Origin of the sequence: Erysipelatoclostridium sp. MSK.7.34 (genome assembly GCF_019041935.1) — a bacterium.
Classification (GTDB): domain Bacteria; phylum Bacillota_I; class Bacilli_A; order Erysipelotrichales; family Coprobacillaceae; genus Thomasclavelia; species Thomasclavelia ramosa.
The window spans coordinates 57672-115342 of record NZ_JAHPYJ010000004.1; the positions used below are offsets into that span (position 1 = coordinate 57672).

Annotated in this window: 50 protein-coding genes (2 of these 50 cut by a window edge); 4 read left to right on the forward strand and 46 right to left on the reverse strand. The window is 32.8% G+C overall.

Annotated features, from left to right (window positions below; all coding sequences use genetic code 11):
• The 30 genes from KTF99_RS04160 to KTF99_RS04305 all read right to left on the reverse strand — a co-directional run.
• Positions 1-3918: the 5' portion of a discoidin domain-containing protein gene (locus KTF99_RS04160; RefSeq protein WP_029481213.1), read on the reverse strand. Its footprint begins 1923 nt before the window's first position; 3918 of the gene's 5841 nt are visible here — the first part of the coding sequence; its start codon is at positions 3916-3918; the stop codon falls past the left edge of the window.
• Positions 3919-4187: 269 nt separating this feature from the next.
• The gene (locus tag KTF99_RS04165) at positions 4188-5033 is read right to left on the reverse strand and encodes a MurR/RpiR family transcriptional regulator (protein WP_003537032.1); all 846 of its coding nucleotides are present in this window, start codon (positions 5031-5033) and stop codon (positions 4188-4190) included.
• A 148-nt stretch (positions 5034-5181) separates the two neighbouring features.
• Positions 5182-6651 (reverse strand): glutamate--tRNA ligase, encoded by a 1470-nt coding sequence (gltX, locus tag KTF99_RS04170; RefSeq protein WP_009300690.1) that lies wholly within the window; start codon positions 6649-6651, stop codon positions 5182-5184.
• Positions 6618-7100, reverse strand: coding sequence for a 2-C-methyl-D-erythritol 2,4-cyclodiphosphate synthase (ispF, locus tag KTF99_RS04175; RefSeq protein WP_008793060.1), 483 nt, complete (start codon positions 7098-7100; stop codon positions 6618-6620). The genes gltX and ispF overlap by 34 nt, the downstream gene beginning before the upstream one ends.
• Positions 7101-7172: 72 nt before the next feature.
• On the reverse strand, positions 7173-7874 hold the full coding sequence (locus tag KTF99_RS04180) for a hypothetical protein (RefSeq protein ID WP_009300689.1): 702 nt from the start codon (positions 7872-7874) through the stop codon (positions 7173-7175).
• A 71-nt stretch (positions 7875-7945) separates the two neighbouring features.
• Positions 7946-8686, reverse strand: a complete 741-nt coding sequence (locus KTF99_RS04185; RefSeq protein WP_003537026.1) for a hypothetical protein — start codon at positions 8684-8686, stop codon at positions 7946-7948.
• A 4-nt stretch (positions 8687-8690) separates the two neighbouring features.
• Entirely contained in the window at positions 8691-9464 is a 774-nt protein-coding gene (locus KTF99_RS04190) for a hypothetical protein (protein ID WP_008793062.1), read from the reverse strand.
• 153 nt (positions 9465-9617) lie between these two features.
• Positions 9618-11105, reverse strand: coding sequence for a prolyl oligopeptidase family serine peptidase (locus KTF99_RS04195; protein ID WP_003537022.1), 1488 nt, complete (start codon positions 11103-11105; stop codon positions 9618-9620).
• A 152-nt stretch (positions 11106-11257) separates the two neighbouring features.
• On the reverse strand, positions 11258-12862 hold the full coding sequence (locus tag KTF99_RS04200) for a CTP synthase (RefSeq protein WP_003537020.1): 1605 nt from the start codon (positions 12860-12862) through the stop codon (positions 11258-11260).
• A 401-nt stretch (positions 12863-13263) separates the two neighbouring features.
• A complete protein-coding gene (locus tag KTF99_RS04205) occupies positions 13264-14523 on the reverse strand; it encodes an HdeD family acid-resistance protein (RefSeq protein WP_009009297.1) in 1260 nt (419 codons plus the stop codon).
• Positions 14524-14620: 97 nt separating this feature from the next.
• Entirely contained in the window at positions 14621-17269 is a 2649-nt protein-coding gene (gene adhE / locus KTF99_RS04210; RefSeq protein ID WP_003537016.1) for a bifunctional acetaldehyde-CoA/alcohol dehydrogenase, read from the reverse strand.
• Between the two features lie 189 nt (positions 17270-17458).
• On the reverse strand, positions 17459-18148 hold the full coding sequence (locus KTF99_RS04215; protein ID WP_003537014.1) for a glycerophosphodiester phosphodiesterase: 690 nt from the start codon (positions 18146-18148) through the stop codon (positions 17459-17461).
• A gap of 9 nt (positions 18149-18157) precedes the next feature.
• On the reverse strand, positions 18158-19099 hold the full coding sequence (locus KTF99_RS04220; protein WP_039883857.1) for a calcium/sodium antiporter: 942 nt from the start codon (positions 19097-19099) through the stop codon (positions 18158-18160).
• 155 nt (positions 19100-19254) lie between these two features.
• Positions 19255-20046, reverse strand: coding sequence for a Cof-type HAD-IIB family hydrolase (locus tag KTF99_RS04225; protein WP_008793066.1), 792 nt, complete (start codon positions 20044-20046; stop codon positions 19255-19257).
• Between the two features lie 65 nt (positions 20047-20111).
• Positions 20112-20585 (reverse strand): superoxide dismutase family protein, encoded by a 474-nt coding sequence (locus KTF99_RS04230; RefSeq protein WP_008793067.1) that lies wholly within the window; start codon positions 20583-20585, stop codon positions 20112-20114.
• A 63-nt stretch (positions 20586-20648) separates the two neighbouring features.
• The gene (locus KTF99_RS04235) at positions 20649-22079 is read right to left on the reverse strand and encodes a C40 family peptidase (protein ID WP_217215463.1); all 1431 of its coding nucleotides are present in this window, start codon (positions 22077-22079) and stop codon (positions 20649-20651) included.
• A 308-nt stretch (positions 22080-22387) separates the two neighbouring features.
• Complete coding sequence (locus KTF99_RS04240) at positions 22388-26971, reverse strand: discoidin domain-containing protein (protein ID WP_003537005.1); 4584 nt, start codon at positions 26969-26971, stop codon at positions 22388-22390.
• Positions 26972-27217: 246 nt separating this feature from the next.
• A complete protein-coding gene (gene nusG, locus KTF99_RS04245) occupies positions 27218-27775 on the reverse strand; it encodes a transcription termination/antitermination protein NusG (protein ID WP_003537004.1) in 558 nt (185 codons plus the stop codon).
• 1 nt (position 27776) lies between these two features.
• Positions 27777-27965 (reverse strand): preprotein translocase subunit SecE, encoded by a 189-nt coding sequence (gene secE / locus KTF99_RS17005; protein WP_003537003.1) that lies wholly within the window; start codon positions 27963-27965, stop codon positions 27777-27779.
• Between the two features lie 11 nt (positions 27966-27976).
• On the reverse strand, positions 27977-28126 hold the full coding sequence (gene rpmG, locus KTF99_RS04255) for a 50S ribosomal protein L33 (protein WP_009009294.1): 150 nt from the start codon (positions 28124-28126) through the stop codon (positions 27977-27979).
• 48 nt (positions 28127-28174) lie between these two features.
• Entirely contained in the window at positions 28175-28780 is a 606-nt protein-coding gene (locus tag KTF99_RS04260; protein ID WP_003537002.1) for a sigma-70 family RNA polymerase sigma factor, read from the reverse strand.
• A 16-nt stretch (positions 28781-28796) separates the two neighbouring features.
• Positions 28797-29522 (reverse strand): 23S rRNA (guanosine(2251)-2'-O)-methyltransferase RlmB, encoded by a 726-nt coding sequence (gene rlmB, locus KTF99_RS04265; protein WP_008793071.1) that lies wholly within the window; start codon positions 29520-29522, stop codon positions 28797-28799.
• A 37-nt stretch (positions 29523-29559) separates the two neighbouring features.
• The gene (locus KTF99_RS04270) at positions 29560-29937 is read right to left on the reverse strand and encodes a Mini-ribonuclease 3 (RefSeq protein ID WP_003537000.1); all 378 of its coding nucleotides are present in this window, start codon (positions 29935-29937) and stop codon (positions 29560-29562) included.
• Positions 29937-31274, reverse strand: coding sequence for a cysteine--tRNA ligase (gene cysS / locus KTF99_RS04275; RefSeq protein ID WP_008793072.1), 1338 nt, complete (start codon positions 31272-31274; stop codon positions 29937-29939). Before cysS ends, KTF99_RS04270 begins: the two co-directional genes overlap by 1 nt.
• A 2-nt stretch (positions 31275-31276) precedes the next feature.
• On the reverse strand, positions 31277-31423 hold the full coding sequence (locus KTF99_RS04280; protein ID WP_003536998.1) for a hypothetical protein: 147 nt from the start codon (positions 31421-31423) through the stop codon (positions 31277-31279).
• A 109-nt stretch (positions 31424-31532) separates the two neighbouring features.
• Positions 31533-32054 carry a hypothetical protein gene (locus tag KTF99_RS04285; RefSeq protein ID WP_008793073.1) on the reverse strand — a complete coding sequence of 174 codons (522 nt, stop codon included), beginning with the start codon at positions 32052-32054 and terminating at the stop codon, positions 31533-31535.
• A 74-nt stretch (positions 32055-32128) separates the two neighbouring features.
• Entirely contained in the window at positions 32129-32908 is a 780-nt protein-coding gene (locus tag KTF99_RS04290; RefSeq protein WP_008793074.1) for a Cof-type HAD-IIB family hydrolase, read from the reverse strand.
• Positions 32909-32949: 41 nt separating this feature from the next.
• A complete protein-coding gene (gene glgA, locus KTF99_RS04295; protein ID WP_003536993.1) occupies positions 32950-34380 on the reverse strand; it encodes a glycogen synthase GlgA in 1431 nt (476 codons plus the stop codon).
• The gene (gene glgD, locus KTF99_RS04300) at positions 34380-35489 is read right to left on the reverse strand and encodes a glucose-1-phosphate adenylyltransferase subunit GlgD (protein ID WP_003536992.1); all 1110 of its coding nucleotides are present in this window, start codon (positions 35487-35489) and stop codon (positions 34380-34382) included. Before glgD ends, glgA begins: the two co-directional genes overlap by 1 nt.
• A gap of 14 nt (positions 35490-35503) precedes the next feature.
• Positions 35504-36628: a glucose-1-phosphate adenylyltransferase gene (locus KTF99_RS04305; protein ID WP_003536989.1), complete on the reverse strand. Its 1125-nt coding sequence runs from the start codon at positions 36626-36628 to the stop codon at positions 35504-35506.
• A gap of 238 nt (positions 36629-36866) precedes the next feature.
• On the opposite strand from KTF99_RS04305, the gene KTF99_RS04310 reads away from it, so the two are divergent.
• The 4 genes from KTF99_RS04310 (at position 36867) to KTF99_RS04325 (ending at position 40135) form a co-directional block, all read left to right on the forward strand.
• On the forward strand, positions 36867-37286 hold the full coding sequence (locus tag KTF99_RS04310) for a cell wall hydrolase (protein WP_003536987.1): 420 nt from the start codon (positions 36867-36869) through the stop codon (positions 37284-37286).
• 23 nt (positions 37287-37309) lie between these two features.
• Positions 37310-37708 carry a spore coat protein GerQ gene (gerQ, locus tag KTF99_RS04315; protein ID WP_003536985.1) on the forward strand — a complete coding sequence of 133 codons (399 nt, stop codon included), beginning with the start codon at positions 37310-37312 and terminating at the stop codon, positions 37706-37708.
• Between the two features lie 129 nt (positions 37709-37837).
• A complete protein-coding gene (gene asnB, locus KTF99_RS04320; RefSeq protein ID WP_008793077.1) occupies positions 37838-39658 on the forward strand; it encodes an asparagine synthase (glutamine-hydrolyzing) in 1821 nt (606 codons plus the stop codon).
• An 84-nt stretch (positions 39659-39742) separates the two neighbouring features.
• A complete protein-coding gene (locus tag KTF99_RS04325; protein WP_003536981.1) occupies positions 39743-40135 on the forward strand; it encodes a hypothetical protein in 393 nt (130 codons plus the stop codon).
• A gap of 26 nt (positions 40136-40161) precedes the next feature.
• On the opposite strand, the gene KTF99_RS04330 is transcribed toward KTF99_RS04325, so the two are convergent.
• The 16 genes from KTF99_RS04330 to KTF99_RS04400 form a co-directional block, all read right to left on the reverse strand.
• Positions 40162-41331, reverse strand: a complete 1170-nt coding sequence (locus tag KTF99_RS04330; RefSeq protein WP_003536979.1) for a bifunctional folylpolyglutamate synthase/dihydrofolate synthase — start codon at positions 41329-41331, stop codon at positions 40162-40164.
• A gap of 107 nt (positions 41332-41438) precedes the next feature.
• Positions 41439-41573 carry a hypothetical protein gene (locus KTF99_RS17360; protein ID WP_003536977.1) on the reverse strand — a complete coding sequence of 45 codons (135 nt, stop codon included), beginning with the start codon at positions 41571-41573 and terminating at the stop codon, positions 41439-41441.
• Positions 41574-41702: 129 nt separating this feature from the next.
• A complete protein-coding gene (locus tag KTF99_RS04335) occupies positions 41703-42362 on the reverse strand; it encodes a uracil-DNA glycosylase (protein ID WP_003536975.1) in 660 nt (219 codons plus the stop codon).
• Positions 42352-43182, reverse strand: a complete 831-nt coding sequence (locus KTF99_RS04340; RefSeq protein ID WP_003536973.1) for a Cof-type HAD-IIB family hydrolase — start codon at positions 43180-43182, stop codon at positions 42352-42354. The genes KTF99_RS04335 and KTF99_RS04340 overlap by 11 nt, the downstream gene beginning before the upstream one ends.
• The gene (locus KTF99_RS04345; RefSeq protein ID WP_029481231.1) at positions 43182-44003 is read right to left on the reverse strand and encodes a Cof-type HAD-IIB family hydrolase; all 822 of its coding nucleotides are present in this window, start codon (positions 44001-44003) and stop codon (positions 43182-43184) included. Before KTF99_RS04345 ends, KTF99_RS04340 begins: the two co-directional genes overlap by 1 nt.
• Positions 44004-44061: 58 nt before the next feature.
• The gene (locus KTF99_RS04350; protein ID WP_003536970.1) at positions 44062-44838 is read right to left on the reverse strand and encodes an alpha/beta hydrolase; all 777 of its coding nucleotides are present in this window, start codon (positions 44836-44838) and stop codon (positions 44062-44064) included.
• A gap of 44 nt (positions 44839-44882) precedes the next feature.
• Positions 44883-45167, reverse strand: a complete 285-nt coding sequence (locus tag KTF99_RS04355; protein WP_008793080.1) for a septum formation initiator family protein — start codon at positions 45165-45167, stop codon at positions 44883-44885.
• A complete protein-coding gene (gene yabQ, locus KTF99_RS04360; protein ID WP_003536968.1) occupies positions 45119-45547 on the reverse strand; it encodes a spore cortex biosynthesis protein YabQ in 429 nt (142 codons plus the stop codon). The genes KTF99_RS04355 and yabQ overlap by 49 nt, the downstream gene beginning before the upstream one ends.
• Positions 45547-45846: a sporulation protein YabP gene (gene yabP / locus KTF99_RS04365; RefSeq protein ID WP_003536967.1), complete on the reverse strand. Its 300-nt coding sequence runs from the start codon at positions 45844-45846 to the stop codon at positions 45547-45549. The genes yabQ and yabP overlap by 1 nt, the downstream gene beginning before the upstream one ends.
• 49 nt (positions 45847-45895) lie before the next feature.
• Positions 45896-46435, reverse strand: coding sequence for a GrpB family protein (locus tag KTF99_RS04370; RefSeq protein WP_008793081.1), 540 nt, complete (start codon positions 46433-46435; stop codon positions 45896-45898).
• A gap of 82 nt (positions 46436-46517) precedes the next feature.
• Entirely contained in the window at positions 46518-47843 is a 1326-nt protein-coding gene (locus tag KTF99_RS04375; RefSeq protein WP_003536965.1) for an MATE family efflux transporter, read from the reverse strand.
• A 182-nt stretch (positions 47844-48025) separates the two neighbouring features.
• Positions 48026-49393 carry an aminopeptidase gene (locus KTF99_RS04380; protein ID WP_008793082.1) on the reverse strand — a complete coding sequence of 456 codons (1368 nt, stop codon included), beginning with the start codon at positions 49391-49393 and terminating at the stop codon, positions 48026-48028.
• A gap of 98 nt (positions 49394-49491) precedes the next feature.
• Positions 49492-51273, reverse strand: a complete 1782-nt coding sequence (locus KTF99_RS04385) for a DUF885 domain-containing protein (protein WP_029481235.1) — start codon at positions 51271-51273, stop codon at positions 49492-49494.
• Positions 51274-51381: 108 nt separating this feature from the next.
• Positions 51382-55443: a chitobiase/beta-hexosaminidase C-terminal domain-containing protein gene (locus KTF99_RS04390; protein WP_217215465.1), complete on the reverse strand. Its 4062-nt coding sequence runs from the start codon at positions 55441-55443 to the stop codon at positions 51382-51384.
• 190 nt (positions 55444-55633) lie between these two features.
• Entirely contained in the window at positions 55634-57325 is a 1692-nt protein-coding gene (locus tag KTF99_RS04395) for a family 20 glycosylhydrolase (RefSeq protein WP_008793085.1), read from the reverse strand.
• A 254-nt stretch (positions 57326-57579) separates the two neighbouring features.
• Positions 57580-57671, reverse strand: the 3' portion of a protein-coding gene (locus KTF99_RS04400; RefSeq protein WP_003536960.1) for an RNA-binding S4 domain-containing protein. The gene runs 178 nt beyond the window's last position; the window shows 92 of its 270 coding nt (coding positions 179-270); the start codon falls outside the window, past its right edge — the gene reads right to left on this strand; it ends in the stop codon at positions 57580-57582.

A 57671-nucleotide genomic window follows, 5' to 3' on the forward strand; every position in this document is an offset into this window, starting at 1 on the left:
ACGTGAGTATCCTATTTTTCCAGTTCCATCGATATTAGCATACATAACACCATCATCACCACTAAATATTTGGGTATTTTCAGATGTATTGCTGTCTAATTTAATATCCATCATTACTGTATAAGGATAACCAATTGATTTATATGGCAATGCCACATACCCATCTCCATTTACAGTAGCAATATTATTACCATTAGCTTTTTCAATAATTGCGTTATTCAATGTAGCATTATAATTATTTCCTGAAGTATCTACTGCTTTTCCATTTTTAATTGTTTCAAAATCAATTGCTGTAATATTTTCTCCTTTTGATTCGACTACCCTTCCCGGATTTGCCCCAGGTACAACACTATTTAATTTATTAGCCCGTTCAACAAACTCAGCAGCAGTTTGACCATCCGTCTTTTCTCCATACCAAGTTTTTTCACTAGTAATCATAACTGCATCAATAAAACGATCGTAAATATCAAACCATGTAAATCCTCCACCATATGAAGTCATATCATTCCATACACAGAATTGACCACCTTTAGTTTGAGGATGAGCAATTGGCATGATTGCAGTACCTTGTCCGGCATTTCGACTTGGTGAGAAATTATTAACATCGAACTTATCATATAATGAAGCAATATCCAAACGATCTGGATAACCAGCATTAGCTCCAGGAACAATATATAACCATCCCCCACAAGTATTGATGATATCATAACCGGCATTATAAGTTTCTTTAACATCTGCCCAATATGGTGCCCATAAGTTAACCGTAGCATCATTTGATACTGGTGTTGTTCCGTTAAATCCTCGACTACCTAAAGACCCCCATAATCTTGTATCATATCCTTTATCATTAACATAATTAATAAAATGATCAGTCCATTTACGCATTTGCTCTGAATATGATTTATCATATTCATCTGTTCCAATATGGAATTTATCACTTTGAATAACAGGATTTGGCCCATCTAAATATTCATCCAGAACAGCTTCAATAACATCATAAGAGGATTGTTCTCTAATATCCAACGCCCCTGCTTTAAGCATTTTTACTCCAGGAACATTTCTAAAACATTCAGCATGATATGGCGTATCAATTTCCGTAATTACATTGATTCCATAGTTTTTCATGTCAATCTGATATTGACGATACTCCTCTTTAGTGTAGCTGCCATCAGTAGCTGTAATCATTGGATAAGTATCGCACTCTAATCTAAAAGCTGAATACCCTGTAGCTCCCCAATAATCATTTACATGAACTTGAACTTCATTAAGTTTATAGTATGCCATATAAATCGTCATTTCTTGTAAATACTCCATTGGAATATAAGTACGAGCTACATCTAGCATACCTGCCCGAACCTCATATTTAGGGTAGTCCCGCGCTAATCCTTTAGCTACATTATTCATCCCATCATTCTGCGAAAACATTTGGGTAATTGAAATACCACCATATAAAATTCCTGTTTCATAGTTAGATTTAATTTCAATCATATCATCGATGGCAAGCGTATATCCTTCTTTCCCTAAGTTGTCAACACTACCATCTTTTACTAAAACAATATCACCACTCTTTTCACCACTAGTAACAATTTCAAGTTCATGTTTGATCATCTCTTTTAAATAAAACTGAATTTGTTTAGCAGTAGCTTCCAAACTGGCATCTTTAACAACAATTTTTGAATTCTTTGATAATGTGAATTCTCCTTCATTACCTTTCCATTCCCGTAATCCCGGCATTACATTAGGCTTAGCATTAATACTTTCTTCCTTGTTATAAGCTCCAGGTACAATAAAGTTAATATCGGCTTCACTATAAGCAATATCAGTTTCATCATTCAAGTTTTTAACTTGATATAATACATTAATATCCATATCTTCCAATGGCCGAGTAATTGTTCCATCCATTGCTACAACCTGTTTATTATCGCAACCGTATAAACTAATTTCAAAGCCATCAGGTACCGCTGGTAAAACAATTTTATTACCATTGATTTGTGGCGCTTCCTTATTCAATGACTTTAAAACTTCATCAGCAGTTGTAACTGTATGATCTCTTTCTTTATATACTTCAAATTCATAAATACTGCCACTATATTTATTTTTATTAGTATGGGTCCAGCGTTTTAATTGAACATACTTAACATATCTTGCTTTTGTTGCTTCAATTTGAATCTCTTTAATTTCACTAGGCCCTCCATCTGGAAGATCAGCAGCTTCATAAACATCTTGATAGTTTACACCGTCAGTAGATACTTGAATTTTAAATGCTGGTGGGCATGATTCATAATTGATTACAAATTCAGATACTGTCTTACGACTTCCTAAATCTACTAATAACCATTGATTATCTGCAGTTTTACCAAAAGATACCCGACTGTCCTTAGAAACCACTCCATCTACTGCCATTGGTGCAGTAAAGCGGCCATCACCTACTTCTAATGATGAAGCGCTAACAGGCCGATTCAATGCAATATTACTGTAATCTTTGGCATCTGGATCTTGTTCATATACCTCAAATTCATAAATACTGCCACTGTATTGTTTCCCATTACCACTATGTGTCCAGCGTTTTAATTGGACATATTTAACATATCGTGCTTCAGTAGGATCAATTGAAATCTTTTGAATATTGCTAATTTGCCCCTCTAAATTACTAACCTCATAAATATCACGGTACACTTTATCTTCACCAGCAACTTGAATCTTGAAAGCAGGTACTTGTGATTCATAATTAATCACAAAATTAGAAATAGTTTCTGTTTTACCTAGGTCAACTTCTAACCATTGCTCATCTTTATCTTTAGCCAAAGATACACGACTATCACTAGAAACAATACCATCTACTGCCATTGGAGCAGTCCATCTTCCATCATTCACCTCTAGTCCTGATACACTAACGTCTTTATTTAGAGCTAAATTAGGATATCTTGTTTTAAGATTATCCTGTGCTGTTTGAATATCTTTAACAGCCTTATTGATTTGCTCTTGAGTAGCATTTTGATCAAGCAGTTCCCCTGCAACCAATTTTTCATCTAAAGTGTTGTAAGAAGCGTTACTATATTTACCTTCATCTAAAGCATTAGCATCGCTAATCACAAGATCTAAATAATCTCTAGAAGCAACTGGTTGATCTAATAACTTAGCATCGGCATAAAATAAATTATGATCAGATAAATCTGTTTCAACCATTGTAATATTACTAATTTCTAAATTTCTAGAAGTAATAATATTATCGACTGCACTAGTCTTCATACTTGCATCAGTACCATTAAAGGTATCGTACCACTTTCCACCTTTACCATTTGCAATGTTGTAATCTTCTAAAAATGGATAAATTTCATTGTGATTTTGATCTACATTAAAATCCCCAAAAGCAACTTTATATTCTGCCGGATCTTGATCCATAGTTGCTTTTAACTCTAATAACTGTTTCGCACGAGCTTCTACTGACTCATATGTCAAATGAGTATTATAAACTGCAATAACTTTACCGTTTACTTCAATTTCTCCTTTTTGCCATGCTCGAGCTTCTTTAATTCCCTCACTACTCAAAGCTCCACCATTTGTATTGATTAATTCTAAGTTTGACAGTAGTGCAACACCATAATCACCACCACCAGTTTCAATTGCTTTTTGAAATGAACTGTAAGCATAATCACCTTGCTCTACAAACTTCTCTAACATATTGTATGGATTACGACTTGTATTAATATCCACTTCCTGCAATCCTACGATATCAACATTATTTGTCTTCAATAATTCATTTAGCTTGGTTATATCAGGTTTTTTATTAGCCGCAATATTAAATGTTGCTAATCTGACATTATCAGTTGCTGCAGTAACTTTCATCATTGGCATAACTTGCGATATAACTGTTACTGCTGCAACTAAAGAAGCTATAATTCTTTTTGTTCTTCTCATTTTTCCCTTTCCTTTCTTAAAAAATAGTCTACTTTATACTTAATGTTCCCTCCTTTAAAACACTAAAAAAGGCACGACTAAAAAGCTTTAATTAGTGCTCTTTGGTCTTGCCTACTGAAAGTAACAATCCATTAATATTTATTATCTATCCATATTATTAACATAAATACGTTATTTTTTAAACATATGCATTTCTTTTGGAACAATGTTTCTAAATAAAAGCTCACAAATAAAAAAAAGCTGGCACATTGTACCAACTCAAAGTAAAACTATTTCACTGTCTGTGATAATTCAGTATAGTCAATCAATTTATCCATACTCAATTCATGATTTGAAGCAATCACACAGCCCACGAGCGTATTTAAAACATAACGTATTGCAGTTGTATAAATAACAGGAGCTAGATCTGAATAACTAACTCCAGTAGGAATAGTAATCACTTCTTTACAACAAGTTTCAAAAGTGGAATTAATATATCCCGTAACAGCAATCCCAGGAATTGCAATTTTATGATTTAATCTTATCTTCTCTAATAATTGAACATTATGTTCACGATGATTAACATAGATTGCTAATGGATTAGCCGATTCACTTAAACAATTTAATGCTACCCAAAAGTTATCGGTTGCAATCTCTACAGCTTTTCCAATCCGAGCCATCATATACTTAAATTCGTGTCCAATCTGCTCATTAATTCCATCTGCAAAAATATAGATTATTGTAGCCTTGTTGATCAACTTAGTTATACGTTCAATTTGTTGATAATTCAATAACAATTTTGTTCGATCGATTGTATCTTTTTCAACACTTGCAATTTTTTCCATAACAGAAAAAGCTGTTTCTTGTTTTTTTATTTGAAATAAGATTTTATTATTTCCTTTACTCATCATATTTTGTAATTCATAAGCTAAATCGACCTTAAAATCAGAAAAACTACCATCATAAATTTTTTTTATGACTCGCATTACAGTCGATGCCCCAGTATATGTTGTTTTAGCTAATTCTCTAATTGTAAGATGTAATATCTCCTCCTTATTTTCAATAATATAATCTGCGATTTTAGATTCCGACGCTGAAAAATCTTTCTTTTCGGTCAGTTTTGCTATTATACTCATACTCTTTCCCCTTGCTTATAATAGTAACTTGACCCCTCCTCCGTGTATTCCATTGTATATACAATATAACACAAACAATGAATATATCAATCCTTTTTCTTTTACAGAAAAAAGAAGAGCGTTAAATTAAACGCTCCTTAATCGATATTTACCCTAATCTAGATAATACTTTTTCTTTTCCTAATAAGCAAATTGAACTCGCAAGATCAGGTCCATGCATGATTCCTGTTGTTGCAATTCTAAGTGGCATATATAACATTTTTCCTTTAGCTTTAGCCTCTTTTTGAGTTGCTTTAATACAAGCTTGAATATTTTCTTTAGTAAATTCTTCTAAATTCTCTAATTGCGCTTTAAATACTTTTAACGTATTAGGAATAGTTTCATCTTTCATAAATTCTTTAGCTTCTTCATCTAAATTCAATTCATCTGTAAAGAATAAATCGACTAAACTAACAATTTCTTTACCATAAGATAATTGATCATGATACGTTGCAACTAAATCATTGATCCATTGTTCTGATTTACTTGATAGATCATAAGCCTCTTCTAAAAATGGTCGACATAATGCAACAACATCTTCTAATGATCTTTCTTTAATATAACGATTATTGACCCATGTTAACTTATCTTTATCAAACATTGAAGGTGATTTAGATAATCTCGTTTCACTAAATTCTTTAATTAATTCTTCTTTTGTGAAAATTTCTTGTTCTCCTTCTGGTGACCACCCTAATAGAGCCATAAAGTTAAACATTGCATCTGGTAAATATCCTTCTTCTTTGTATTGTGAAACAAATTGCATGATACTTTCATCACGTTTTGATAATTTCTTTCTTTGTTCATTTACAATTAAAGTCATATGTCCATAAGTCGGTGCTTTCCATCCTAACATTTCAAAAACCATCATTTGTTTTGGCGTATTACTTAAATGTTCTTCACCTCTAAAAACATGTGTTATTTCCATGGTATGATCATCAATTACAACTGCATAGTTATAAGTTGGAATCCCATTGGCTTTAACAATTACCCAATCACCAATATCATTCGATTCAAATGATACATGTCCACGGATCATATCGTCAAACTCATATGTCTTATTTGCAGGCACTCGAAGTCTAATTGTATAAGGAATTCCTGCTGCTTCTTTAGCTGCTACTTCTTCAGCTGTTAAATCACGACATTTACGATTATACATTGGTGCAACACCAGCTTCAACTTGGCGTTCATGTTCAGCATCTAATTCCTCTGGGGTGCAGAAGCATTTATATGCTAAACCTCGATCTAATAACTCTTGAGTATATTTACGATAAATATCCAAACGTTCCATTTGACGATATGGCGCATACTCTGGTTTTGGATTTAATGGTGATTCATCTGGAATAATTCCTAACCACGCTAGATTTTCTAATTGGCTAGCCTCACCACCTTCAATATTTCTTTCAATATCAGTATCCTCTAACCTAAAAATAAAATCTCCACCATGATGTTTTGCAAATAGATAATTAAATAAAGCGGTTCTTGCTCCCCCAATATGTAGATGTCCAGTTGGACTAGGAGCATATCTTACTCTTACTTTTTCCATTCTTAAATCCCTTTCTTCTTTAACATAACCACACATTGAGAAACAGCACCTTCTTCATGACCAACAAAGCCAAGCTTCTCACCACGGGTTGCTTTAATATTAACATCAGCAATATCACATTTTAAGATCCTGCTAATATTTTCCTTCATTTTTTGGATATGAGGTGCCATCTTTGGTTTTTCAATCAAAATGATTGCATCAAGATTACTTATTTCGTAACCGCGATCATCCATCATTTCATAAGTTTTTTCTAATAGCACTAAAGAACTAATCCCTTTATACTGAGCATCAGTGTCACTAAAATGTTTCCCAATATCACCTAATCCTAAAGCCCCAATAATACTTTCAATAACGGCATGACATAAAACATCAGCATCACTATGTCCTAACAAACCACGCTCATGTTCGATTTCAACACCACCCAAAATCAACTTTCGTCCTGCTACTAGCTGATGAATATCAATTGATTGTCCAATTCGATACATACTCTCACTCCTCCACGCCATATTCTAACACAAAAACGCCCTATATTCTAGGGCATTTTCAATGCTCAAAGTTTACTTATCTTCTTTCTTAGCTTTCTTTTTGCGATAATCCTCTTTACAGTATTCTATTGTTACAATAGCTGTTGCTCCAGCTAAGTCTAACATTAAATCTTTCATCGTATCGCCTAAAGCTGCATGTCCTTCTAAAGGCACATCTTTTTGGCCATATAAAGTTCCTCGCGTAGACTTCATATACTGCTGATTATTAGTCCCAAAAATATCATCAACCAAATACTCTCCAATTTCCCATAAAGCACCCAATGCTAACGAAAACAATACTACACTAGTGCAAATAAACATATGTCCCATCGATATATTTACACTTTCACGTTTAACAAAATAATCAATTAAAACAAAACCTGCATAAGCTAAGATCACACCTGAAAAAGCATGTAGTATTGAGTCCCAAATAGGTATTTTTTTATAAAAATCAAACACATCACCAAGTACAAATCCACAAAAAGCAAATACAGTTAGTGAGGTTTCTAACATAATCGGAATTTTTAAATCAAGTCGTTCCTTTAACTGTTCTGGTAAAATTATAATTCCTATCATTAACAATAATTGAACAATTGAAAAAATCAGACGTCGCTTCTTTTTCATATCATCAACAATGAATAAAAAAATCACTGCTGCCACTAGCATTGCTAAAGTAAGAATACAAATTATTCCTTTAATTATCTTAAATTTCTTAGTTGATTTAGTTTCAAGCATATTACCGCCTCCATAATATACTGTATTATAACAAAAACAAACAAAAATTCCCATCAATAAAAACTTAAGAATTAATAAACAAATTCATAACTAAGACATAAATAACTCATTGCCTCTTCAAATAACTTATCTAAACGCATTTTACGTTCATATATAAGCCCATCAATATCTACGATAAACTGGTATTCACTTAGTGGTTCTTGTCCTAAATCTACTTCTCCCACAAATGCAACTCGACACGGACAATTGAATTGAAAATATCTAACATCCTTATAAAACATCGTTCGATGATCTAAAAAACTTCTAAACGTTTCATGAAGACTGATAAAAATTACCAGATCATCTTTAGATAATGCATATTCATCAAAAATATCCTCCTCCTTACCTAAATAAATAGGAATTTCAAAATCTATCCCTAGATGAATAAAGGCTTTCATATAAATCATCAAACTAAAACAATTACCATCCCCCAAAACAATAACACGTTTAGCCTCTTTAATTATTTTTCCTAATTTAACAGCCTGTTTGTCTAGCTGTTCTTCCTTATAGTTATATTTTATTGTTTCCAAGGCTGTGATGCCTTTAATACTCTCTAATGTGATTATTTCCCTAAAAGAAGTAAAGGTATTAACCCCCAGGCTATTTAAATACCGCATCAATGATGTTTTTGATACCCCAGCTTCTTTAATAAACATTTCTAATGAATAATCTTTGATTCGATTTCCGAGCATCAATGTTTTTTTACTGATCTGATATTCTACACTCCCACGCTTATTAGCACTTTGAGCCATCATAACCTTCCCCAAAATCATCTGCCTAGTTCTCCTTTATATATAATTCATAATATCTTGTTTTAATCATATCTAGATAAAACATAAAAACATACTGCCCCTCATAATAATCATTATCAGTATTTAATGAAATTAAAAAATCACTCTCTAATAATGCCCCGTGTTGAGTAATTAATAACTTCTTACAAGGACCATTAAAGATTTTTAAACGCATTGTTGTCCCTACCATATTCATCGTTCTTCCCATCATTGAAAAAAGCCATACAAAATCATCTTTTTGAGGAACTAGAGCCTTATCTTCATACATCGAACTACGAATAAAATCCTTTCCAAACAGTTTCATATCTATTTGAAAATCATGTGTTAAATTCAACAATCCCATCGCCCCATACATGATAATACGCTTACTTTGATAGATTTGCTTGCAAATCCGATCAATTAACTCAACATTAAAAAAATCATTAAAATCATTATAATTAGTTAAGTTAAAAATAACTCTTGCAAGCGGTTCTTGTTTTTGCCACTGACACTGTTTTACTACTTGCTCTTTACGAATATCACACCACAAGCCAATCCGCTCTTTCAAGATTGAAAAATTGTTGCAGTCATACAATTTATAAAATCGTTTAAACTGACTCCCATTAATATTAGTTGTTTCTAAGAAATCCTCTAAACTCATATCCTTTAACCAAACACAATTCTCTATCACTTTCCGAGCAATATAGGTATTATTATCATTAATATCGACACAGTTAGCAACATCCAAAATACTATCTAATAAAGTTATATTTTTTATCATAGCGCTTTCACCTCTGGGTATTAGTATACTATATTTCATTAATTTTTTGGTGAAATTACTCGAATTTTAAATAAAAAATCCTCATTTGAAATAATCTTCCATTATTTGAATGTTCAAATAATGAGGTTCATTTCAGTTAGAGGATTTTTATTATTAATAATATTTTTTACTTAATACTACTGTTCCCGCTAACAATGATAATCCAGTCATCATAGCCATCAATTCAACTGTACTATCATCACCTGTTTTAACTGCTTTCTTTGCTTCCTCAGAAGCAGTTGTTTCAGTTTTAGAATTATTCGACTCTTCTTTTTCTACTGGAATATTTTCTGAAGCATTTGTCTGTTTAAATAACCAATTCATTGGTGAACCTTCTTCATTATGGTTAAGTACTTTTACCCACGACCAATGTAATAAACCTTCAGCAATTCCTTCGTCAGCCATTTCTTGATTTGACCAGATTGTTAAGTGATTATTTTTAGCACCTAGATTATTTAAAGCTTCATACATAGCTTTTGAACTATTAACATTGCATGTAGTATCATTTTGAGCATGTGTAAAATAAATTGGTAACTCTACTAAAGAAGCAGTATCAACTTGTTTGCTTACCATCATTTCTTTTGTTTCATCCCAAGTGTATACTTGTCCTTGGAAAGCAGTTTCAAAATTTTCAACAATTTGTTCATAAGAATCTTGATAATTATAATGTACCCACACAATCGGATCCATTGAACAACAAGCTATCGCACCCGCAAAAAGTTCTGGGTATTGCATAATAAAGCGCATCGTTGCGCCACCACCACTTGATGCTCCTGTAACATAAACACGATTTTGATCAACTGTTCCTTCTGCAATTAATTTTTTTATTAACGCTGCTTGTAAAGCGTTATTTTGATCGATCAAAGATTTCTTATCTTCATCAAAAGCTGTCCCGTAGCTATAGTTTGGATTAGAAACTTGAATTTGTAATACCGCTGTATTATATCCTGCCTCTACCCATGCAGTTAAACCTCTATTAGCAACAAGTGTATTTTCTAATTGCCCTGCATATTCTCCACCACCATGATTCCATACTACTAATGGAACATTTTTCATGTTAGTTCCATCACTATTTTTAGGCAAATATAAAGCATACTCACGAGTTAATCCCGCATATGTAAACGTTCCTCTGATTGCATCATCCAAAGTTTTTGTTTTCAATGTAGTCACATTATCTTTATTGAAACTTAACACACCATATTTGTTGCAGGTAACCTGCCAAGGATTTTTACTAAAATCAGGATTGTATCGTCCAGTATAATCAAAGGCTTTTACATTAAGAATAATTGTATTTCCTTTAATTTCTAAACTAATTCCATCATCTAAATAATCATCTGCTAAAGCATTTGTCGCAACGTCGTAGGGTACTGAGCTAACGTTATTAGTAATATCAAAATCTTCAGCCTTTAAATCATTTACTAAATTAATATCATTGACAGTGATTTCAAATGAACTCACTTCTCTTTGTCCATCCCCAACATATGTATTAGCAACAATTGAAGTAACTTTTAATTCCTCGATTGCACTAATATTTGTTGTAATAATGCCTAGGGTCATTACTAATGTCATCATCATTGCAAATAGTTTTTTTATTTTTCTCATTTTACTTCCTCCTATATCAATTATTATAGTTGTAAGCGAATACAATGATAATGACTAATTAGGGGAGTTTGTATCTTGATTTAGGACTAAAGTTACTATTTATTCACTAAGTATCATATTACGGTACTATATAAAAAGGATAGGTGCAATACCTACCCATGATATTTTCGCTTATGAGCGGCTGTAATCAAACCCTGAAATAGCGGTTGAGAACGATTTGGTCGACTTGTAAATTCTGGATGAAATTGGCAAGCCACAAAATATGGATGTTCCTTAATTTCCACTATTTCTACCAAATTACGTTCAGGATTAATGCCTGCAATCGTAAGTCCATGTTCAACTAAAGCGTCTTTATACTCATTATTAAATTCATAGCGATGACGATGACGTTCTTGAATCATATCGACCCCATATAATTCTCTAGCATGTGTACCGGCAGCCAGTTCACAATTATAATCACCTAAGCGTTGAGTTCCACCCATATCAGTTAATGATTGATCAGACATTAAATTAATAATAGGATTTTTTGTTAGTTCATCAAATTCTAATGAATTAGCATCTTTCAAGCCGCAAACATTACGGGCGTATTCAATCGTTGCCAGCTGCATCCCTAAACAAATTCCAAAAAATGGTAAGTTATTGATTCGTGCATATTCAATTGCATCTATCATTCCTTCAATTCCGCGGTTACCAAATCCTCCAGGAACTATGATTCCATCTGCTGTTTTTAACTTTTCAGCGACATTATCTTTTGTTATTTCCTCAGAATCAACAAATTCAATATTTACAACACTATTTTCATAATATCCCGCATGTCTTAAAGCCTCATTTACTGACAAATAAGCATCTGGTAATTGAGTATACTTTCCTACCAAAGCAATTGTTATTTCATGATCTAAACCTTTAACCCGTTCAATCAAACTCTCCCACTCACTCATATTTGGTTGTGGGGCCTCAATTCTTAGATGTTCAAGGACAAGATCATCCATATGCTGATCCAATAACATCATTGGTAATTCATATAATACTTCAACATCATAATTTGAAATTACGTTTTTTGTTGGAACATTACAGAATAATGAAATTTTATCTTTAAGCTCTTGTTCAATATACTTCTCACTTCGACATACAATAAAATCTGGCTGAATCCCTAAACCTCTTAGCTCCTTAACACTATGCTGTGTTGGTTTAGTTTTAACCTCATGACTCGCTCCAATATAAGGTAATAGTGTCGTATGAATATAAAGAGTATTATCATAACCTAAATCTAAGCGTACCTGTCTAATTGCTTCTAAAAACGGTAAACTTTCAATATCTCCAGTCGTTCCTCCAATTTCAGTAATTACAATATCTGCATTAGAACTTGATGCTGCAGCATAAATTTTTGCTTTTATTTCATTTGTAATATGCGGTACCACTTGTACCGTAGCTCCTAGATAATCCCCTCGACGTTCTTTAGATATAACATTACTATAAATTCGTCCTGTAGTAATAGATGAATTACGATTTAATTCTTCATCAATGAACCTTTCATAATGCCCCAAATCTAAATCGGTTTCAGCACCATCTGCCGTTACAAAAACCTCACCATGCTGATATGGTGACATCGTTCCTGGATCAACATTGATATAAGGATCTAATTTTTGCATAAACACTTTTAACCCTCGCTGTTTTAAAATTCGACCTAACGATGCAGCAGTTAAACCTTTACCAAGGCCTGATACGACCCCACCTGTTACAAATATATACTTTGCCATTTTCTATTCTCCTTTTTGTTTTATATCAAAATAAAAATGTCTTCCTCTGGAAGACACACTGTTGCCCTTTTACATTCTAGCAAATTTTTATTATCTAGGCAAGAATTTTTTTGCACTAACAAATAAAAAAAAAAGGAAGCATTGGGGAATACTTCCTTTAATGTATAGGTCGTTCTTGGGGAAGAAGGGGGTGACCTATACTTATATATTATCTTGTCTTGACGACATTTGTAATAATATCGGAGAAATGTGAACACTTTATGAACTTTTAAAAAAAATGTATAAAAAAAGGAACAATTTCTTGTTCCTTTTCTGCATAGGTGATTATATGGGAGAGGGGTCACCTATGCAAAGTATTATTGTCTTTCTTTGACATAACCATAATACTCCATTATTATGTCTCATTTATGGTCAATTGTCAATTGGTTATAAACATTTTTTGAAATAATAACACCATTTGCCCTTTGATATTCCTTCTCTAAATAGTTTTGATAAGTACCCGGAGAAATAATTCCATTTAAATCAATAATATCCATTCCTGCTTTTCCCATAATTGCTTCAGCTAACTTAACACAATTAGACCCTAAAACAAAATATGTTTTATAGCGTCCTCTTTTAAATTTAAAAAAGCTAGCTCCCGTTCGTAAATAAAGACGGCTGGCATAGTCATTACAATCATTCCTATCTTTATATGAACGCGGATACCAAGGGTAGGTATTTTCTTTTAACTTTTCAATTTCTCGTTTTACACTCGCTAACTGTTTAACTGTTAAACGAACCCCATAACTAAAAATCGTTTTATGATCAGTTTCGATGCAAAATGGAATATAACTTTCTCGTGGAGCAATAAACAAAACACCATCCCCAATGGTTTCAAATAATCTAATAGAATCGTAATCATAGTTTCCATAAGATATTACTTGATTATCGATACATATATCGCAATGTCCAATTGTCCCAAATCCATCTGGGCTAACATGAATAAAAATTTCTACATTTGCGTGATTCTGATCGTCTAAAAACTTCTCTGTTGGCTCAACTGCTAACCGTTCATTTATATAATCCATCATCACTTTTGGTACAAGGGCAGAAATAAAGATTGGTACGGGTATTCTGATCCGTCTCTTTAAACTGTCTTTATGCTGCTGGGGAATAGCGGTAAAGATTCCATCAATAATGTAATTTATTCCTAATAATAAGCCATAACCGCCAATGAAGATCATCATTGCATTAGCATCAGCATATCTCCCTAATAACAGTGCCAAGCCATAGATGATCAAAAACAGAGCCCCACACAAAACTGGAAATCGTTTACTCACTTTATCTTTTTTATAGTTTAAATAAGAAATAAATTTTATAATTCCATTTAATGTTATATAGATTGCAAAAATAGCAAATAATAATCTAATTGGAATCGCTGTATAAGACAAAATAAATATTCCTACTCCAATATTTCCAATTATATTAATTAAATCTCCTCTAAAGCGACGTCTTAAAAATACACTTAATTCATGAAGACCATTAATAATCAAAATCCATGCCAATACGTCAAATACACGCATTAAAAAATCTTCTCGCTGAATAATTGCCATTGATGAAATAACAATTAAAATCAACCCTAAAACACAATAATATATTGAATTATAAATATTACGTCGCATTAAATCACACCCCGATACTTTAATATATGCCCATTATAACACAAAGTGTCTAATAAAAAAGAGGCAACACTTGGTGTTGCCTCAAAGATAAACATTATTATTTATCGAATTTATTTTTATAATCCCAAATAGTTCTTAAGATTGCTTCCATATCATGTACCATAGGCATTCTTGGATTTGCTGGAGTACATTGATCTTCATAAGCATTCATAGCCATTCTGTGAATTGCTTCATCCCAATCTTTTTTATCGATTCCTTGAGATTCGATGTTAGATGCTAAATTAACTTTGTGACATAATTCTTCACAAGCGTCAGCAAACATTTGAACACCTTCTGCAGGAGTTTTAGGATTTAATCCGATTAATTGAGCTAATTCCATATATTTAACATCAGCTTTGAAGTTTTCAATTTTTGGCCAGATGTTTAATTTAGTTGGCATACTTCCGTTATATCTGATAACGTGTGGTAATAAGATACCATTAGTACGTCCATGAGGTACGTGGAATTCCCCACCAATTTTATGAGCTAATGAGTGGTTCATACCTAAGAATGCATTAGCGAAAGCCATACCTGCGATTGTTGCAGCATTGTGCATTTTTTCTCTAGATAAAGGAGTTCCTTCTTTAACTGATTCTTCTAAGTAATCAAATACTAATTTAACGGCTTGTTTAGCCCATCCATCAGTAAAGTCAGAAGCTAAGATAGATACGTAAGCTTCAACTGCATGAGTTAATACGTCGATACCTGTATCAGCAGCAATTGCAGCTGGTAAAGACATAACGAATTCAGGGTCAACGATAGCTACTGTTGGAGTTAAAGCATAGTCAGTTAATGGATATTTCTTGTTACAAGATTTATCTGTAATAACTGAGAATGGAGTAACTTCTGAACCTGTTCCTGAAGTTGTAGGAATACAGATTAAGTTAGCTTTTTTACCTAATTCAGGGAATTTGAATGCACGTTTTCTGATATCCATGAATTTTTGTTTGATATCATCGAAACATACTTCTGGATTTTCATATAATAACCACATTACTTTAGCAGCATCCATTGAAGAACCCCCACCTAATGCGATAATTGTATCAGGTTGGAATTTGTTCATTAATTCAAGACCAGCTTGAACTGTATCGAAACTTGGATCTGGTTCTACGTCAAAGAATAATTCTAAATCAACTTGATTTCTTCTTCTTCTAATAACATCTTCGATTTTTTCTACATAACCAAGATTGTACATACCTCTATCTGTAACGATCATGGCTTTTTCCATTTTTTTCATGTCTCTTAAATATTTAATCGAATTTCTTTCGAAATAAATTTTTGGAGGAAGTTTAACCCATTGCATATTGTTATTACGTCTCCCGATTCTCTTAATATTGATTAAGTTAACAGCACTTACGTTGTTTGATACAGAGTTATGTCCGTAAGAACCACAACCTAATGTTAATGATGGAATAAATGCATTATAAACAGAACCAATACCACCGAATGTAGATGGAGCGTTTTCGATAATACGGATTGCTTTACATGCATGTCCAAATTTCTTAGAAATTTCATGATCTTCTGTATGAATTGCAGCAGAGTGACCCAAACCATTGAATTCAACCATTTGAGTTGCTTTTAAGATACCATCATCAGTATTTTTAGCTTTTAATACAGCTAATACTGGAGATAATTTTTCTCTTGTTAATGGTTCATTTGGACCAACTTCTTTACATTCTGCACAGATAATTTGAGTATCTTCTGGTACTTTGAATCCAGCTTGTTCAGCGATCCAAGTAGCAGGTTTACCAACTACGTTTGGATTTAACTTAGCAGCGTTTACGTTATCACTGTATGCTACAGCACCAAACATAAATGTTTCTAATTTTGCTTTTTCTTCTTTATTTACAAAGTAAACTTTGAATCTTTTGATTTCTTTCATGAATGCATCATAGATTTCAGTATCAACGATAGCAGCTTGTTCAGAAGCACAGATCATACCGTTATCGAAAGATTTTGATAATACGATGTCATTTACAGCTCTAGGTAATACACAAGTTTTTTCTACATAAGCAGGAACGTTACCAGCTCCTACACCTAATGCAGGTTTACCACAAGAGTAAGCAGCAGCTACCATTGCATTACCACCAGTTGCTAAGATTGTAGCAACACCTGGGTGTTTCATTAATGCAGTAGTTGCATACATTGATTTAAGATCTAACCATTGGATACAATCTTCTGGAGCCCCAGCAGCGATTGCAGCATCTCTAATTACTACAGCAGCCATTACTGAACATGCATGAGCACTTGGATGGAATGAGAAGATAATTGGGTTTCTTGTTTTTAAACAAATTAATGATTTGAAAATTACTGTAGAAGTTGGGTTAGTTGTTGGAACGATACCACAAACAACACCTACTGGTTCAGCAATTTCAGTGATTCCTAAAAGTGGATCTTCATTGATGATACCAACAGTTTTTAAGTGACGTAAGTTACTTGTTACATATTCACAAGCAAATAAGTTTTTAACTGCTTTATCTTCAAATACACCACGTCCAGTTTCATTAACTGCAGCTTCAGCTAATGTACCATGAGCATCAAGTCCAGCAACTGAACATTTAGCTACGATGTAATCTACTTGTTCTTGAGTGAATTCTTCAAATTTTGATAAAGCTACTTGAGCTTTTGCAACTAGTTGATCAACATGAGCATCGATTTCTTCATTAGTTGGTTCAACTACTTTGTTAACAGCTTTTTTTTCTGCCATTATTTCTTCCTCCGATTCATTGTGAAATATTTAATTTGTTTCCACCGATAGTGTACCCCAAATTTGCAAAAAACACAAGTAATATTGTGCATTTTTTCACAACAAAAACACTAACTTTACAATGAAAACGCTAACACTTGTATCACTGCTTAATTTACTGGATGAGAAAAAATCTAGGGTCTTTTTACCCTAGATATCTTTATTCGTAATTATTGTTTTAACACCCTCATCAACTAAAAAATCTTTAATATCATCACTATCTACTGTCCAAGTATTTACATCTATACCCCGACGCAAATAATCATTGATTTCCTTTTCATTTAAAAAAGTATATTTAGGATGTGCTCCATTAAAACGATATTCAAATACTTTAGCTTTATTGACTTGATAATTATCTTCATACAAATAGCCAAGATAAATACTATCATCAAGTTCTCTAAGATTAAGCAAACTCTCTAAATGAAACGATGAAAACATTACTCGATCTAATAAGCCCTTTTCTTTGATCATCATATAAGTCATTCTTTCAATATTCGGATACTGAATCTTATCAGTTTTTATTTCAATATTTAAGATTACATCTTTACCAATACAATAATCTAACAATTCCTCTAACAACGGAATTTTTGCCTCGATTCCATCAAAACGATAGTTAAAATTAAATTGGCACAATTGATCATAGGTATAATCTTTTACATACCCTTTACCATTAGAAGTCCGATCAATCTTTTCATCATGAATCAAGACTAGCCTATTATCTTTCGTTAGTTGTACATCTGTTTCAACACCATCAAAATTACCATCAATTGCAGCTTTAAAAGCTAACATTGTATTTTCTGGATATTTAGAACTATATCCCCGATGACCTAATTTAATCATATATTTCTCCTATAAAATGCTTACAAAATATGCCAAATAGCCAATCAGCATAATAATTGCCCCACTCTTTTTTAAATACCCATCGCTACCAATAAAAGTATATAATAGAAACAATGCCCCAATTGCAACGATTCCATCAATAATAAAACCACTTTCAAAAGCAACTGCTTTTGGGGAAATTAAAGCTGTTGTTCCTAAAACAAACAAGATATTAAAAATATTACTTCCGACGATATTACCAATTGCCAGATCACTCTTACCTTTCCAAGCTGCTGTCATTGAAGTCACTAACTCCGGCAACGATGTTCCAAAAGCAATAATCGTCAATCCAATCAAACGTTGACTAACCCCTAATTCTTCAGCAATATATGTAGCTGCATCAATCGTTAGATTACTACCAATTACAATTGCCGCCATTCCTAAAACAATCATGATGATTAGTCGGAGCAGCGTATCTTTTTCATCTAATTCTTCAACTTCATCCAATGGCACTTCTTCACCCTTTTTAACCAAACGATATAAATAGTATAAAAACAGTAAAAATAATCCCCATAAAAGCACTCCATCAAATCGATCAATCGATCTGCCAAACTTTCCTAACATTAATAAAACTAGAGTTATTACCATTACAAAAGGAATTTCATATCGATATGTATTATTATTAACCTTCAGTTTAGCGATACACCCGGTAATTCCTAGAATCAACAAAACATTCATTATATTACTGCCAATAATATTTCCAACTGCTAAATCAACATTACCGCCTAACGCCGAAGTAATAGAAATAGCAGCTTCCGGAGCGCTTGTACCAAAAGCAACGATCGTCAAACCTATTACAATTGGGGGAATATTTAGCTTTGAAGCCAGCTTAGAAGCTCCCTCAACAAAAATATCAGCTCCTTTAATCAATAAGACAAAACCAGCTATTAAACAAAATAATTGTAAGATCATATCTAACAAGGCACTAACACCTATCTCCTTTCTCAAATCTAAAAACACTATGGTTAAAGTATAGCACAATCATCCCTTCTTTCAAGCGAATGTTGTAGACATCTTTAAGTATACCCGTTTAATAAAGAACTAACTGAAAAACAGCCCTAAGGCTGTCAAATTAATTCAAAATGTTTTAAAGCTTTAACAATGCCATCATTTTCGATTCGATCAGTTTCATAGTTAGCAACAGCCTTCGCCTCATCAACAGCATTTCCCATTGCTACACCAATCTTAACTGTTTCCAACATCTCAATATCATTTCGTCCATCACCAAAAGCAATAGTGTCATCAATATTTCGATTAATTCGTTCTACCAGTTTTTCAATTCCAACTGCTTTTGAGACACCCTTTAAAGTTAAATCAAAAGAATAATCACTTTGATGTCTTTGGACATCAAAATATTTACTCAATGCATTAACCATTGGCGAAATATCTTTTTTGTCATTAACAACAATCATCCCAATGTAAGTTTCTATCGTTTCTGGATCAAAATCATCAATAACTGTCTCCGGTTTCATGCCCCAATTTTTTGCAAACCACTGATGACGTTCATCATTTTGATCACGGACATAGATATAATCACTACTTTCAAAATAATAGTTAAAATCGTATTGTTCTGATAACGCCATCGTTGCTTTAATTGCCTCACTAGGAATTATTGCTTTATATACTGGCTCACCATGATATTCTACATAAGCTCCGTTACAAGTCACATACCCACTAAAAGGATAATTCATAACCCCTTCAGTAATAAAACATTTACACCGTCCTGTAGCTAAGAAAACATCATGTCCATTTTCTTTTAATCTATCTAATGCATTTCTAGTATTTTCAGTAATTGAATAGATATCTAAATTACACTCAATCAGTGTTCCATCGATATCAAAAAATAATAATTTACTCATCTTCATACCTCCGCCACTACATTGTACCATAGTTAGATTGTTTTTTAACTTAAGAAAAGTAAATATTATTGATATAATTCCCTAATCACACCACAAGCAATCATCGGCCCAGAATTTCCCGATGGCTGAGTAGTAAAATCATCAACATTTCCATGAATTATAATAGTCCGCCCAACAATTTGCTCTGGTGTAAATTTAGAAATATATACCGCCATCCAAGCTTGTCCGTCCTCAGAAAATAAAGGTGGCAGATCCCCAGTATGATATGGATGTGGACAATTTGTCGTACTATAATGTCCTCCAGCATTACCAAAAGGATTTTCCGGTGTCCCACTACAGCTAGAACCTTCATGAATATGCAAACCATGTACCCCTAAACCACAACCGGTAGCCGGTAACCCTTGAGCCTCAACCACAACGATCGTTCCTTCTTCAAAACTATATGCTAGCATTGTTCCCGTAACTGTTGCTCCTGTAATTAAAGCATAAGCTTTAGGACTAGTATTACATAATACCCTAATAAGATCAAAACTATTCATTATATACCTCCCCTATATTCTTATGCCTAAATATAAAAAAAAGAAAAGGACAAACGCCCTTTTCTATAAATATCTTCTTGCACACACGTAATTACGATTTAAACTAGACACTTTTACAACATCTCCAGTTTGTGGTGAATGAACCATTTGTCCATTTCCAACATAAATTCCAACGTGAGTAATTCTACTTGTACTTGAACCAAAGAAGACTAAATCTCCTGGTTGTAAATCTGCACGATCAACTGCTTTACCACCTTGAGATTGAGCTTGCGCAGTTCTTGAAAGGGAAATTCCATGCTGACGATATACCCAAGATGTAAATCCTGAACAGTCAAATGAATTTGGTCCCGTGGCTCCCCATACGTATGGGCTACCTAGTTTTGTATAAGCAGTTTCTAAAATTTTACTTCCCGGTGTATAAACCTTTACATTTAAAGTTGCAACTGTTTGATTACCAGAACTATCACTTACTGTATAAGTAACAGCTTTATCTCCTGTGCTGCCAGTATCAATATTACCGATTACAACATTACCAGTCACATCACCATCTTTATTATCAATAGCTGAGACTAAATATTGTCTTGGATCAAAAGCATCACCTTTAATTACCTCAACTGCATTTGTTGACAAATTAACTTGTGGTCCACTTATATCTTTTACTGTAAAATTCAAAGTTGTTAAAACTTCATTTTTAGCTTCATCTTGCGTACTAACAGTAATTGTTTGTACTTCATTTTCTTTCTTAGTGTCTACTTCACCAGTAACAGTGTTGGTAACAGCACTTTGATCATCAGTAGCTGTTAAAAAGTTCTCTAATTTAAATTCGCTACCATAATCAATTACAATATCATTTCCTTGTGATAAAGTAACTACTGGAGCAGTCAAATCAGATACTGCAAAAGTAAACGTCTTTTCATTTACATTCCCAGAAGAATCGGTAACTGATAATTTAATATCTTGAATTCCCGCTTTAGTCGTATCTAATTCCTGATTCGATTCAATGAATGGCGAAACATCACCATCAACATTATCTGAAGCAGTTACATAACTGGAAATATCTTGACTTCCATTGATCGGTACTTGTACGACATACCCTGTTTCGACTCCAGCAACCTTAAATTTTGGTGCCTCATCATCAACAACATCTATTTTAATAACTTTAGATGCTGTGTTTGAAAAACTATCTGTTGCCGTGACTGATAAATCATATGTACCTAACTGATTAACATTCACGCTGCTAAGATCATTTGCAGTAACTTCGATTTCCGGACGACTATCTTGATTATCTGTAATATCAATAGCATCTAAATCTACTTTGTCACCATATGAAACCTCGATTCGATTAGAAACAATTTTTGGTGCTTCTTTATCGACCGCGGCATAACCTACTAACATAAATACTGATACCCCTAAGATTGGGATAAACATAGCTTTCCGTTTGATAATATTTTCATTAATAAAATTATTCAATTGTTTAACACGCTGTTCTTTCATTAACTCACTTCCTATCTAAAACGTACCATTGCATAATAACATATCTGAATTAAAAATGCAAATTTTCTTGATTCCATCATACAAATTCTAATTATTAAAGAAGAAGTTTAATATATGAAACCATCTAAAATCCCCATGATTCCTTAATTTTTTCAATTTTTTTGCCCCTAATCAATTAATCAAACTCCTTTTTTCATATTTTGAAATATTTTAAAGAACGGGATCAAACTGCTATATTATCAAACCTAATTTTCTAAATTATACACAAAGAGGGACAGCGTTAGCTCTCCCCCTATCTTTAATTATTTTTAATTAGATCTTTTTCTTTTTTTACTGAAATAAAACACAATTGATGCCAATGCTAATCCTGACGCAGAATAAAGCACATTTATATTATCTCCCGTTTCAACTTTATTGTCAATAGGTTTATCTTGACCATTTTTGTCAGGATCAGTTGGAGTTACTTCAATTTCCTTTAAATTCTTTTTAGCTTCCAACAGCCTATTCATTGCATCCCTAATTTCTTGTTCTGTAGCATCAGCTTCATTAAAGATCGATAAAGCATACTCGTAAGCCGCCTTAAATTCAGCTTTACCATTTTCTTGGTAATTATTCAAATCAATTGTACCACAAATATTTAATAAAGCTTCTAAATCTGTTTTATCAACTGATACATCTGTTTTTAGTTCTAATTCATCAATTGCATTAGTTAATGCTGTAATTGCTGCATTTACTTCTTCTTGAGTAGCATTTTCATTACCATTGATACTAATTGCATTTACTAATGCTGTTTTTAAAACATCTACTGTTTTATCGGTATATTTTGTAGTATCGATAGATTGCGCTTCAGCAATAACTCTTTCAAGCTCTGTTTTAACCACATCACCAATTTCAACCAGACTATCAATCGCTGTTTTTAAAGCACTCGCAGCGTCATCAATCTCTGTTGATGAAGCATCTGCTTTATCGAGAATCATTTGAGCATTAGTTAATGCTGTTTCAAAATCATTCCATGAAGCAGTTGTATAATATTCCTTTTCATAATTAGCTGCTAAGTTGACTACTTTTCTTAATTCTGCCTTAGAGTCAATTTGACGTACAGTAAATTCCGAAGCACAAGCAAATGATTTTCCGCCATTTCCAGTACCTTCTAACGCTACAAATTTAATATATCGAGCATTCGCTGCATCAAAAGTAATTTTCTTTAACGAAGCATTGGCAGCCAATTCTCCTTCAGAAACCTTTTGATATTCATCTGCCGCATTTTCTTTAATATATAATTCATATTTAGTAATTTGCCCATTGGTATTACCATCTTGTCGTGGTAGATAATCAAATTGATTAATAGTATGAACTTCTTTCATATCAATCTCTACAGTTGCTGGTAAAGCTTGATATGGGGAATAATTACTATGCCAGAAAGTAACCTCATTGTTATCAAATGCATAAGTAATCGGTCCTTCATTACCCGCTTGAGGATTTTCATTATCTGTAGATACAGTAAAGTTACTGCTATCTACCTTTGTATAATCAGTGTCATCACTTTGACTACCAGTAGTTGAAATCTCTAAATTATCAATAATCCCCTTGAATGATGTTGTCTTACTTCCAATTCTTTCTAACGGTAAAGTTAACGTTGCGTATTTACCACCAGTTGCATTTTTAGCTAAAGTATCTACTAATTCACCATTAACATACAATTCGGCCTTATTAGCATATCCCTTTATTTCTAATTTTACCCATTCGTCTTTAGGTAATTCATAATTAAATGAATAATCATAACCGATTCTTGAGAAGCCTACTTTTCCAGTATCTTTTTGTGACATTTTAATTGAACCCTTATCTGATTCAAATAAAACTTGTTCACCAGTTGCGTCTTTATCCATTTTCACCCAGAAAGATACACTGTTATTCGGTCCCATATCTGCTAATGGTGTTTCAATATAACTTTCACCACCACTTAATTCTAGGCCTTTAGAAAATTTTCCTGCTACAGTTGCAACATTCTTTTTATTAACGACATTATACTCGTTTCCTGATTTATCAACGATTTCACTCTTATTAAAATCATAGTTTAATACTGTATCGCTTTTGCTCGTTACAACATCACGCGGATTTGAATTTGGGGCAGTTCCTAATGAATTAACTACTTCATTTAATTCATTATATTTTAAATCTTGACCATCGCCCCATAATTTAGATGACATTGCCGGTAAAGCTTTTTCAAAACGATCATAAATATCATATTCACTTATACCATTCGCCTTTTTATCAACCATATCATTCCAAATTGCATATGCAGAACCTAACATTTGCTCATCTCCGGCCGGAATGATCGTTCCACCCATATTATTAGGCTGCCAGTTATTATAAATATTTTGACTATTTAAATAATCGTTATAATAACCTGCCCCCGGCACCATATATAAAGTTCCATCAACCATATTAATTAAATCAAAACCTTGTTTATACATTTCATTGGGGTTAGCCCAACTTGTATTCCAAATGTTCATTTGCACATTTTCAGAACGAACTGGTGTAGAACCTTTGCGCATTGATAAACTTCCCCACAAACGAACATCGCGTCCTGTATCTTGAATAAATTTTAACATATCATCAGTATATTGACGGAAGTTTTCTGCGTACTTACCATCATATTCATCAGTACCTACATTAACTGTTGTATTTTGATCAAAAACTGGATCATCACCATTCATATATTCATTAAAAATTGATTGAGTAAAAGCTAAACTCTCATCATACATACTATCTAGATCCAAATGATCCCAGTGACGTGCTACAGATTTATCTTTCATCGCTAAGTCTGGACGAACCTTCGTTAAAGCTAGAGAATGAGCTGGCGTATCAAATTCAGGAACAACCGCTACCCCCATATCCCGACATTCTTGGATAAATGTCCGGAACTGATCTTTTGTATAAAAAACATCTTTGCTAGTTAGATCAGCTTGATTTAATCCACCATTACCACCCGCTTTTATATCTGATTCTAGTCTAAACCCAGAATAAGCATCAAAAGCATTATCACCATAATCTTCAACCCAAATATAGTTATCATTTAAATGTACTTGGAAATCATTCATTTTATAATAAGCCATATTTTTTGCAATATCTTTTAATATATCTAATGAATATGGCATTCTTCCAACATCCAGCATGAATCCCCGAACTTCATATTTAGGGTAATCACGAGTTTGCCCATTAGGGATCGTATTACTATTTTGCTTTAAAATTTGTAAAATTGATTGTGTTGCCCAGAAAGCCCCTGTTTTGTCGACTGCTTCAACTTTAACACTATCTCCAACAGTCATTAAATAACCTTCTTCTTTTAACCCGGTATCACTACTTCCTAATGTAAAATAGAAATCATGCGCCCCTGGTGTATTGGCATATACTACTTCAATTTCTTTACCAGTTTGTGCTTGATAATCAGCCTTAAATGTTTTAGCTAAATATGCTAAATCATCTTTATAAGCTGGATTGATCACAATCCGAGAATCATCGCTAATTGTAAAGCTTCCTTCTGTTCCTACCCATTCGGCTAATTCTGGAACTACTTTAGGCTTAGCATTAATGCTGACATCAGGACTATTTTTTCCTGGAATCGTGACATTATATGCACCTGTGATCTTTTCTTGATCACCTTTTTTTACTTTATAATTTACAGATACTATTGTATCCACAATTGGCTGATGAATCGTTAAATCACGATCTAAGATTTGTTCATAATCAGCACCAATAAACTCAATTTCAAATCCCTCGGGAACTTGGGGCAAAGCCATCTTTGTATCTCCTTTAGCTACCGCTGGAATTACTAGATTATTAATTACATCATCAATCGTTACAATCTGTTCGCTATCTACCTGTTGTTTAACTGCATATGCTTCGAATTCATATAATGATACTGTAGGCCAATTAACACTCTTACCATCTCGATCTTCCGCTAGATTTTCAAAATCTGAAACAACAACTCTTAAATAACGAGTATTAATCGTATTGTCAAAATTAATAATATCATCAAATTCTCTAGGTGCTTTAGTAAGTGTTTTTACATCTTCCCAGCTTGTCCCATTTTTTGACGATTGAATTTTGTACTTTGTTGCATTACGGCGTTCCCATTTCAAAGTGACTGAAGCAATATCTTTAGCAGTTCCAAAATCTAAACTAATCCATTTATCATCATCATGATTAGCCGTACTTGCCCAACGTGTTTTCATATTTTCATCAACAACGTTAGCTGGGCCAAAACTAGTTGTTTCAGAACCACTAGCTACAGCCGTTGCCCCAACAGCTAAATTTTCATAAGATTCCTCACCTAAAACTTCAAATTCATATAGCGATACAGAAGCCCAGCCAGCTGCCTCAGTATCATCATAATTATCTACTGTTAATTTAACATAACGTGCACTCACACTATTTTCTAATGTTACTGTTGTAGTTAACGAAGTGATATTGCTATCATCTGGTTTAGTATATACTGGTGTATATTCATTATTATCATTAGAAATACTAATATTAAAACCTTTAATATTTTTTCTTTCCCATTCAATTTTAAATTCACTAAACGCTTTTTCTTCCTTTAAATCAATGGTTAAAACCATCGGTGTTGTTCCCATATTCGTTGACCAGCGTGACTGATCAGGTTTAGCAGCATCGCGATTTACGATTCCATCAATTGCTTTATCTGGCCCCCAATAACTTGTCTCGCTATTGTTTGCCGTTGCTGTCCCATTCAACGCATGATTGACTTTAGTTACAATATCACGAGGTTTTACATCATCAGTTGCAAAAACCATACTTGGCGCCAATGTACTAAATGCCATTGATAGTGTAATTGCTGAAGTCACTAGTTTTTTTACTTTCGTTTTCTCCATACCCGTTTCTCCTCATTTTCCCGTATCATTACTAAATAAAAACAAAAGACCAAAAATCAACAGTAAAAAACTGTATGATTCTTGGTCTTGCCTACTTAAAGTAACAATCCTATTTCTATTTTAGTATACCACTTTATAAGTCCACGTCAACTATTTTTCAGTAAATTTAGTCGCAATAATCGACATTTTTAAGTAAAATAAATTATTTGTTTTACTTACTCATAAAAAAAGATTTGTAGATGAATTCTACAAATCTGCTTTTTCTAATTGTACTAATTCAATTTCCATTGGTGTTAAGTTGCCTAAGAAGTCCACTAATACTTTAGCAGTTTCTTTTTCTAAATCAATTGATTCAACCTTACCACTTTTACCAGCAAATGGTCCAGAGATGACATTAACTTCATCACCTGCAGCATAATCAACCTCAATACTTGATGTACTTAATCCCATTTTCTTTAAAATTGGATCTAACTCACTTTTTTGTAATGGGAAAGGTTTTGCTCCACCACCTGATGATCCAATAAATCCTGTAACCCCAGAAGTATTACGGACAACATACCATGCTTCATCAGTCATGATCATCTCAACTAATACATAACCTGGGAACATGTTTTTAGTCTTATTGATTTTCTTACCATCTTTAATTTCAGTTTCAACATGTTCAGGAATAACAATTTGAAATAGGATATCTTGTAATCCCATTGATTCAACACGTTTTTCCAAGTTTTCTTTTACTTTATTTTCATGACCAGAGTATGTATTAACAACATACCATTGTCTTCCTTCATCATTCATTCCTGTCATTTTAGTTCATCCCCAATGTCTTTAAAATAAATGCAATAATTGCGTCACCGGCAAAGAAATATAACCCCATTACAAAGCAAAATAGTAGTACTATTGCTGAATTTTGAGCTAGTTCTTTTTTTGATAACCAACTGACATTTTTAATTTCTTTTCTAATCCCTTTTAAACTAAACCAATCGCGAAATTTCACACTTAGTCCTCCTATTTCGTTTCCTTATGCAAGGTATGCTTCCCGCATTTTTTACAGTATTTGTTTAATTCCAGTCTTTCTACATTTACACGTTTGTTTTTTGTAATGGTGTAGTTCCGTGACAAACACTCACTACACACTAAAATAACTTTTTGTTTCATATAATCAGCTCATTTCTACGCTATTATAATTTATCATAAATATACAGACTAGTCAAATAGATTTGAATTTTCCATCTTTTTTTGAATCCGATAATTAGCATTATAGATACTTCTAATGTCTTTATTAAGCTTCAAAGCAATATCCTGGTCTTTAAAACCACACTTATGATAAGCAATTACCGTTTGTTCCCAAGCCGAGCAAACATTTAAAATATACGCATCAACCCTCTTTTGTTGTTCTTGATCAATTAATAGTAGATCTGGACTCTTATTATCAGCGATTGCATCTACATATCTGATTCGCTCATCATCACTACAATAATCATCCAAAGAAAATAAAGTTTGCCGTTCCCTAACTACTTTACCTTGGTTTTTGACAATTAAAGAACTAATCGTATTTTGGATCACCATTGAAATAAAACTTCTAACCTGCATGCCACGATCAGGACGATAATTATCCAAAGCCAATAAACAACGAATAATTACTACTTGAAGATAATCTTTATAATCACTCTGATATGATGTCATCGTATAACAATACGCCGGCATCATCATCTTAATTTGCCAGTAGCAATATTCAATCAAAAGTGCCTGTGCAATCGGACACCCCTGACGATATAAATAATACAATTCTTCGATTTCGTAACCATTCATGGTTACCTCCTTCCTACTATAAAGGATTACGAGAATTATATACCTGATATAAAATCACTGCTGTTGCCACAGAAGCATTTAACGAATTAACATGCCCTACCATGGGCAAGACAACATTGATATCACAACTTTTTTTAACTAGTCTTGATATTCCAAAACCTTCTGAACCGATTACTATTACCAAAGGCATATTATAATCAACCTGACGATAATCTTGGGATTTATCTAAATCACAGCCAACAACCCAAAAAGAACGCTTTTTTAAATCCTCTAATGTTCTAGTCAAATTTGTAACTTGAGCAACCTTAACATGATCAATAGCACCCGTTGAAACCTTTGCAACCGTCCCATTTAAACCAACACTACGATTTTTCCCAATGATAACACCATCAACCCCAATAGCATCACAAGTTCTTAAAATTGCTCCTAGATTATGTGGATCTTCTAACCCGTCAAGCATTAATAATAGTGGCTGTTTACCATCAGGAATAGTATTGATGATCTCATCAATACTATAATAGCGATATTCTTCAATTTCCGCCATCACTCCCTGATGACTAACATTTCCAAGTTTCTTGATAAATTCAGACTTATCAACAATCTTGAATGGAATTTTTTTTCTTTTACATTGCTCAATTATGCCATTATCTTTAGCATTGTTTTGGACATACACAGTATATACACTCTTATCTCCCTTTAAAGCTTCTAATATTGTGTTTTTACCATATATATATTGTTTCATATTTTTCACCTAATTTCGTCTCAAATTTATCTCGATTTTATTTATTATTAATATATTGTTTATACCGCTCAAAGATCACTTTAATTCGATCAAAGTTTTCTTCTAAGTATAAAGTCCCAATGACTGCTTCAAATCCTGTTGAATGCATATGATCAAGACTTTCATTTTTACTCCCTTTGGTATTGCGTCCCCGTTTATAAGTTCCAACTTCATCAGCACTAAAAAATTCTTCATCCAGCATATCATGCATAAATGCAGCATGTGAGCTTGCCGATACATATTTTACTGCTTCACGCTGAAGATCGTTCGGTTTAACAAAACCACTTTCTTTAACTAAATAATCACGTACTAGCACCTCAAAAATACTGTCACCCAGATAAGCTAATACACTTGCATTGATTAATTCCGGGCGCATTAAATGATCCCCTTTTCAATTAATTGAGTTCTTAATTTGTCAGCAGTTTCAAAATCCTTATTTTGTTTAGCTTCAAGCCATGCTTGATATATCTCTAGTTCCGCTGCATTTAATTTACGCGGTTCAAAAACAAAGCCAATCACTGCAGTCATTTTTAATAGTGTTTGATATTCAATTGCTATAGCTTTATCATTCTTTTCTTTTTGACGGAAAGCCAGATTCAATTTTTTTACTTGATCAAGAATTTTAGTTAAAGCCAGCGATGTATTTAAATCATCTTCTAAAGCTCCAACCATCCCATCAACTGCCGCTTTATTATAATTTTCATTAGCGATATGATTAACTTGTAAATACAAAGAAACTGATTTGATTACATTATCAACTTTAGCAACTTCTTTTTTCACGCTATTCAAAACTTCTTCCGTTAAATTTAATGGATTACGATAATGACTTGATAACATAAACCATTTAACTACATTACAGCCCAATTCAGCAACCATATCTTTTGCCCAAATAACATTTCCTAGTGATTTAGACATTTTTTGATTATCAATATTGATCATTTGGTTATGCATCCAAGTATGTGCAATCGGATGATGATGACAAGCCATTGATTGAGCAATTTCATTTTCATGATGTGGGAATTTCAAATCCTGTCCCCCACCGTGAATATCAATCTTACCACCTTCAAAAATATCGTTGATCATAACTACACATTCAGTATGCCAGCCAGGACGTCCTTTTGACCATGGACTATCAAAGCGAATACCTTCATCCGTCTTTTTCCATAATGCAAAATCAGTTGATTCTTCTTTTTTATCATTTTCATCGATTCGTTCACTCGCTCCAGCTACTAAATCTTCGATTTTGATCCCTGATAATTGTCCATACTCATCAATTTTAGATACTCTAAAATAAACATCCCCGTCAACCTCATAAGCATAACCACTCTTAACTAAATTATCAATAAATTTTATGATTGCATCCATCGTATTCGTAACTCTAGGTGCATAAGTTGGGAATAATAAATTCAAATTCCGACGAACATCTTCATAAGCAGCAATATATTTATCAGTAAGTTCTTTTTCAGTTATTCCTTCTGCCTTAGCCGCCTTAATGATTTTATCATCAACATCAGTAAAGTTTGATACAAAAGTCACTTTATATCCTAAATACTCAAATGTTCTTCTAAGTACATCAAAGACGATCATCGGGCGAGTATTACCAATGTGAACATAATTATAAACCGTTGGCCCACATACATAAATACTTACTTCACCTTCGCGAAGCGGTTTAAATTCTTCCTTCTTATTTGTAAGGGTGTTAAATATTTTCATCATTACCTCCATAAATAAAAAAGCATATTACTATCAGGACACCATTGTGTTCTTCCACCCGATAATAGATGCTTTAAGATTACTATTAACGCTAGTTCACGTTCTTTCTTTTCAAAAGACTCAGATAAGGGCAGTTCAATTATTTCCATTTAGCCGTTTCCACCATCAGGCTATCTCTATTAACTTCTAATAATCTACTTCGTTTACCTATAATTTAAATATATGTTTATCTTAACAAAATCATTCACGAAATACAACTTATTTACCTGTTGCCATAGAAAAACTCTGCAAATATACTGTCATATCTTTATCGTTATCCTCAAAATCATCTTTAGCAGCACGATATCCATAAATATAAGTATTATCATCACTAAAGTAAACTATCTCTTTGGCTCTAATTCCAGTATCACTATGAACAAATACATATTGATAAACATCAAGACCACTGTCTAAAACCGGTTTGGATACCTCAATCTCCGAAGCACCACTTTGCTCAATTTCACCAGTATATAATTCATCTTTATCTTCAACAACATTATCAGTTTCATCTTTAATTACTTTAAAATACAATGTGTTGTTGTCCTTAGAGAATTCTACTGTATCTGTATCAGTTGCATTTGCAGTAATCTCATAATTACTTGGATAATAAAAACTAACTCCATCATCAGTACTATACTTAGTTCCACTTTTTTCTAAGTTAACATCTTTATCCCGCGCGCCACAAGCTGTCACAAGACACAAGCATAAAGTTGTAACAAGTATTTTCATTATTTTTTTCATTACAACCACTCCTCTACTATCCCATTTTACACAACTCTCCAACCGATTACAACCTTATTTAGCCCACAATTATTTTATAATAAGCCAAAATATCGTAAAGCCGACACAATCCCATCATTGTCGACATTATCTGTTATGTAATCACACACTGCCTTTGTTTCTGCACAGCCATTTTCCATACAAATTCCCGTACCAACAAACTGGAGCATATCTATATCATTATGTCCATCACCAAAAGCCATCGTTTCCTCAACCTTGATTTTATAATGATCCAAGATAGCACTGATTCCTTCTTGCTTCCCACCTTGCTTGGGAATAATATCATAAGCTCCATCATGCCACTGAGTATATTTGCAATGTTGCGTTAAAGCTACCAGTTCTTCTATCTCCTCTTTTGTTACAAAAGGATCGATTTGATAAACATCATTAATCAAGGCTCGTGAAACATCTTTTTTCGGTGGTAATGAGGTATTGATTGCCGTCTGTGCAGCAACAACCAGATCATTAATTAAATTAATATACAAATCATCTCCTTCAACAAAACTACAAGCCAACTGATGTTTAGTTACATGATCAACGATTCTTTCTACATCTTTAGAATTAATGGGATTTTTATAAATAACCCCTTCCTGATTAAAACAATACCCTCCGTTCAATGTTAGGTAACCATCAAATGTAAATTGAGTATTTATCCCTAACTCATCTAATTCTAAATAGTGACGTCCACTTGCAATAAATAATTTGATTCCCTTTTCTTGAAGCTGTTTTAAAGCTGCTATTACACCCTCACTAAGCACTGATCTGCTTTTAGAAATCAATGTTCCATCTACATCAAAAAAAATTGCTTTTATCATACCTTCTCCTTTGGAAAGGAAAAGACAGATTGCTCTGTCTTTTATCCTATTAACGAATTAAATACTTTTAAATATTGGTCAGCGCTAGCATCCCAATCTAACTTTGCCTGCATTGCTCTAGTCATGATTCCTTTCCATGCCTCAGGATCTTCATCGTAAACCTTTAAAGCATAGTCAATTGTTTTCATCATTTCATGAGCGTTATAGTTTGCAAAACTAAATCCAGTTCCAGTATCAGCATATTCATCATATGGCTCAACGCTATCTTTTAAACCACCAGTTTCCCTTACGATTGGAATCGTTCCATATCGAAGAGACATCATCTGTGATAACCCACAAGGTTCAAATAACGATGGCATTAAGAACATATCACACCCTGCATAAATACGACAAGATAACCCAAAATCGTATTTTAACTGTAATGAAACAGTATCTTGGTGGTGATATGCGATTCCTTTTAAGGCATCTTCATAAACCTGATCACCGGCACCAAGAATCAAGATTTGAACCTTACGACTGCACATTTCACTAAATTGATTGATAATTAAATCTAATCCTTTTTGTTTAGTTAATCGTGTCACGATCCCAATTAGTGCAACATCTTTATCTTCAGGCAATCCCACTTCTTTTTGTAAAGCTAATTTGTTTACAATTTTATCTTTAAACACCGTCTCTAAATCATAATTTTTAACGATTTGAGGATCTGTTGCTGGATTAATTACATCATAATCAACACCATTTAAAATACCATACAAATCATATTTTCGCATTTCTAAGATATTTTGTAAACCTTCTCCATACTCTGGAGTTAAAATTTCACGTGCATAAGTTGGTGAAACAGTTGTAATAATATCACTATAGAAAATAGCTGCTTTCATCATATTTAAACATCCATCATTTCGACAATTACCATTATAGTATAAATAATTATCTAATCCAAATAACTCACTTAACAATTTAGGGTCAGCTTTTCCCTGGAAAGCAATATTATGAATTGTAAAGACGATTTTAATATTATCGTAATGTTCATAATAACAATATCTTTCTTTATATAACATCGCAATCATCGCTGTTTGCCAATCATGCAAATGAAGAACATCCGGCTTAATATCAAGATGAGAAATCAATTCAAGAACTGCAAAATCAAAATATGCAAATCTTTCATAATCATCATCATAGCCATACAAACCAGGTCTTCTAAAATATTGTTCATTATCAATAAAATAGAAACGTACCCCGTCTAATTCATAAGTAAACACACCACAATATACTTTTCGCCATCCTACCCAAATATCAAAACTAGTGACATATTCAATTTCATCAGCCAATTTCATATCTTGATACTTTGGCAGCACTACAATACTTTCAACACCTTTCTTTACCATCTCTTTTGGTAAAGAACCTAGGACATCTGCAAGCCCACCCGATTTGATAAACGGCGTCGCTTCAGATGTTGCAAATAAAACTCGCATTAAACCACATCTCCTTCTTTAATATACAATGGCGTAGTTGCGTCACCTTTTAAATTCAATTGCCGTTGTACTTTAGAAGTCTTATCCATAATTACATTTTCTAGATGCGCTCCTGGATTAACCACTGAACCTGAGAATAGAATACAATTTTTTACTACTGCACCGGTCCCAATTACTACATCACGTCCAATTATGCTATTTTCCACCGTCCCATTGATCATTGCTCCATTTGCAACAAATGATCTTGTTACATCTGATTCTGTTAAATATTTTGCTGGAGGTGTATCATTTGTGATTGTGTAAATCGGCCAGTTGCTTTTAAATACTGCTGATGACACATCTAAATCTAAGAACTCTAATGAATATTTATAATAATGTTCTAATGAATCAATGCAGCGTGCATAACCTTTATATTCATAAGCATTAATTTGTTTTTCATCACATAAATAACCCAGTACATCTTTTAAACTAAAGAATGAACTGATTTTTTGCGCCTGCTTCATTACTTTTAATAAAGTTTTTGTATTAATTACATAAGTTTCTAATGAAATACTACGATCTTTACGACTACCCTTATTACGTTCTACAGCCGTTACAACTTTATCTTTGATCGTTAAGCAATCACATCCAATATATGCTTCATTAGCATCATGAACTTTCTTATATACCATTGTAATTTCAGCACCGGTTTTTTCGTGATTTTCAATTACATCTTCATAATCCATTGTTGTTATGATATGTGCTGGAGCAATCACAACATAATCAGCCTTATTAGCTTCTAAAAAAGCGATATTTTCAATTAAATTATTAATATCATGATTATAATTAGGGTTATTGGCGTATTTTTCATTATATAATAATGAAACCCCACCAGCTTTAGAGTTAAAGTTCCAAGAATCACCATTACCTAAGTGTTTAAATAATGATCTTGGTTTTTTTTGAATCAATACTCCGACTGCATCAATTGTTGAATTTGACATATTAGATAATACGAAATCAATCAATGCATAACGTCCTAAAAAACTAACAGACGCTACTGGTCTTCTCTCTGTAAGACCGACAAAATCTACATCTGAGTGTAAATTAACTATACCAATTGCTTTTACCATCTCTATTTCCTCCCCTACTTATTATCACTAACCAAAGCAACTTCTTTAGCTTCTTTGTTGATCTTAGTTTTTGCACGAATAACTACACCTTCATCAACAATTGCTTTATACACTTCAGCGCCTTCTTCAACTAATACCCCTGGCATTAATACTGAATCAATAACTTTAGCCCCTTCACCAACATTAACGTTGTTGAATAAAACTGATCCTTCAACATTACCATTAACTAAACATCCTTGTGTAATCAAAGAATTTTTAACTTTAGCTTGATCCCCGATAATTTGTGGTTTTCCTAAAGTATCTTCAGTATAGATCTTCCAATCTTTCTTGATGTTATATAAATCAAGATCTTTATCTTTTAACAAGTCCATGTTAGCCTGCCATAAGCTTTCAACAGTTCCAACATCTTTCCAATATCCATCAAATTCATAAGCATATAATTTCTTGTTATCATTTAACATGTCAGGAATAATGTTCATTCCAAAATCATGTTTACTATCTTCTTTTTTGGCATCTGCAATTAAATATTTTCTTAATTGCTTATAAGTAAAGATATAAATCCCCATTGATGCTAATGTAGATTTTGGTTTTTCTGGTTTTTCATCGAATTCATAAATAGTTCCATCTTCATAAGTATTCATGATTCCAAAACGGCTTGCTTCTTTTAATGATACATTTAATACAGCGATAGTGGCATCAGCTTTACGTTGTTTATGAGCTGTAAGCATTTTATCATAATCCATTTTATAAATATGGTCCCCAGATAAAATCAAAACATATTCTGGATCATATTGATCGATAAAGCTAATGTTTTGATAAATAGCATCAGCCGTTCCAGCATACCAGGTTGCTCCTACTTCACCACGTTCACGAGCCGGTAAAATTGCAGCTAGTGATTGTTTTCCATCAAGTCCCCATTTAGTTCCGGCACCAACATAAGTACCTAACAATACAGATTCATATTGCGTAAGCACCCCAACAATATCAATCCCCGAATTAGCGCAGTTACTTAAAGGAAAGTCAATAATACGATATTTACCTCCAAAGTGTACTGCTGGTTTAGCTACTTTAGCTGTTAGGGCTTCTAGACGTGTTCCACGTCCACCAGCTAAAATCATTGCGACAATCTCTCTTCCCATTTTTAAATACCTCCTTGTCTAATGTAAGCGCTTTACCTATAATTTAATTCTACCATAAATTAGAAATAAATTCGAGATTAATTATACGAAATATAATTATTGTATCTTGTCATATATTATACTCTCATTTATTTTTTTAATAAAATGATATCATAATTTTTATCCCCGCAATTTTCCCTAAATTCAAACAACTATCATTTTTTATAAATAACTGCATATATTATAACGGGGTGATAATTTGGCACGAATTAAATACTCAACCGAAGAAGTCGATTTACTAGCGCGGCTTATTAAATCTGAAGCTTTAGGTGAAGGAGAACAAGGTATGCTATTAGTTGGTAATGTAGTTATCAATCGCGTTGTTGCAAACTGTGATGTTTTTCGAAACACCCGAACCATCACTGAAGTAGTCTACCAAAAGAATGCTTTTTCCGGGGTCGGAACCCCACTCTTTAACGAACCAGTCAACGAACTGCTTCGGCAAATTGCATTACGCTGTATTAACGGCTATCGAAATGAACCGGCAACTAATGCCCTATGGTTTAAAAATCCCGGTACCAATGTCGCTTGCCCAGAAAAATTCTATGGCAATTTATCCGGTCGCTTTAAACAACACTGTTTTTATAACCCAGGCTTAAAATTAAATTGTGATTTATAAAAAATTATACGAGGAGATCGATTATGGATTATTTTAATGACTTAAACCCTTATTTAGTACGGCAGGATCCAGCTCCAGCTGAAACCCCTGATACTACCCCAACGCCAGCTCCGGCCCCTACCCCTAACCAAACCCCAGGAACACCTTCTACACCTTCAGTAACTCCAGCACCAGTTATTGATCAAGCATATGTTGAAAATATTTTACGGATCAACGTTGGGAAATTAGGTACCTTTTACTTTACGTATACCGGCAGCAATGAATGGCGGGACAGAATCTTTAAAGGTATTATTGAACAGGCGGGACGAGATCATTTTATTCTTCACGATCCCAAAACCGGCAAACGCTACTTATTACAATTAGTCTATCTTGAATGGGCTGAATTTGATGAAGCGCTTAATTATCAATATCCATATCAATAAGGACTAAGTCCTTATTGATTCTTATTTATTCTTAATTTTTTCTTATCTATCTTAGCATTATTTAATAAAGCTTAACTTTTACCCATTTCTATTATTTAAAGCATATAATGCCACCATGGAGGTATTTATATGTGCGGAATTATTGGATATACTAATAACGTTTCCAACAATCAAAGCGTTATTGAAAATATGTTACAAAAAATTAGTCATCGCGGACCAGATGATCAAGGATACTATCAAGATAGTAAAATCACATTAGGGATGCGACGTTTAAGTATCATTGATTTAGACAGCGGTAACCAGCCTTTATTTAATGAAGATAAATCATTGATTCTCGTTTTTAATGGTGAAATATACAACTATCAAGTCTTACGAGCAAAACTCATCTCTTTAGGTCATACTTTCACGACTAATAGCGATAGCGAAGTAATCATCCACGGATACGAAGAATACGGTAATGATATTGTTAATCATTTACGAGGAATGTTTGCTTTTGCCATCTACAACATACATACTAAGGCGCTTTTTATAGCGCGCGATATTTTTGGAATTAAACCATTATTTTATACAATTGTTAAAAATGAATTAGTTTTTGCTTCAGAGATCAAAGCATTGTTTGAATATCCTGGAGTTGAAAAAAAATTTAACGAGCAGTGCCTTTCAAGCTATTTAGCTTTTCAATATAATCCTTTAACAGAAACATTTTACCGAGGCATCTTTCAACTCTTACCAGCTCATTATCTTGAATTTACTGATAATCTAAAACTAACCCATTACTTTAAATTCAATTATAATCTTGATGATAATTTAAAAGAAACCGATGCCCTCAATATGCTTGAATCAACGCTGAAAGATTCAATCAGCCACCATCGCCTAGCAGATGTTGAAATGGGTTCTTTTCTATCTGGAGGTATCGATTCTTCTTACTTAGCAGCAAACAGCCAAGTAAAAAAAACTTTTAGTGTCGGCTTTGAAGATCATCGTTGTAACGAACTCCCTTTAGCCCGAGAATTATCTCAATATTTAGATATTGAAAACTATCAAAAAGTAATTACCAAAGATGAATTTTGGCATACTATCCCTACTATTTTAAATATTCTTGATGAACCAGTTGCCGATCCTTCGATCATCCCACTCTATCATTTAACTAAATTGGCTAGTCAACATGTAAAAGTAGTATTATCAGGAGAAGGCGCTGATGAATTATTCGGAGGTTATAATATCTATCAAACCCCCCTGACCCTAGCCCCAACGAAAATAATTCCTTTCTTTCTTCGTAAAGGTCTTAAAAATATTTTAATAAAGACCAATTATGAATTTAAAGGTAAACAATATTTAATCCGAGCTGGACAAAAGATAGAAGAACGATTTATTGGAAATGCATTTATTTTTCAAAACCATGAGCTAAAAAAACTAATTAAACCACAATGGCCTATATACCCACCACAAGTTTTAACAAATGCTTACTACCGTGATGTTGCAAAAAAAGATGATATCACTAAAATGCAGTATATTGATTTAAACTTTTGGCTACGGGGCGATATTTTGCGTAAAGCTGATCATATTTCCATGGCTAATTCACTTGAAGTGCGAGTACCCTATCTAGATAAAGAAGTATGGGCTATTAGTTCCATTTTACCAACAAATTTGCGGGTCAACAAAAAAGCAACTAAGTATATTTTTCGAAAAATGGCAGCAAAATCCCTTCCTCTTCAAAATAGTGAACGAAAAAAACTTGGTTTCCCTGTTCCCTTAAATGAATGGATCAAAGAAGAACAATATTATCAGCCTATTAAAGAACTCTTCAACAGTAAAAGTGCTCAAAAATATTTTAATTGTGACTATTTAAATTATCTTCTTGATGAACATTATCAAGGAATTCACAATAATGCGCGAAAAATTTGGACCGTCTATATTTTTCTAACTTGGTATAATCGTAATTTTGACTAAGAAGATTTTATCTTCTTTTTCTATGCTTTTTCATCTTATCTCTCTTTCAAGAATGCATAAGTTATATTAGAAAGGAGGGAAATAATGAATTGTCTAAAAAAACAATTATTAATCATTAGTTTTGCACTTATTGTTGCAATTGCTATATTTTTAATATTTGGTAGTTCAATTTATATCAATCAGATTTTCTTTATCATCAATGCATTCCTCGGTATCTTTGGACTCGTCAGTATCTTAATCAGCGAAGCTTTAACCCCGCCAAATAACGCTTATACTTGTTGCGGTAATCTAGCTACGCTCGGCAGTAGTGGCTTAATCCTAATTTCTCTATTAGCAATTATCATTGAAGCCTATGCTTATACAAGTGTTATTAGCCTAATTCTCGCTGGGAGTTTTTTCTTCTTAGTTTTGATGCTAGGCGGTATATGGTGCTATCTCAACCTTCGCAATCACTGTCATCGTAACTATTATTGTTGACAAACAAAAAGGCAGGTAAATTTGAATCATACCTGCTTTTCAATTAAATTATTTTGAAGATATTTACGGACCGTGCTAATAAAATGTAACGAGCCTGTAATAATTAAATGATCATATAGATCAATATTATTTTTAATTGCTTCTTTAAAATCAATTCCCTCTAATTGTAGCCGTTCATCTGCAAATGTTGCTTGAATCAATGGATATTCACTTAATAAAGCTTCCATTTGTTCAATATCTTTATCCCCCAAAGCACTGAAGATAACTAATGCCTTTTTTATTTGTTGATCATGTAATGTCTTAATTAGTGCCTTGATTCCATCGATATTATGTGCCCCATCTAAATAAATCTTTCCAAACTTTTCAAATCGGCCTGGCCAGCTAAATCCATCTAAAGCTCGTTGTACTAAGGAATGATCTAACTCAATCAAATAGTCACATACATTAATCGCCAATGTCGCATTAGCAACCTGATAACTACCACAATTACTTAACTGGTAATCATAACCTAAACAGCTAAAATGATAAGGATATCGATAATCACAATCTATCTCCACACTAACTACTTGACTATTTTTAATTTCAGCTGCAGCTTTAAAAATATCAATCAAATCATTATTTATTTCGCTAGTAAAACAAGTTTGTTCAGGTTTAATGATTCCAGCTTTATGATGAGCTATTTGTGCTAAAGTATCACCTAACATAAACTGATGATCATAACCGATATTAGTTATCACACTGCAAACACTATCAATTACATTAGTTTTATCATTTAATCCCCCGATTCCTGTTTCAATAATTCGATAATCTAGTTCTTCTTCATCAAAATAACGCAACATGATCAAAATATCAATTTCAAACATCGATAATTGTTCGCTTTCAATAATCTCAACAAGACTGTTAATAATCATCAGCAGTCGTTCATCACTTATCATTTCCCCATTAATACAAATACGATCATTATGACAAATAAGATATGGTGATGTAAATGTTCCCACACGATACCCATGTTCAACCATAATATCTTTAATAAAATTAGTTGTTGAACCTTTACCATTAGTTCCAGCTATATGAATAATATTTTTTTGGTAAATGTTAAAGCCATATTTTTTAATTGTCTCTTTAAACTGTTCCAAGGTCCGCTTAGTTCGCTTTGACTCTATATACACTAGCGCACTTTTAATATCATTAAACATTATTTTCTCCTCTGCAAGTAATTTAACTTATTCTAATACAATTTATCTATAATGACAAATAAGGATTCAAAATAAAAGGACTTCTTTTACGAAATCCCTCTTTTATCTTATAATTGAATCTTTTTTTTGAGCCGTTTAACAAACCACACCATTCCTACAACTGCAACAAATATTCCAAGTCCCCAAATAACCAATGTTCCAGCACTAACCGGTGCCCAAATAATCCCAATACCACTATTCATTTTAGTCCCCTCCTTTTTTCACTTTTAATTATAACGTATTTAATATATTTTTTTAATGAATCCTATAACGATTAAGAAAACTTAAGAAAAAGGTTGCCTTTATCAGTATAATTACTGATAAACCAACCTTTAAATATTATCAATTTGCCAATCAATCATTGGCATTCCATTCCTAATCAAAAATTCATTTGCCTTACTAAAAGGATGTGAACCAAAGAATCCCCGATGTGCTGATAGTGGAGAAGGGTGCGCACTCTCTAAAACCAAATGACGTGAAGTGTCGATATATTGTTTTTTAGCACGGGCATTATTTCCCCATAAAATAAATACTAGCGGCTTTTGGCGTTTATTTAAAGCTTTAACAATATTTAAAGTAAAAGTTTCCCAACCTTTACCAGAATGACTATTAGCCCGCCCTTCTTCAACTGTTAACACATTATTAAGCAACAAGACTCCTTGCTTAGCCCATTTTGTGAGATCTCCATGATTAGGAATCATTGTTCCTAAATCATCTTGTAACTCTTTATAAATATTAACCAAACTTGGGGGAATCCGAACCCCCGGATAAACACTGAATGCCAATCCATTTGCCTGATGAAGTTCATGATAAGGGTCTTGTCCTAAAATAACTACTTTAACATTTTCATAATCACAAAGATTTAAAGCTCTAAAAATATTTTCTTTTGGGGGAAAAATCGTTTTATGTAAATATTCATTTTCAACAAACTGATGTAGCTGCTTATAATAATCTTGTTGAAACTCAATTTCAACAATATCTTTAAATCTCATTAAAAATAAATTTCTCAATCAATTCTGCCACAACACCTTCGTTGTTGTTAGCATTTGTTGTATAATCACATGCAGCTTTAACATCATCTACAGCATTGTTAGCAGCGACTGATAAGCCCGCCACTTTTAACATTGCCATATCATTATAATTATCACCAACAGCAATCGTTTCTTCAATAGCGATGCCTAATTTATTTGCTAAATCAATCAATCCTTGTCCTTTATCCACCCCAAGAGCATTGAATTCCATGTAACGATTTGATGAATAACTAACCGCACAATGTCCATCAGTAATTGGTTTTAACCCCTCTTCTAAACTCATTAAATAAGGAACATCAACATTTTGATACAAAATCTTAGAAATTGGTGTATCCTTTAAAAAATCAACACTATTAACTTCAGGATATACCGCTTCTAACTTTTGATTTTTAATTCTTTGGCGTTCCGATTCACTTAAATTAAACACATATAAATTATCAGGCGTATAAACATGGATACAAACATCAAAATTTAATCCTGCTTCAAAAATTTCTTTCATCTTACTAAACTCTAAACCTTTGAACTCAATAATACGATTATTTTTATTTTCTGTTAAAGCTCCACCATTAAAAGAAATTACATATTCACCCTCAAGGTCATATAATTGTAATTCTTTTAACTCTGGTTGAATTTGCATAAATCCTCGTCCTGTAGCTGGAACAAATTTCACGCCATATTCTTCTCGGGCTCTTTTGATTGCTGCGACATTTTTCGCTCCAACCAAATGCTCATCATTTAATAAGGTTTCATCTAAATCACATGCTATTAGTTTATATCCCATTATTCTGCCTCCAATACAAATTTTTCTATTACTTCTTTTACTGCTCCTTGATCATAATCAACTTCAGTGACATACTGCGCTAATTCCTTAATGTCATCAGTCGCACATGTTACACATACCCCTAACTTAGCCGCTTTAATCATTTCAACATCATTATAATTATCACCAATTGCAATTGTTTCATTAATATCGATGCCTAAATAATTAGCTAGCCAGCGCAACCCAAAACCTTTATCAATTCCAATCGCATTAAATTCTAAATAACGCCCTGAAGAATAACTAGCACAAGCTTTTCCTTCAATCATTTCACTGACTTCCACTTCAATCGACTTTAAATACGGCATATCTCTTTTTTCATACAAAATCTTTGCTATCTTTTCATCTTTCAAGTCATCCATATTGTATTCATCAATAACAACGAACGGTGCCTTTTGATCCGTTTTACGCTGTACCTCATCAGGATCAGCATTATAAATATAACACATATCAATTGTGAAAATAAGTACACAAACATCAAAATCTCGAGCCTTTTCAAAAAGCATTTTAGTTGTTTCAAACGATATTCCCTCAAAATTTAAGATACGATCATTTTTATTTTCTACAATCAATGCCCCATTAAAACAAATTGAATATTCACCTTCTTGATCATATGCATCGATTTCCTTTAAAATCTCCGGAATCATATTATAAGCCCGCCCTGTAGCTGGAACAAATTTTAATCCTTTTTTACGAGCAGCTTTGATTGCTTCAACATTAAATTCTGGTACGTGATGCTTTACCAATAAAGTCTCATCTAAATCTGACAACATTAATTTATACATAAAATATCCTCCAATACTTTAATAATAGCATAAATTATTAAAACCTCGAATTATTTTCTTATTTGTAAAATAGGTCCATAAAAATCGGCACTCGTTGACGCCATTCATACTCATTGTGACCAGCTTCTTCAAAGAACCGTCCTTCGATCCGATTACTTTTCTTAATAAGCTCATTGTATATTGTCTCATTACTCTCATAGTAGATACGGCTCATCTCTTCATCACCATTACCTTCATTACCACCTAGATCAAGATAAAAACATTGCGTAGCACTTAAATCACTCCGATGGATCAAATCAATAAGTTCATCCATATAAAACCAATATGCACTAGATAGCGATGCCGTCTTTTTAAAAATATGGGGATATTTTAATCCTGCATAAGTTGTAATGATTCCACCCATTGAACTACCAACCATCGCACTATCTTCAACAATCGTAGGGAAATGAGTATCAATATAAGGTTTTAACTGCTTAATAATAAAGCGTAAATACTTGTCCCCTTCACCACCAATTTCTAAACTATCATCACCATATTCCATCATTAAAATTTCTTTACCAATTCGCCATGGTCCATACTCATCTTCACGTTTATTTAAACGGTTATTGCAGGGAATCGCCACCATGATAACATCTAAGTTCTGCGCTTGAACATAATCATAAAATCCCCAACTAATTTTCATATATGAAGTCTCATCAAAAAAAGCATTTTGACCATCATTTATGTACAAGACCGGATAACGCTTATTACTAGTTTCATAATCATCAGGTACATAAATTGTGATTTTACGCTTTCTTCGCAATGATCTCATATACATATTCTCTTCTATAAACATAAATTACCTCCAATAAATAATAAAAATAAGCACAAAGTGCTTATTTATTCTACGCCCGGAATGATCGCTACTTGTTCACCTTCACGCGTGAAAACATAATTTTCACGTGCGTAACGAGCTACGTAATCATCATCATTCAATAAACTGATCTCATTTTCTAAAGCTTTTTTTTCTTTTTCTACTGCTTTCTTTTCCTTTTCCAAAACCGCAATTTCATCTTGACGCTGGAAGACAGTTATGGCGCTATTAAATAAAGTCAACATCAAGCCGCAGCCTATAATCATGTAGGCAAATCCTTTGACGGTTTTATAAACTTTTCTTTTAGCCATTTTACCACCCTCTTCATGCGTTTTATTATACCACTTATTTTCCTAAAAATGAATATTATCGGTCTTAAAAGATATTTTAACATACTTACAATTATTTCAATCAAAAAAAACATATAATAGCTATAATAATTAAGATAGAGAACATATCCAATTACCATACTAATAATAAAATATATTCGAACGACCCCATTATTAATAACTAACAGACCAAGATAATAGAGATACCCAAAAATAATACCAATAACAATCTGTAAAATGAGTCGAAAAATGCGTTTGTGGTATTTATAAAACAAACGATTGATGAGACTGTAAATAAAAGTGAAAGTGAAACCAAAAACCAGTGAATAACTAATTCCTTGAATTTGTTTTACTAAGTCCATTATTTAAGCAGTTTATTAAAAACACTGTCTTTTCCTTTTTGATTCTTTTTATTTGAAACATAGGAAATAGCATCAATGTTGCCTTTAATACTAACCTCACATTTTTCTTGGTCTAACCTTGTCAACGATAATTCGGTCCCCGTAATATTTAAAAAACCTAATGATGTTTCAATTAAAAATTCTAGCGAATCAAAACTTTCAATGTTTTTCACACCTGTTAATTCAATATTTTTACGGTCTTTTAAATAAACATTATGATAAGGTGTGTGTTCAAAACGAATACTGTTATTATTATCCATATTATTACCTCCACTAATTAATATGCTGATTAGTGGAATTAAGAACTATTTATATCTGTTCGACATCTTTATGACGATACCATTTTAACGCTCTGGTTTGTATTTCTTTTGTAAAAGCTTCTTTACCCTTTTTATATTTTTTGATATTATCAGGATATTTTTTAGCTAATGAAAGCTTCAATTCACCATACTCCCTAGCAATATCAGGATTATCTTTTAAATAATCATAAAAAGAAATCAGCAATTCAATTTTATCATGACTTCTTTCATCAAATGCATGAACATGGATTGAACCATCGCTTTTATAATAAAAACGTCGACCTGAAATCCCGTCCTCCCCACAACATTCATAGTCTTCTTTTTTAAATAAAGGATCTAACTGATCTAATTTATTTATGTCTTCAACGATGATCAAAATATCAATGATCGGTTTAGCAACTAATCCAGGAACTGCAGTTGAACCAACATGTGTAATTGTAATTAATTCATCTAAAACGATATTGCGAATCACATTTGCTTCCAGCGCATACTTACGAGGCCAATCTTCATTATACGGAACCACTTCAACTTTTACCACAATTTTCACCATCCTTAATCCCATTATAGCATGACTTCTCCAGTTTAAAAATAGTTCTTTTTATCAACATTTTTGATAACTAAAACCGGATTCATCAATCCCCCAGTTTAGTCCGTTTATAGCTAATATACAGTAATAAAGCAGCTCCAGTCCAAGCAACAATTTCTGCATAATAAATTCCTTCCTGCCCCATAAACAGTGGTAAGAAAAGTGCTATTCCTACACGCATCAATAATTCTACAATTCCAGAAAACATTGGAATAACTGTATTTCCCAATCCCTGTAAAGCATTTCGATAAGTATGTAATATATATAAGATCGGTAGGCAGACCGCCATAATAAACAAGTAGTGATAAGCAACCTCAAGAACCGCATTAATTTCATTTTGACTTCCTGATACAAATAAAGTTAAAATATTTCGGCCAAAAACAATCATAATAAGAGCGATTATTAATGAAGTAACAAGTGATATTAATGCTGAAGCATTAACACCTTCTCGAACCCGTTGATATTCAAGAGCTCCATAGTTTTGCGCATTATAAGTAGTTAAAGCATAACCAAAAGAAATAGCAGCTGTTTCAAGTAAACCATATAATTTATTCGTTGCAGTAAAGCCGGCTACAAAAATAACTCCATAACCATTCACCACAAATTGAACGATCATCCCACCAATTGAAATAATTCCGTTTTGCAAGGCTAAAGGAAGCCCTAATTTTACTAATTCAAAAATTAAATGCCGCTGAATTTTAAAGTGTTCAGACTTTAAGCTAAAAATGCTTTGTTTATATAAAACCAGTAAACAAAATAAGCTGGCAAATAGCTGAGCTAATATTGTTGCGATCGCAGCTCCAGCTATTCCCAAATGAAAAACACAGACAAATAACAGATCCAGCCCCACATTTAATGAAGCTGCAATTACCATTGCAAGTAATGGTGTTTTACTATTCCCAAAAGCCCGTAGAACACATGATAGCAAATTATACATCAAAGTAATTGTCACACCACCAGCCATCACTCGTAAATAAGCAATTGCCCCTTGAATAATATCATTAGGTGTTTGTAAGAGTTTGAGAATTGGAATGATTATCAGCTCACCACTAATCGTTAAAAGTAGTGCAATTACAAGACAAGCAATAACAATATTACCAATTGTTTTAGAAATTCCCTCATGGTTATTTGCACCATATAAATTAGCGACTTTAATCGAGAAGCCCTGTGCGAACCCCATAACAACACTAAGGAGCATCCATTGGATCCAGCCTGCAGCCCCCATACTAGCTAAAGCTTTTACCCCTAAAAATTGCCCAACAATAATCGTATCTACGATTGTATAAAACTCTTGTAAAATATTTCCTAACATCAGCGGCATAGAAAACATCAAAATCAATTTTAGGGGATTACCCTGAGTCATATTTTTCATCCATTCCACCTCCAAGCCTAAAACATTATAACTAAAATTACAATTCCTGCAAGTCTTTTTCTAAGCAAGAAAATGGTTTAATAAACGGGCAACTTTCTATAACTTATCACTGTTATCTGCAATTATCTTATGGTTTATCATCTTTAGTTCAAATCCAAAAATAAAAGATATCCGAAGATATCTTAAATTTGTTTCAAGAATGTGCGATATGCTAGATAAGCTTCATATACATCCACTTTACTAACAATTTCCATTGGTGCATGCATATTTAACACTGCTACTCCTGCATCTATTACATTCATATTATAATTTCCAAGGATATAAGCGATTGTTCCCCCACCACCTTGATCAACTTTACCTAATTCTGCTGTTTGGTAATAAATATTATCATCATCTAAGATTTTTCTAATTTCTGCCATATATTCAGGATTAGCATCATTAGAACCACTTTTACCACGAGCTCCAGTATATTTATTAAAAACTATTCCCTTACCTAAATATGCAGCATTTTTCTTATCGTTAACACTTAAATACAATGGATCAACTCCAGCGCTAACATCACTTGATAACATTTTTGAATTAGCCATGGCTTTTCTTGTTTTAACGAAACTATCTGTTCCTTGTTTCAACAATAATTCGCTAACCGTATTTTCAAAGAATAAAGACTGTGCCCCAGTTGCTCCAACACTTCCTATTTCTTCTTTATCTACTAAAATACAGCAGCTTGTATAATCAGGCATTTCCATATCTAAAATAGCCATTAATGATGTATAAGCACAAACACGATCGTCATGCCCATAACCAGCAACCATACTACGATCTATTCCATAGTCACGAGCTTTCCCACTAGGTACGATTTCAATTTCCGCACTTAAAAAATCTTCTTCATCAAAATCATATTTATCTTTTAGAATTTTTAAAACATTTGCCTTTACAGCATCTTTTTCATGATCCTTTAAAGGAATACTTCCAAAAGTAACATCTAGGTCTTCTCCTTCAATTACTTTCGCACCATCTTTTTTCAATTGATCAGCAGATAAATGAACTAACAGGTCACTAATTCCAACGACTGGATCATTTTCATCTTCACCAATATTTACATTTATCACAGTACCATCTTTTTTTACTACAACACCTACCATTGACAGTGGAATAGTTACCCATTGATATTTTTTTACCCCACCATAATAGTGTGTATCAAGCATTGCAAACCCTTCACTTTCATATAAAGGGTTTTGTTTAAGATCCATTCTTGGTGAATCAATATGAGCACCTAAGATTCGCATTCCATCTTCTAGCGGTTTTTTCCCAATAACAAATAAAGCAATATTTTTTTTCATATTAGTAACATATACTTTATCACCCGGTTTTAAAATATCTACCTCATTTAACTCTTTATATCCATGTGCCATTGCCAGTTTAACAGTTTCACTGACACATAACCGTTCTGTTTTACCTTTGGTAATATAATTTTTATAACCTTCATTAAAAGTCATAATATCATTAATTTGTTCATCATTATACTTTTCCCAAGCAAGTTTTCCGTACATATATACATCTCCTTTTCTTATGATACATATAGTATACCAATTTTTTCCAACTTACAATCATAATACTCTAACTGTTTTTTAGATTCATATAAAATCTTTTATTTAGCACTCTTAATATAAGCTGCTACATTTCTTTCAACAACTGTAAAAGGTGCATTTCCACTCTTTAAAATTGCCTCATGAAATTTCTTATCATTGAACTTATCACCCAATTTATTTTGAGCTGTTTCTTTTAAAAGCATAAATTCTTCATAACCAACATAATATGGCTCAAACGCAGCCGGATTAGCTTGCAATTGTTTATATTGAGTTTTTAAACTGTCCTCCTCTAGATTAATACCCTTTTCAGAGATAAAGTCACTAAAATCATCAAGTGACCATCCCTCATAATGAATTCCAATATCACAAAGAATCATTATATCATAACTTGCTAATTCATTTTCCTTAAGCGCTTCTAATACATTTTTATCAATGCCTGTTAGATATTTATATGCATAAAATTGGGCATATACCGCATATCCTTCTGTATAAGCACTTGAATTAGCTAAAGCCTTTTGATATGGGGATTGAATATTTTCATACATATATGCATACTGATACATATGTCCCGGATAACCTTCATGGGCTACTGTTGAAAAAGTATCAAGATCTGATACCTCACCAGTCGATGGATTGACCCGTAATTGTTTTATACCGTTACCATCCAAAGGCGGAATATTAAAATATGCTGCGACGCCAGAAGAAGATGCTATTTCTTCATTAATATCCCTAATATTATAAGATAAACTACTAACACTAGGAAAATCTTCAAACAGTTGAGCACTAATATCATCTAGAATTTCATCATAACTAGTATACTTTGTAGTTGGTATTTCACCACCACTAGTAAGAAATTCTCTAACACTAGCATTTTTAATCACATTCTCCTGAAGCTTGGAAATATGTTTGTCTAAACTGTCTTCCATTAATTCTTTTATTTCCATTACTGATTTATCAGAACCAACGGCATTTTGCAATAACAGTTCATAATATTCTTTTCCATTTTTAAACTTGACTAATCCTTCTTCATTATTGCCGGTTAGACTTACTTCATCCATTAAATCTTTAACAGCTTGATAAGCAGGAATAAAAGAAGAATTAAAAGCTGTTTTTAATTGCTCTTTATATGCATTGCCAACACTCTCTTCTAAATTTAAAGTATCTATATTTTTATTTATATCAGATAAAATTAAACTATTTTCACCACTTTTAATCACATTATCACAATACTCTCTAACCGCATCAACATCTATCATTAGCAAATCACGTTTTGCCTGTTCTTTGGTATAGTCAATAGCTCCTTGTAAATATGGTAAGACATCATTCACTAAACTAATAATATCCTTTACGTCTTGTTCATTTCTAAGCGACCAGTCAGCTAACATAGTAGGAATCTGATAATGTATTCCAGAAATACTCTCAAACAATTGTTGATAATAATCAAATTTATCATCGCTCATTTCACGAGCTAGATTATTTTGAAATTCATAAATATCATAAGTATCCTGCTGTTCTTTAGTTAGTTTTGAACGCTCGAACTTCTTAAACTCCGCCCACGAATCAGCATCTTTCTTCTCCTGATTTCTCATGCTTTCTTCATCTAATCGCACCCCTAGATTTACTGTTAACTTTGAAATATCAACATCAAAATTCTCAGGATGTTCTAAAAAAACATGCGCAGTTGTATAATCACTTTCCATTGTTTCAATAAATTGTCTTTCAATAAATCGATCAAAACTCGCTCGTTCATCTTTGTTGTTAGTATCTGCTGTACAGCCACTCAAAGATATTATCATTACTAATGATAATAATAGTAATGATATTCGTTTTAATATTCGCATAAATTGCCTCCTCATTGTGCCATATATTTATTATAACGTTTCTTTAAATACATAACCATGCATTATATCAAAAATAGTAACGAGAATTTATCTCGTTACTACCTCTAATTAAATTTCTTTTCTTCTTTTCAATAAGATAACACCTGCTATCATTGATAATCCTAAAATCATTAAATCACCAATAATATTTTCATTATCCCCTGTTTTGACCGGCTTATTTACTGAAACTTCTGATTTTGATGAATCTGGTTTTTCAACCACATCAGGATCAATAACTGTTTCTTCTTTAACCGTAATTGTAAAAGCTGCTTCACTTATATTACCTGCTTTATCACTAGCTTCTACTGTTACTGTATATACCCCTGCTTTACTACAATCAAAATCAGTTGTAATATCTGCTTTCGCAATATCAATCACACCATCTTGATCATCCTTAATAAATAAGTCGAGGATTTCACTTACTGTTGCTTTTACACCAACCATAACAGCCGCATCATTACCTTCTATTACCGGAGCAATCAAATCACTACTTACTATTTTAAAATGTTTACTTAATACATCAGCAATACTAGTATTTCTCGTAAAGTCAAAATTTGACCATTTTGCTTTAACTGTTTCAAAATCATCAGTATTAATATTCACATTGGTACTGTCATTTTTAGGCATTGTGTACATTCCCCAGCTGCTATTTGCTCCAGCAACCTTATATGTCCAACTTGTATATGACCAGCCTTGTTCATCAAAAACACTTAAACCATATTCCCAACTATCCATATTTGTAAAGAAAGTGAACTCACCAACAAAAACCGGTACATTATAATTAGTATCTTCATTTACATATTTTATTTTACTATTAATAAAAGCTTTTTGATATTCTAAATTATTAATATCATCCCATCCATAGAAATGATATTGATAAACAACATTTTCCCAGCCATATAATGTTGGAGCTGGTAGGTGCGTTGGTTCCCAAATTGCTTGAATTTGAATGATATGATCTTGATCAATTGCTCTTACTGCCTTATAAATACGATCATACACTTCAAACTGTTCAGTACCTAATGCTCCACCTGGTTCATTTAATAAATCATAACCAGCAACCCACTCATTTCCATTGTAACGAGCTGCAATTGCTTCCCACAATTTAATTGTTTTTTGAATATTTTCTTCTTTTCCAAAAAAATCACCTTGATCAGGATAAGTAATATCACCGGAATGATCTTTACCATTTTGTGAGCCAAATGCACCATGCATATCAATCAATGTATAGATTCCATGTTTAGCTGCTTCTTCTATAAACCAATCTAAACGATCAAATGCAGTCTCTTTAAGCGTTCCGTCTAAATTAGCCATCTCAAAATAAGTGATTGGTAATCTAAGACAATTTACTCCTTCTTCTTTTAAAGTTATAAAATCAGCTTCTGTAAACCAATTATCTTGATAAGTATTAATTAACTCCCAAGCTTTTGCTTCACCAAAACGTTTTGTAAATGTTTCCAGCATTGTTTTTTGATCTGGTGCGCTAGTTGGACATTGCCATTCTTCCATAACGAGCCAGCCACCAACATTAGTTCCTTTTAATTGAATTTTTTTTCCAGCACCATAATTATTACGAATTACTTTTCCATCTGTTTTTAAGAAATTTGAAGCTTCTTGATTAACTTTAATTTCATTTACAGTTATCTCACTAATACCATTTTTTGTTACTGTAATTGCTTTGACCACAGTATCTTGTTTAACATAAAACGGTTCCTTAAACTCCATACTGTCCCTAGAAGGTATTGAGCCATCCACTGTATAATAAATCTTACTATCCTGAGTATCGCTGCTCATTGACACTAACTGCCTTTGACCATAAGTACCACTACCTGGCGTAATCACTGGGGCCTTAGCTTCAGTAATCGGATTAATTATATATGTGTGATTTGTAACCACACCAATATCATTACTATTTTTATATGTTGCTCCAACAGTAAAAGTTGTATTTTCACTAACCCGTAGCGGTTGAGTATAATGATTTGATGCCACTGTTGGAACGCTGCCATCTGTTGTATAATAAATTTCTACTTGATCATTATTTGGAACTCTAAATTCCACCACTACTGAACCATCATAAGTTCCCGCTGGTTTGTCAGCTTGAACAGCTACTGGCGCAATAATATAATCTAATGTTGTTACTGCACTTGTTTTACCATCTCGTTCAGCAATTGCTTTAACTGTCATTGATTTACTAATTGTAAGAGGCTGATCATAGCGTGATGAAGTCAGACTTGGAACACTGCCATCTGTTGTATAATAAATATTCGCATCAATATCACTAATTAATTCAACCGTCTTACTACTAGTAAATTTAGTTTCCGGAATGCTCGCTGTAACTTCGGATGGCACTGTTGGGTATTGATATTTAAATGTCATTACATTTCCAGCACTATCACCTTGATAAGTTACCGCCTTAAGCACGGTAGTTTCACCTATAGAAATTGGCGTTGTATATTTAGAACTTGTTTTTGAAGGAGTCGACCCATCAATCGTATAATAAATAGCAAGATTATCTTCATTACTTAATGTTACTTTAATTGGTTTTGTATACTTTCCTGCTACTTTATCAGCTTTAACATCACTAGGGATATTTGTATCTTTTATATATGCTAATTCCACTACTTCACTATATTTTCCATTATCAAAACTAACTGTTTTGAGTGTTGTTGTTTTAGATAATTCTATTTCACCGCTATATTTAGTACTATCAACATTTGGGGTACTTCCATCCATTGTATAATACATTGGTGCATTGTTATCATTTTTTAAAGTTACTGCTAACCTATCTTTAAAAATATAACCATCGCTTATATTGGCTTCCGGTTTAGTCGGTACTAAACTTGGCAATCCCGAATATAAATAATTATCAAAATAAATATCATCTAGATAATATGTTCCTGCGTTCCATTCACCAATTCTAATTCCCGCTATTTTAGTTTTATCGATCTTATTAAAATCAGATACTTTGATACAATATTGGACCCATTTATCCTTTGTTGTACTTGGACTTCGCCATCCAAAATCTGACTCCTTTCCATCAGTATCAATCAATGATACTTGAAGGGTGTTACTTCCTTGGGTATCTTTGGTATAGAAAATTAAATATTTTAAATCTGCCGCATTAACAGCATGATTAAAATCAATTTTTATACTTCCTTTACTAGTACTAGCGGCTTCACTCTTAGTTTTTACATATTTTAGACTTTGTTCACCACTATGTTTTTCATTTGTAACAATTGTTCCCGATGCCCCATTAGCTGCACTAAAATTATTTTGGTCTTCAAATGTTTGAACAACTACAGGTGTATAAATCCGATTATCTTGATGATCAATAATATAATCAAATTCATAAACTTCACTAATATTTTGATTATCGACTACAATTGCCTTTAAAGTCATAGACTCATCGATTGTAAGACTATTGCTATATTTAGTACTGCTAATAGTTGGCTGACTTCCATCAACTGTATAATAGATTGATTGTCCTTCTCCAGCCGTAAGGGTAACTTCAAAACTATCATTATATGTACCTGTGTTTTTACTTGCACTTAATTTTAAATCTTTAGCCAAGACATCTGTAAATTGAACATCATCAATTAAATAACTACCTTTATTCCATTCACCGATAACAACACCAGTAATCTTACTTAAATCAATATTTTTAAATTGATCTAAAGATACAGATAATTGACTCCATTTACCCGCCGTTACATTCCCTGTCCAGTTGCCACTAGTAGCATTACCACTGGCATCAATTAAATGGACTTTAGCACTATTCGTTCCATTGTCTTTGATCCAAAAAGTTAAATACTTGTAGTTTGAAACATCGACTGATGTCTCTTTTGTTATTACCAAACTACGTTCACTAATACTAGGATCACCACTATTGGCAAGCTCTAGTTTAGCTACTAATTTTCCCGTTCCTGTTGCAAATCCCTCAATAAAACTAACCGCCGCATTGTTTGATCCGTCAACATTTGAATCATTACCTTCAAAATCCGCAAATACCAATGGTTCTTTATAATTGGACTCATTTAAGGCAAAAATTCCTGTCGGTACGAAACTTAACAGCATTGCTATAATAATTGCAATCGAACCAGCTTTTTTAATTTCTCTAATTACTCTCTTCATAGTTCCCTCCATTTAATAGAATGATTATAATTCATTGGTATAAATAAAGTTTATACTATATCATTATAAATGTAAAGGCTTTCTTTGTGCACTGCTAATATTTAACTGCAATATAAAAGAAGCCTAACTTTAATAAAATTAGACTTCTTATTATGAATCAATGACTATAACTATTTATTTTTATCGTCTATTAATATGTTTTACGTTTTTTTAAAACTAATGTGCTAGCTAAAATACTCATTGCCGCAAAACTTAACCAAACCATTGTATTTGTTGTATCACCTGTTTTTGGTGAATCTACTTTTTCTGAATTTGGTTTATCTGGTGTTACTGCCTCTTTCTTTTCTAATGCCGCAAGAGCCTCATTAATAGCAGCTGCCATCGCATCAACATCTTTTTGTTTCGTGATATCTAAGCCCCGTTTAACAGCTTTAACAGCAGCATCAACTTTTGAAAAATCTGTATACTCATCTTTATTTAAAGCCTCAGCTTTTGCAATTGCTTCGTCAACTTTTGAATAATCTGCATCTTTTAATGTTAGATCGATAATTGCCTGTTCAATAGCGGCTGCATACCCATCAACAATACTTTGTTCTGTAACTCGGATGCTACGATCAATATTATCAATTGCTGTATTAAGCTTTTCTACTGACTCAGTTGTATAAATGCTTAGATCTTCAGGAATCTTAGCAATTGCTTCATCAACTTTTGTAAAATCTGCAGGACGAATCAAATAATCTGTATGTTTTTGTGAATAAAGATCCATTAACTTTATAATTCTATCCATATCATGCTCTTTGCTAGGAGTATCGCACCATACACATTGCATACTTCCAATAATTGGTAATTCATTTGAAGCACCTGTTACATCAGTAAATTTTTTATTGTTAATATTGTTTACAGTACTATTGTAGTTATATCCTCCGGTATCAATATTTCCTAATACCCAATACCATGCATCATTAGTATTTAAGATCTTATGACCTTTATTTACAAGATATTCAGCTTTAGCGACATTGAATCCCCACCAGCCAGCAGTCCAGTATGAAATGATAATATCTTGATCAAATGTTCCAGAACTATCTTTTTTATTATAGTAGATACCATCATTAAAACACATTGGCTTCATTCCTGCATCTTTAATGATTTTTGCTAAATCGTTAGCATAAACAACAAATTCATCATATAAACCAATTTTTTGTAATTCTCCCCATCCTGGATTACTGAACACATCATTGGCATATTCATCAGCACCAAAATTGAAAATTTCAGATACATTTGCATTTGCAAAATAGGTAACATATTTTTTTACTAACTCTTTAGTGAATGCAATAGCTTCATCACTTTCGATATTAACTGTACGTTCTGATTCTTTTCCATTATAACTATAACGTACATTTTTCATCCCTAATTCTTCCATTGCAACTAAAATAGAATCCATATGACCAGGACTATTAATAACTGGAATAATGTGTAATCCTCTTTCTTTAGCATAAGCAACAATCCGATTCATTTCAGTCTCATTTAAAGCATTACCGTTTGGATCTTTATAATAATGATCATTTCCTGCTGTAATTGCTTTTTTCACCGCTTCACTTGCATATGTCTTACCATCAACAGTAATTGACATATCATCTAGGAAAAAACGTAATGCATCATTCCCTAACAAAATTTGAACATCTGTGTAACCATTTAAATAAGCTTTATCAATAATTTGTAAAAGTTGTTCTTCTGAAAAGTATTTTCTCCCGGCATCAATAGAAAACACCCGCTTCATTCCTTCTTCAGCTGCATAAATCTTTGCCATACCAACATTTGCAATCGTCCCAAAAAGCATTGTCAGCACCAGCATAGCTGAAAATAATTTTTTTAATCCTTTCATCTTATCCTCCTTTTCCGTATAGAACAGCGATAATATAATTAATCCTATTAAATAAAATATAAAAGACCAAATTGAAATTTATACGAAAACAACTGCATATAGCTACACGTTATTCGTATTTCTCCAATTTGGTCTTGCCTAATCTAATAGTAACAATCCTATCGCCATATATTATGATAACTTTTCTAATGAGTAAAAGTCAACCAATATAATAAAAATATATCATTTTATAAAAAAGAAACCAATAATGGTTTCTAATTTAAATCTCGCTCAATTCGTTCTTCATTAATTATTTCATATAACATCGTACTATCTTCTTTTAAGACATGTTCGCGAAGTTCTTTAA

Coding starts and splice junctions, on each gene's coding strand:
- KTF99_RS04165 (WP_003537032.1), bottom strand. CDS start 5,033: ATGAGTATAATAGCAAAACTGACCGAAAAGAAAGATTTTTCAGCGTCG.
- gltX (WP_009300690.1), bottom strand. CDS start 6,651: ATGTGTGGTTATGTTAAAGAAGAAAGGGATTTAAGAATGGAAAAAGTA.
- ispF (WP_008793060.1), bottom strand. CDS start 7,100: ATGTATCGAATTGGACAATCAATTGATATTCATCAGCTAGTAGCAGGA.
- KTF99_RS04180 (WP_009300689.1), bottom strand. CDS start 7,874: ATGCTTGAAACTAAATCAACTAAGAAATTTAAGATAATTAAAGGAATA.
- KTF99_RS04185 (WP_003537026.1), bottom strand. CDS start 8,686: ATGATTTTGGGGAAGGTTATGATGGCTCAAAGTGCTAATAAGCGTGGG.
- KTF99_RS04190 (WP_008793062.1), bottom strand. CDS start 9,464: ATGATAAAAAATATAACTTTATTAGATAGTATTTTGGATGTTGCTAAC.
- KTF99_RS04195 (WP_003537022.1), bottom strand. CDS start 11,105: ATGAGAAAAATAAAAAAACTATTTGCAATGATGATGACATTAGTAATG.
- KTF99_RS04200 (WP_003537020.1), bottom strand. CDS start 12,862: ATGGCAAAGTATATATTTGTAACAGGTGGGGTCGTATCAGGCCTTGGT.
- KTF99_RS04205 (WP_009009297.1), bottom strand. CDS start 14,523: ATGCGACGTAATATTTATAATTCAATATATTATTGTGTTTTAGGGTTG.
- adhE (WP_003537016.1), bottom strand. CDS start 17,269: ATGGCAGAAAAAAAAGCTGTTAACAAAGTAGTTGAACCAACTAATGAA.
- KTF99_RS04215 (WP_003537014.1), bottom strand. CDS start 18,148: ATGATTAAATTAGGTCATCGGGGATATAGTTCTAAATATCCAGAAAAT.
- KTF99_RS04220 (WP_039883857.1), bottom strand. CDS start 19,099: ATGATCTTACAATTATTTTGTTTAATAGCTGGTTTTGTCTTATTGATT.
- KTF99_RS04225 (WP_008793066.1), bottom strand. CDS start 20,046: ATGAGTAAATTATTATTTTTTGATATCGATGGAACACTGATTGAGTGT.
- KTF99_RS04230 (WP_008793067.1), bottom strand. CDS start 20,585: ATGAATAGTTTTGATCTTATTAGGGTATTATGTAATACTAGTCCTAAA.
- KTF99_RS04235 (WP_217215463.1), bottom strand. CDS start 22,079: ATGAAAGAACAGCGTGTTAAACAATTGAATAATTTTATTAATGAAAAT.
- KTF99_RS04240 (WP_003537005.1), bottom strand. CDS start 26,971: ATGGAGAAAACGAAAGTAAAAAAACTAGTGACTTCAGCAATTACACTA.
- nusG (WP_003537004.1), bottom strand. CDS start 27,775: ATGACAGGAATGAATGATGAAGGAAGACAATGGTATGTTGTTAATACA.
- rpmG (WP_009009294.1), bottom strand. CDS start 28,126: ATGAAACAAAAAGTTATTTTAGTGTGTAGTGAGTGTTTGTCACGGAAC.
- KTF99_RS04260 (WP_003537002.1), bottom strand. CDS start 28,780: ATGAATGGTTACGAAATCGAAGAATTGTATTATTTATATCGTCAGGGG.
- rlmB (WP_008793071.1), bottom strand. CDS start 29,522: ATGAAACAATATATATATGGTAAAAACACAATATTAGAAGCTTTAAAG.
- KTF99_RS04270 (WP_003537000.1), bottom strand. CDS start 29,937: ATGCGCCCGGAATTAATCAATGCAAGTGTATTAGCTTATCTGGGTGAC.
- cysS (WP_008793072.1), bottom strand. CDS start 31,274: ATGAAAATATTTAACACCCTTACAAATAAGAAGGAAGAATTTAAACCG.
- KTF99_RS04280 (WP_003536998.1), bottom strand. CDS start 31,423: ATGGAAATAATTGAACTGCCCTTATCTGAGTCTTTTGAAAAGAAAGAA.
- KTF99_RS04285 (WP_008793073.1), bottom strand. CDS start 32,054: ATGAAAAAAATAATGAAAATACTTGTTACAACTTTATGCTTGTGTCTT.
- KTF99_RS04290 (WP_008793074.1), bottom strand. CDS start 32,908: ATGATAAAAGCAATTTTTTTTGATGTAGATGGAACATTGATTTCTAAA.
- glgA (WP_003536993.1), bottom strand. CDS start 34,380: ATGCGAGTTTTATTTGCAACATCTGAAGCGACGCCGTTTATCAAATCG.
- glgD (WP_003536992.1), bottom strand. CDS start 35,489: ATGGTAAAAGCAATTGGTATAGTTAATTTACACTCAGATGTAGATTTT.
- KTF99_RS04305 (WP_003536989.1), bottom strand. CDS start 36,628: ATGGGAAGAGAGATTGTCGCAATGATTTTAGCTGGTGGACGTGGAACA.
- gerQ (WP_003536985.1), top strand. CDS start 37,310: ATGGATTATTTTAATGACTTAAACCCTTATTTAGTACGGCAGGATCCA.
- asnB (WP_008793077.1), top strand. CDS start 37,838: ATGTGCGGAATTATTGGATATACTAATAACGTTTCCAACAATCAAAGC.
- KTF99_RS04325 (WP_003536981.1), top strand. CDS start 39,743: ATGAATTGTCTAAAAAAACAATTATTAATCATTAGTTTTGCACTTATT.
- KTF99_RS04330 (WP_003536979.1), bottom strand. CDS start 41,331: ATGTTTAATGATATTAAAAGTGCGCTAGTGTATATAGAGTCAAAGCGA.
- KTF99_RS17360 (WP_003536977.1), bottom strand. CDS start 41,573: ATGAATAGTGGTATTGGGATTATTTGGGCACCGGTTAGTGCTGGAACA.
- KTF99_RS04335 (WP_003536975.1), bottom strand. CDS start 42,362: ATGAGATTTAAAGATATTGTTGAAATTGAGTTTCAACAAGATTATTAT.
- KTF99_RS04340 (WP_003536973.1), bottom strand. CDS start 43,182: ATGGGATATAAACTAATAGCATGTGATTTAGATGAAACCTTATTAAAT.
- KTF99_RS04345 (WP_029481231.1), bottom strand. CDS start 44,003: ATGTATAAATTAATGTTGTCAGATTTAGATGAGACTTTATTGGTAAAG.
- KTF99_RS04350 (WP_003536970.1), bottom strand. CDS start 44,838: ATGTTTATAGAAGAGAATATGTATATGAGATCATTGCGAAGAAAGCGT.
- KTF99_RS04355 (WP_008793080.1), bottom strand. CDS start 45,167: ATGGCTAAAAGAAAAGTTTATAAAACCGTCAAAGGATTTGCCTACATG.
- yabQ (WP_003536968.1), bottom strand. CDS start 45,547: ATGGACTTAGTAAAACAAATTCAAGGAATTAGTTATTCACTGGTTTTT.
- yabP (WP_003536967.1), bottom strand. CDS start 45,846: ATGGATAATAATAACAGTATTCGTTTTGAACACACACCTTATCATAAT.
- KTF99_RS04370 (WP_008793081.1), bottom strand. CDS start 46,435: ATGGTGAAAATTGTGGTAAAAGTTGAAGTGGTTCCGTATAATGAAGAT.
- KTF99_RS04375 (WP_003536965.1), bottom strand. CDS start 47,843: ATGAAAAATATGACTCAGGGTAATCCCCTAAAATTGATTTTGATGTTT.
- KTF99_RS04380 (WP_008793082.1), bottom strand. CDS start 49,393: ATGTACGGAAAACTTGCTTGGGAAAAGTATAATGATGAACAAATTAAT.
- KTF99_RS04385 (WP_029481235.1), bottom strand. CDS start 51,273: ATGCGAATATTAAAACGAATATCATTACTATTATTATCATTAGTAATG.
- KTF99_RS04390 (WP_217215465.1), bottom strand. CDS start 55,443: ATGAAGAGAGTAATTAGAGAAATTAAAAAAGCTGGTTCGATTGCAATT.
- KTF99_RS04395 (WP_008793085.1), bottom strand. CDS start 57,325: ATGAAAGGATTAAAAAAATTATTTTCAGCTATGCTGGTGCTGACAATG.